Annotated in this window: 54 protein-coding genes and 4 pseudogenes (1 of these 58 only partly in view); 32 read left to right on the top strand and 26 right to left on the bottom strand. The window is 60.0% G+C overall.

Annotation, left to right across the window (positions count from 1 at the left end):
* From hflD to F0169_RS12315, 7 genes are all read left to right on the top strand, one after another.
* Positions 1–465 carry the 3' portion of a high frequency lysogenization protein HflD gene (gene hflD, locus F0169_RS12345; RefSeq protein WP_058415498.1) on the top strand. Its footprint begins 159 nt before the window's first position, so the window shows 465 of its 624 coding nt (coding positions 160–624); its start codon lies off the left edge, out of view; it ends in the stop codon at positions 463–465.
* Between the two features lie 124 nt (positions 466–589).
* Positions 590–1,960, top strand: coding sequence for an adenylosuccinate lyase (gene purB / locus F0169_RS12340; protein WP_152746681.1), 1,371 nt, complete (start codon positions 590–592; stop codon positions 1,958–1,960).
* Between the two features lie 84 nt (positions 1,961–2,044).
* Complete coding sequence (locus F0169_RS12335; protein WP_058415500.1) at positions 2,045–3,211, top strand: ribosomal protein uL16 3-hydroxylase; 1,167 nt, start codon at positions 2,045–2,047, stop codon at positions 3,209–3,211.
* A complete protein-coding gene (locus F0169_RS12330) occupies positions 3,204–3,626 on the top strand; it encodes a GNAT family N-acetyltransferase (protein WP_058415501.1) in 423 nt (140 codons plus the stop codon). The genes F0169_RS12335 and F0169_RS12330 overlap by 8 nt, the downstream gene beginning before the upstream one ends.
* A gap of 213 nt (positions 3,627–3,839) precedes the next feature.
* Positions 3,840–4,577, top strand: coding sequence for a secretin N-terminal domain-containing protein (locus F0169_RS12325; RefSeq protein ID WP_152746680.1), 738 nt, complete (start codon positions 3,840–3,842; stop codon positions 4,575–4,577).
* A gap of 511 nt (positions 4,578–5,088) precedes the next feature.
* Complete coding sequence (aceA, locus tag F0169_RS12320; RefSeq protein ID WP_058415503.1) at positions 5,089–6,414, top strand: isocitrate lyase; 1,326 nt, start codon at positions 5,089–5,091, stop codon at positions 6,412–6,414.
* A gap of 281 nt (positions 6,415–6,695) precedes the next feature.
* Positions 6,696–7,235 carry a DUF1523 family protein gene (locus F0169_RS12315; RefSeq protein ID WP_058415504.1) on the top strand — a complete coding sequence of 180 codons (540 nt, stop codon included), beginning with the start codon at positions 6,696–6,698 and terminating at the stop codon, positions 7,233–7,235.
* A 75-nt stretch (positions 7,236–7,310) separates the two neighbouring features.
* Here F0169_RS12315 and F0169_RS12310 read toward each other — a convergent pair whose 3' ends face one another.
* The 12 genes from F0169_RS12310 to F0169_RS12255 form a co-directional block, all read right to left on the bottom strand.
* A complete protein-coding gene (locus tag F0169_RS12310; RefSeq protein WP_152746679.1) occupies positions 7,311–7,889 on the bottom strand; it encodes a TerD family protein in 579 nt (192 codons plus the stop codon).
* A 29-nt stretch (positions 7,890–7,918) separates the two neighbouring features.
* Positions 7,919–8,494: a TerD family protein gene (locus F0169_RS12305; RefSeq protein WP_058415506.1), complete on the bottom strand. Its 576-nt coding sequence runs from the start codon at positions 8,492–8,494 to the stop codon at positions 7,919–7,921.
* A 32-nt stretch (positions 8,495–8,526) separates the two neighbouring features.
* Positions 8,527–9,561: a TerC/Alx family metal homeostasis membrane protein gene (locus tag F0169_RS12300; protein ID WP_099239558.1), complete on the bottom strand. Its 1,035-nt coding sequence runs from the start codon at positions 9,559–9,561 to the stop codon at positions 8,527–8,529.
* An 11-nt stretch (positions 9,562–9,572) separates the two neighbouring features.
* Complete coding sequence (locus F0169_RS12295) at positions 9,573–10,022, bottom strand: tellurite resistance TerB family protein (RefSeq protein ID WP_058415508.1); 450 nt, start codon at positions 10,020–10,022, stop codon at positions 9,573–9,575.
* A 63-nt stretch (positions 10,023–10,085) separates the two neighbouring features.
* Positions 10,086–11,261, bottom strand: a complete 1,176-nt coding sequence (locus F0169_RS12290) for a TerD family protein (RefSeq protein ID WP_152746678.1) — start codon at positions 11,259–11,261, stop codon at positions 10,086–10,088.
* On the bottom strand, positions 11,258–11,848 hold the full coding sequence (locus F0169_RS12285; RefSeq protein ID WP_122250095.1) for a TerD family protein: 591 nt from the start codon (positions 11,846–11,848) through the stop codon (positions 11,258–11,260). The genes F0169_RS12290 and F0169_RS12285 overlap by 4 nt, the downstream gene beginning before the upstream one ends.
* A 58-nt stretch (positions 11,849–11,906) precedes the next feature.
* Complete coding sequence (locus F0169_RS12280) at positions 11,907–12,857, bottom strand: HpcH/HpaI aldolase/citrate lyase family protein (protein WP_152746677.1); 951 nt, start codon at positions 12,855–12,857, stop codon at positions 11,907–11,909.
* A complete protein-coding gene (locus tag F0169_RS12275) occupies positions 12,857–13,951 on the bottom strand; it encodes a cysteine protease StiP family protein (RefSeq protein ID WP_152746676.1) in 1,095 nt (364 codons plus the stop codon). The genes F0169_RS12280 and F0169_RS12275 overlap by 1 nt, the downstream gene beginning before the upstream one ends.
* The gene (locus tag F0169_RS12270; RefSeq protein ID WP_152746675.1) at positions 13,944–14,702 is read right to left on the bottom strand and encodes an HAD family hydrolase; all 759 of its coding nucleotides are present in this window, start codon (positions 14,700–14,702) and stop codon (positions 13,944–13,946) included. The genes F0169_RS12275 and F0169_RS12270 overlap by 8 nt, the downstream gene beginning before the upstream one ends.
* The gene (locus F0169_RS12265; protein ID WP_152746674.1) at positions 14,692–15,828 is read right to left on the bottom strand and encodes a phosphoribosyltransferase domain-containing protein; all 1,137 of its coding nucleotides are present in this window, start codon (positions 15,826–15,828) and stop codon (positions 14,692–14,694) included. Before F0169_RS12265 ends, F0169_RS12270 begins: the two co-directional genes overlap by 11 nt.
* A gap of 70 nt (positions 15,829–15,898) precedes the next feature.
* A complete protein-coding gene (locus F0169_RS12260) occupies positions 15,899–17,038 on the bottom strand; it encodes a trypsin-like peptidase domain-containing protein (RefSeq protein ID WP_152746673.1) in 1,140 nt (379 codons plus the stop codon).
* Positions 17,039–17,117: 79 nt separating this feature from the next.
* Positions 17,118–18,116 (bottom strand): ATP-grasp domain-containing protein, encoded by a 999-nt coding sequence (locus tag F0169_RS12255; protein ID WP_172979421.1) that lies wholly within the window; start codon positions 18,114–18,116, stop codon positions 17,118–17,120.
* A 596-nt stretch (positions 18,117–18,712) separates the two neighbouring features.
* On the opposite strand from F0169_RS12255, the gene F0169_RS12250 reads away from it, so the two are divergent.
* The 16 genes and pseudogenes from F0169_RS12250 to F0169_RS12175 all read left to right on the top strand — a co-directional run bounded on the left by F0169_RS12250 (position 18,713) and on the right by F0169_RS12175 (position 34,889).
* Positions 18,713–19,126, top strand: coding sequence for an NADH-quinone oxidoreductase subunit A (locus F0169_RS12250; protein ID WP_015372409.1), 414 nt, complete (start codon positions 18,713–18,715; stop codon positions 19,124–19,126).
* A 10-nt stretch (positions 19,127–19,136) separates the two neighbouring features.
* The gene (locus tag F0169_RS12245) at positions 19,137–19,811 is read left to right on the top strand and encodes a NuoB/complex I 20 kDa subunit family protein (RefSeq protein ID WP_003174719.1); all 675 of its coding nucleotides are present in this window, start codon (positions 19,137–19,139) and stop codon (positions 19,809–19,811) included.
* Between the two features lie 72 nt (positions 19,812–19,883).
* The gene (gene nuoC, locus F0169_RS12240; RefSeq protein ID WP_099239578.1) at positions 19,884–21,668 is read left to right on the top strand and encodes an NADH-quinone oxidoreductase subunit C/D; all 1,785 of its coding nucleotides are present in this window, start codon (positions 19,884–19,886) and stop codon (positions 21,666–21,668) included.
* 2 nt (positions 21,669–21,670) lie between these two features.
* Positions 21,671–22,167: pseudogene (gene nuoE, locus F0169_RS12235) on the top strand (NADH-quinone oxidoreductase subunit NuoE).
* Complete coding sequence (gene nuoF, locus F0169_RS12230) at positions 22,164–23,519, top strand: NADH-quinone oxidoreductase subunit NuoF (protein WP_058415519.1); 1,356 nt, start codon at positions 22,164–22,166, stop codon at positions 23,517–23,519. Before nuoE ends, nuoF begins: the two are co-directional and overlap by 4 nt.
* A gap of 135 nt (positions 23,520–23,654) precedes the next feature.
* On the top strand, positions 23,655–26,369 hold the full coding sequence (gene nuoG, locus F0169_RS12225) for an NADH-quinone oxidoreductase subunit NuoG (protein ID WP_152746671.1): 2,715 nt from the start codon (positions 23,655–23,657) through the stop codon (positions 26,367–26,369).
* Positions 26,366–27,373 (top strand): NADH-quinone oxidoreductase subunit NuoH, encoded by a 1,008-nt coding sequence (gene nuoH / locus F0169_RS12220; protein ID WP_058415521.1) that lies wholly within the window; start codon positions 26,366–26,368, stop codon positions 27,371–27,373. Before nuoG ends, nuoH begins: the two co-directional genes overlap by 4 nt.
* 11 nt (positions 27,374–27,384) lie before the next feature.
* Positions 27,385–27,933, top strand: coding sequence for an NADH-quinone oxidoreductase subunit NuoI (nuoI, locus tag F0169_RS12215; RefSeq protein WP_003174725.1), 549 nt, complete (start codon positions 27,385–27,387; stop codon positions 27,931–27,933).
* A gap of 9 nt (positions 27,934–27,942) precedes the next feature.
* Positions 27,943–28,446 carry an NADH-quinone oxidoreductase subunit J gene (nuoJ, locus tag F0169_RS12210; protein WP_058415522.1) on the top strand — a complete coding sequence of 168 codons (504 nt, stop codon included), beginning with the start codon at positions 27,943–27,945 and terminating at the stop codon, positions 28,444–28,446.
* Between the two features lie 2 nt (positions 28,447–28,448).
* Positions 28,449–28,757, top strand: a complete 309-nt coding sequence (gene nuoK, locus F0169_RS12205; protein ID WP_003174727.1) for an NADH-quinone oxidoreductase subunit NuoK — start codon at positions 28,449–28,451, stop codon at positions 28,755–28,757.
* Complete coding sequence (gene nuoL, locus F0169_RS12200) at positions 28,754–30,607, top strand: NADH-quinone oxidoreductase subunit L (RefSeq protein WP_058415523.1); 1,854 nt, start codon at positions 28,754–28,756, stop codon at positions 30,605–30,607. Before nuoK ends, nuoL begins: the two co-directional genes overlap by 4 nt.
* A 48-nt stretch (positions 30,608–30,655) precedes the next feature.
* Positions 30,656–32,188 carry an NADH-quinone oxidoreductase subunit M gene (gene nuoM, locus F0169_RS12195; RefSeq protein WP_058415524.1) on the top strand — a complete coding sequence of 511 codons (1,533 nt, stop codon included), beginning with the start codon at positions 30,656–30,658 and terminating at the stop codon, positions 32,186–32,188.
* Positions 32,189–32,195: 7 nt separating this feature from the next.
* Positions 32,196–33,659 carry an NADH-quinone oxidoreductase subunit NuoN gene (gene nuoN / locus F0169_RS12190; RefSeq protein ID WP_122250103.1) on the top strand — a complete coding sequence of 488 codons (1,464 nt, stop codon included), beginning with the start codon at positions 32,196–32,198 and terminating at the stop codon, positions 33,657–33,659.
* A gap of 240 nt (positions 33,660–33,899) precedes the next feature.
* A complete protein-coding gene (locus F0169_RS12185; RefSeq protein ID WP_152746670.1) occupies positions 33,900–34,250 on the top strand; it encodes a toxin in 351 nt (116 codons plus the stop codon).
* Entirely contained in the window at positions 34,240–34,554 is a 315-nt protein-coding gene (locus F0169_RS12180) for a helix-turn-helix domain-containing protein (protein ID WP_122250109.1), read from the top strand. Before F0169_RS12185 ends, F0169_RS12180 begins: the two co-directional genes overlap by 11 nt.
* A gap of 98 nt (positions 34,555–34,652) precedes the next feature.
* The gene (locus F0169_RS12175; RefSeq protein ID WP_058415526.1) at positions 34,653–34,889 is read left to right on the top strand and encodes a DUF6555 family protein; all 237 of its coding nucleotides are present in this window, start codon (positions 34,653–34,655) and stop codon (positions 34,887–34,889) included.
* 30 nt (positions 34,890–34,919) lie between these two features.
* Here the strand turns inward: F0169_RS12175 and F0169_RS12170 are convergent, their stop codons facing one another.
* Both F0169_RS12170 and F0169_RS27390 read right to left on the bottom strand, forming a co-directional pair.
* Positions 34,920–35,120 carry a DUF6021 family protein gene (locus tag F0169_RS12170; RefSeq protein ID WP_058415527.1) on the bottom strand — a complete coding sequence of 67 codons (201 nt, stop codon included), beginning with the start codon at positions 35,118–35,120 and terminating at the stop codon, positions 34,920–34,922.
* A 20-nt stretch (positions 35,121–35,140) separates the two neighbouring features.
* Positions 35,141–35,317 (bottom strand): hypothetical protein, encoded by a 177-nt coding sequence (locus F0169_RS27390; protein WP_172979420.1) that lies wholly within the window; start codon positions 35,315–35,317, stop codon positions 35,141–35,143.
* Positions 35,318–35,441: 124 nt separating this feature from the next.
* Between F0169_RS27390 and F0169_RS12165 the strand changes: the two genes are divergently transcribed.
* Positions 35,442–35,963: a DUF3087 family protein gene (locus F0169_RS12165; protein WP_152746669.1), complete on the top strand. Its 522-nt coding sequence runs from the start codon at positions 35,442–35,444 to the stop codon at positions 35,961–35,963.
* Here F0169_RS12165 and F0169_RS12160 read toward each other — a convergent pair.
* From F0169_RS12160 to F0169_RS12150, 3 genes and pseudogenes are all read right to left on the bottom strand, one after another.
* Positions 35,960–37,324: an MFS transporter gene (locus F0169_RS12160; protein ID WP_152746668.1), complete on the bottom strand. Its 1,365-nt coding sequence runs from the start codon at positions 37,322–37,324 to the stop codon at positions 35,960–35,962. The genes F0169_RS12165 and F0169_RS12160 overlap by 4 nt on opposite strands.
* A gap of 149 nt (positions 37,325–37,473) precedes the next feature.
* A complete protein-coding gene (locus F0169_RS12155; protein WP_122250106.1) occupies positions 37,474–37,887 on the bottom strand; it encodes an ester cyclase in 414 nt (137 codons plus the stop codon).
* A gap of 236 nt (positions 37,888–38,123) precedes the next feature.
* A pseudogene (locus F0169_RS12150) lies at positions 38,124–38,249 on the bottom strand (Dyp-type peroxidase); the annotation flags it as partial.
* 136 nt (positions 38,250–38,385) lie between these two features.
* Here F0169_RS12150 and F0169_RS12145 point away from each other — a divergent pair.
* Positions 38,386–40,001: pseudogene (locus tag F0169_RS12145) on the top strand (NADP-dependent glyceraldehyde-3-phosphate dehydrogenase).
* A 91-nt stretch (positions 40,002–40,092) separates the two neighbouring features.
* Positions 40,093–41,154, top strand: a complete 1,062-nt coding sequence (locus F0169_RS12140) for an FUSC family protein (protein ID WP_152746667.1) — start codon at positions 40,093–40,095, stop codon at positions 41,152–41,154.
* Between the two features lie 170 nt (positions 41,155–41,324).
* Here F0169_RS12140 and F0169_RS12135 read toward each other — a convergent pair whose 3' ends face one another.
* Positions 41,325–42,077, bottom strand: coding sequence for a TetR/AcrR family transcriptional regulator (locus F0169_RS12135; protein WP_058415532.1), 753 nt, complete (start codon positions 42,075–42,077; stop codon positions 41,325–41,327).
* 236 nt (positions 42,078–42,313) lie between these two features.
* Between F0169_RS12135 and F0169_RS12130 the strand changes: the two genes are divergently transcribed.
* The 6 genes from F0169_RS12130 (at position 42,314) to F0169_RS12100 (ending at position 48,615) form a co-directional block, all read left to right on the top strand.
* Positions 42,314–43,018, top strand: a complete 705-nt coding sequence (locus F0169_RS12130; RefSeq protein WP_152746666.1) for an ABC transporter ATP-binding protein — start codon at positions 42,314–42,316, stop codon at positions 43,016–43,018.
* Positions 43,015–44,214, top strand: a complete 1,200-nt coding sequence (locus F0169_RS12125) for an ABC transporter permease (protein ID WP_152746665.1) — start codon at positions 43,015–43,017, stop codon at positions 44,212–44,214. The genes F0169_RS12130 and F0169_RS12125 overlap by 4 nt, the downstream gene beginning before the upstream one ends.
* Positions 44,207–45,688, top strand: coding sequence for a TolC family protein (locus F0169_RS12120; protein WP_152746664.1), 1,482 nt, complete (start codon positions 44,207–44,209; stop codon positions 45,686–45,688). The genes F0169_RS12125 and F0169_RS12120 overlap by 8 nt, the downstream gene beginning before the upstream one ends.
* Positions 45,678–46,925, top strand: coding sequence for an efflux RND transporter periplasmic adaptor subunit (locus F0169_RS12115; RefSeq protein ID WP_152746663.1), 1,248 nt, complete (start codon positions 45,678–45,680; stop codon positions 46,923–46,925). The genes F0169_RS12120 and F0169_RS12115 overlap by 11 nt, the downstream gene beginning before the upstream one ends.
* 485 nt (positions 46,926–47,410) lie before the next feature.
* Positions 47,411–47,896, top strand: a complete 486-nt coding sequence (locus F0169_RS12105) for an Hcp family type VI secretion system effector (RefSeq protein WP_152746662.1) — start codon at positions 47,411–47,413, stop codon at positions 47,894–47,896.
* Positions 47,893–48,615: a DUF4225 domain-containing protein gene (locus tag F0169_RS12100; protein WP_152746661.1), complete on the top strand. Its 723-nt coding sequence runs from the start codon at positions 47,893–47,895 to the stop codon at positions 48,613–48,615. The genes F0169_RS12105 and F0169_RS12100 overlap by 4 nt, the downstream gene beginning before the upstream one ends.
* A 370-nt stretch (positions 48,616–48,985) precedes the next feature.
* Here the strand turns inward: F0169_RS12100 and F0169_RS12095 are convergent.
* The 8 genes and pseudogenes from F0169_RS12095 to F0169_RS12060 all read right to left on the bottom strand — a co-directional run.
* A pseudogene (locus F0169_RS12095) lies at positions 48,986–49,349 on the bottom strand (Tn3 family transposase); the annotation flags it as partial.
* 201 nt (positions 49,350–49,550) lie between these two features.
* A complete protein-coding gene (locus F0169_RS12090; protein ID WP_152746660.1) occupies positions 49,551–50,954 on the bottom strand; it encodes an FAD/NAD(P)-binding protein in 1,404 nt (467 codons plus the stop codon).
* 12 nt (positions 50,955–50,966) lie between these two features.
* Positions 50,967–51,734 (bottom strand): ABC transporter ATP-binding protein, encoded by a 768-nt coding sequence (locus tag F0169_RS12085; RefSeq protein WP_152746659.1) that lies wholly within the window; start codon positions 51,732–51,734, stop codon positions 50,967–50,969.
* 3 nt (positions 51,735–51,737) lie between these two features.
* Positions 51,738–53,078 (bottom strand): ABC transporter substrate-binding protein, encoded by a 1,341-nt coding sequence (locus F0169_RS12080; protein WP_152746658.1) that lies wholly within the window; start codon positions 53,076–53,078, stop codon positions 51,738–51,740.
* 23 nt (positions 53,079–53,101) lie between these two features.
* Positions 53,102–54,151 (bottom strand): branched-chain amino acid ABC transporter permease, encoded by a 1,050-nt coding sequence (locus F0169_RS12075; protein WP_152746657.1) that lies wholly within the window; start codon positions 54,149–54,151, stop codon positions 53,102–53,104.
* 4 nt (positions 54,152–54,155) lie between these two features.
* On the bottom strand, positions 54,156–55,037 hold the full coding sequence (locus tag F0169_RS12070) for a branched-chain amino acid ABC transporter permease (RefSeq protein ID WP_152746656.1): 882 nt from the start codon (positions 55,035–55,037) through the stop codon (positions 54,156–54,158).
* Positions 55,037–55,807 (bottom strand): ABC transporter ATP-binding protein, encoded by a 771-nt coding sequence (locus F0169_RS12065; protein WP_058415542.1) that lies wholly within the window; start codon positions 55,805–55,807, stop codon positions 55,037–55,039. Before F0169_RS12065 ends, F0169_RS12070 begins: the two co-directional genes overlap by 1 nt.
* Positions 55,804–56,655 (bottom strand): acyl-CoA synthetase (locus F0169_RS12060; RefSeq protein WP_241679111.1); only part of this gene is annotated, 852 nt, incomplete at its 5' end. The genes F0169_RS12065 and F0169_RS12060, both read right to left, overlap by 4 nt.

Raw genomic sequence — 56,655 nt, 5'->3', positions numbered from 1 at the left:
TACGGCGGTGATGACTTGGCGCTGCGTGAGGGTTACCGCGCGCTGATCGGTGCGCTGGAGCGCGACCCAAGCACGTTGCAGCGTGAGCCGCTGCGCTACGCCCTGTCGATGCTCGGCCTTGAGCGCCAACTGGCCAAGCGCGAGGACATGCTCGACACTATCGGCAAACGCCTGCCGCAGATTCAGTCGCAGGTTGAACACTTCGGGCCGGCTCACGAAAACGTGATCGCCGCCACTGGCGCGCTGTACCAGGACACCTTGAGCACCTTGCGCCAGCGCATTCAGGTGCACGGCGACATGCGCAACCTGCAGCAACCAAACAACGCCTCTAAAATCCGCGCGCTGCTCCTGGCCGGTATTCGTTCGGCGCGGTTGTGGCGGCAGTTGGGCGGCCATCGTTGGCAGTTGGTGATCAGCCGGCGCAAATTGCTCAAAGAGCTTTACCCGTTGATGCGCAACGAATAAGTCGCAGCAACAGGCCATTTTCAAGCCGTTACGCGTAATACGCCGGTCAGTTGGCAACGGGCCGGCGGATTTTTCATGTATGATACGCGCCCCATTTCGTTGCCCGACTGTCCGAGAACACCCCATGCAGCTCTCTTCGCTCACTGCGGTTTCCCCTGTTGACGGCCGCTACGCCGGCAAAACCCAGGCCCTGCGCCCTATTTTCAGTGAATACGGCCTGATCCGTGCTCGTGTTCTGGTTGAAGTGCGCTGGCTCCAGCGCCTCGCCGCGCATTCCGCCATCAGCGAAGTGCCGGCGTTTTCCGCCGAAGCCAACGCTGTATTGAACACCCTGGCGGAAAACTTCTCGCTGGAGCACGCCGAGCGTGTGAAAGAGATCGAGCGCACCACCAACCACGACGTCAAAGCCATCGAGTACCTGCTCAAAGAGCAAGCGGCCAAGTTGCCGGAACTGACCCAGGTCAGCGAGTTCATCCACTTTGCCTGCACCAGCGAGGACATCAACAACCTGTCCCACGCGCTGATGCTGCGTGAAGGCCGTGATGACGTAATGCTGCCGCTGATGCGCCAGACCGCCGAAGCCATCCGCGAGCTGGCGATCCGTTTCGCCGACGTGCCGATGCTGTCGCGCACCCACGGCCAACCGGCCTCGCCGACCACGCTGGGCAAAGAGCTGGCGAACGTGGTGTACCGCCTGGAGCGCCAAATCGCTCAAGTCGCCGCTGTGCCGCTGCTGGGCAAAATCAACGGCGCCGTGGGCAACTACAACGCACACCTCTCGGCCTACCCGGAAATCGACTGGGAAGAAAACGCCCGCGCCTTCATCGAAGACGAGCTGGGCCTGGGCTTCAACCCGTACACCACGCAGATCGAACCGCACGATTACATTGCCGAGCTGTTCGACGCGATTGCGCGCTTCAACACCATCCTGATCGACTTCGACCGCGACATCTGGGGCTACATCTCGCTGGGCTACTTCAAGCAGCGCACGATTGCCGGTGAAATCGGTTCGTCGACCATGCCGCACAAGGTCAACCCGATTGACTTCGAAAACTCCGAAGGCAACCTCGGCATCGCCAACGCGCTGTTCCAGCACCTGGCCAGCAAATTGCCGATCTCGCGCTGGCAGCGCGACCTGACCGACTCCACCGTGCTGCGCAACCTCGGCGTGGGCTTCGCTCACAGCGTGATCGCGTACGAAGCCAGCCTCAAAGGCATCAGCAAGCTTGAGCTCAACGCGCAAAAAATCGCCGCTGACCTGGATGCGTGCTGGGAAGTATTGGCTGAGCCGATCCAGACCGTCATGCGCCGCTACAACATCGAAAACCCGTACGAAAAGCTCAAAGAGTTGACGCGCGGCAAGGGCATCAGCCCCGAAGCGCTGCAAACTTTCATTGATGGGCTGGACATGCCAGCCGCTGCCAAGGCCGAGCTGAAACTGCTCACCCCGGCCAACTACATCGGCAACGCGGTGGCCCAAGCCAAGCGCATCTGATTAGCGTAAGCCCTCTTGAGACGCCCGGCCGCGCCGGGCGTTTTTATTCCAGTCTGAAAAGTGCTTTCTTTCAATAGGTTACACATGAATCCTGACATCCCTCTTCAACTTCTGGGCGGCATCACGGCACGGGAATTCCTGCGCGACTACTGGCAGAAAAAACCCCTGCTGATCCGTCAGGCCATTACTGATTTCGAAAGCCCGATCGACGCCGACGAATTGGCCGGCCTGGCCCTGGAAGAAGAAGTCGAATCGCGCCTGGTGATCGAGCACGGCGAGCGCCCTTGGGAACTGCGCCGCGGCCCGTTCGCCGAAGACGCCTTCAGCACCTTGCCCGAGCGCGAGTGGACCCTGCTGGTGCAGGCGGTCGACCAGTTTGTGCCGGAAGTTGCCGAGTTGCTCGAACACTTCCGCTTCCTGCCAAGCTGGCGCATCGACGACGTGATGATCAGCTTCGCCGCCCCCGGTGGCAGCGTCGGCCCGCACTTCGACAACTACGACGTGTTCCTGCTGCAAGCGCAAGGCAAGCGCACCTGGAAAATCGGCCAGATGTGCAGCTCCGAAAGCCCGCTGCTGCAACACGCCGACCTGCGCATCCTCGCTGAATTCGAACAAAGCGAAGAATGGGTACTGGAACCGGGCGACATGCTTTACCTGCCGCCGCGCCTGGCACACTTCGGTATCGCCGAAGATGACTGCATGACCTACTCGGTGGGTTTCCGTGCACCGAGCGCCGCCGAAGTGCTGACGCATTTCACCGACTTCCTCAGCCAATACCTGACGGACGAAGAGCGTTACACCGACGCCGACGCCCAGCCGGTCAGCGACCCGCACCAGATTCAGGCCGATGCGCTTGGCCGCTTGAAAAGCCTGCTGGCCGAGCACATGAGCGACGAGCGCATGCTGCTGACCTGGTTCGGCCAGTTCATGACCGAGCCGCGCTACCCGGAACTGGTGGCGGGCGAAGAACTGGGCGAAGAAGACTTCATCAACAGCCTGGAAGGCGGCGCGATCCTGGTGCGCAACCCAAGCGCGCGCATGGCCTGGTCGGAAGTCGACGACGACGTGTTGCTGTTCGCCAGTGGCCAGAGCCGTTATCTGCCGGGCAAACTGCGCGAGTTGTTGAAACTGGTGTGTTCGGCCGATGCGCTGCACAGCGATAACCTCGGCGAATGGCTCAAAGACGAAGATGGCTGCAACCTGCTGTGCGAACTGGTCAAGCAGGGCAGCCTGGGATTTGCCGATGAATAAAATTCACGTACGTGTCGCGGACTGGCATAAGGACATCGCTGAGATTCGGCGCATTCGTGAAGCGGTATTTATCGCTGAACAATCGGTGCCACCGGAGCTGGAGTGGGATGCGGACGACGCCGACGCGGTGCATTTTCTTGCGTTCGAAGGCGACTTTCCGATTGGTACCGCTCGCCTGCTGCCCAGCGGCGAAATCGGCCGCGTGTCGGTGCTCAAGGACTGGCGCGGGCTGAAGGTCGGCGACAAGCTGATGGAAACCGTGATGGGCATGGCCGAGAAACGCGGCCAGACCAAGCAGTTCCTCAGCGCGCAGGTCTACGCTGCGCCGTTTTATGAGCGGCTGGGCTTCAAGATCGTCAGCGATGAGTTTCTTGAGGTCGGGATTCCGCATGTGGATATGGTGCGCGGGGGCTGATCCAAGACCTTGGCGCGGCCATCGCAGGCAAGCCAGCTCCCACAGGGGAATGCATTGCAACTGTGGGAGGGGGCTTGCTCCCGATGGCTATTTCAGCGACACCCAAAATGCCCTGCCCTGTCAGGGCATTTTGCCGTCTAAGATTCAACTTGCGACCTGCCAGGCCGACAAACTGGCACTATCACGCCTAAATGACTCGCAGAGATAACGGCCATGTCCCTACGCACCCTGCTCACCGCACTCCTCCTGACCGCCAGTTGCTCGGCACTCGCCGACACACAAGTGCTGGACCTGAGTAACCGCACCAGCGCCGACCTGCTGCCGGTCGCGCAGAACTTCATCGGCAAGGACGGCACCGTCAGCGCCTACGGCAACCAACTGATCGTGAATGCCGACCCCGGCAAAATCCAGGGCTTGCGCGCCCTGCTCTCACAGTTGGACACGCCCGCGAGGCGCCTGCTGATAACCGTCGACACCAACGAAAATAATCAGCAAAGCAGCGGCGACAGCCAGACCCGCATCATCAGCTACGGCACCACCAGCCGCGACGGCGGCGTGCAACAGATCCAGGCCAGCGAAGGTGTGCCCGCGCTGATCCAGGTCGGCCAAAGTGTGCCATTGACCACCACCCAGCCAGACGCGTACGGCCGCCCGCAAAACCAGACGCAGTACCGCAACGTTACTCAGGGTTTTTACGTCACCGCCAGCGTCACCGGTGAAACCGTACACCTGGCTATCAGTACTAACCGTGACCGCATGAGCCAGGAACGTCCCGATGTAGTGAACGTTCAAAGTACCGACACAACCGTCAGTGGCCGCTTGGGCGAATGGATCCCGCTGGCCGGCATCAACCGCGAGACCCAAGCCGATAAAACCTCTACAACCCGCAGCTACTCTACTCAGGGCCGTGATGACCTGACGTTGCGGGTCAAGGTCGACAGCGTGAACTGAAGCGCCAAAAACTGACCGCCGAGTCGTATAAGACTAAAGATGTAGTGCTTTAAAAAAAGCACTACAAAACATTTGACGATCCAAAAAAGCCTGTGCATGATGGCCTCGCTCCCGCTAATCAGGGGCCCTGGCAAGGGCTCTCGGATCGTCGCTCTAAACTACCCACCTGAGCCGATTCGTGTCTGTACCGCCCACAAGGTGTGTTTGACGTTGGTTGCGACTGGAACGAAGTTGTCCCGAGGGACGGAAGCTAACCAGGTAACCCGGCCACACACTGATGGATCGTACAGAGGCCCACGACGCCCGAAGACCGTCCGCAGTTCGCCCTTACCTGCTCAAAGCCGCCCCTTGAGCCTATCGTTCATCCCGTCGCCACCCCCGCCAAACCCGACTTGACCGCCCAAGCTTCTGGTCAGCGAGCCGCCATTGCCACGCACTGAATACGTGGCCGGCAAACGGAATTTTCAACCCAGTAGTTTTTTCCACAAAAGACGCGACGAGGTTTTTCCCCATGGCACTGACACGCGAACAGCAAATTGCAGCCCTAGAAAAAGACTGGGCTGAAAACCCACGCTGGAAAGGCGTGACCCGCGCTTATTCCGCTGCTGACGTCGTCCGCCTGCGTGGCTCGGTTCAACCTGAGCACACCTTTGCAAAACTCGGCGCCGATAAGCTGTGGAACCTGGTGACCCAGGGTGCCAAGCCTTCCTTCCGCCCCGATAAAGATTTCGTCAACTGCATGGGCGCCTTGACCGGCGGCCAGGCAGTGCAACAGGTTAAAGCCGGTATCCAGGCGATTTACCTGTCCGGCTGGCAAGTGGCGGCGGACAACAACTCCGCCGAGTCCATGTACCCCGACCAATCGCTGTACCCGGTGGACTCCGTACCTACGGTGGTCAAGCGCATCAACAACGCGTTCCGGCGTGCCGACCAGATCCAATGGAAAGCCGGTAAAGGCCCGGGCGACGAAGGCTACATCGACTACTTCGCGCCAATCGTGGCCGACGCCGAAGCCGGTTTTGGTGGCGTATTGAACGCCTATGAACTGATGAAAAGCATGATCGAGGCCGGTGCTGCCGGCGTTCACTTTGAAGACCAACTGGCCTCGGTGAAAAAATGCGGTCACATGGGCGGCAAAGTGCTCGTGCCGACTCAGGAAGCGGTGCAGAAGCTGACCGCTGCTCGCCTGGCCGCTGACGTGGCCGGCACGCCGACCATCATTCTGGCGCGTACCGATGCCAACGCGGCTGACTTGCTGACATCGGACTGCGACCCGTACGACCAGTCGTTTGTGACCGGCGAACGCACCAAAGAAGGCTTCTATAAAGTACGCGCAGGTCTCGACCAGGCCATCTCCCGCGGCCTGGCCTATGCACCGTACGCCGACCTGATCTGGTGCGAAACCGCCAAGCCGGACCTCGACGAAGCGCGTCGTTTTGCCGAAGCAATCAAAAAGGAATACCCGGACCAACTGCTGTCCTACAACTGCTCGCCGTCTTTCAACTGGAAGAAGAACCTCGACGACGCGACCATTGCCAAGTTCCAGCGCGAACTCTCGGCGATGGGCTACAAGCACCAGTTCATCACCTTGGCCGGCATCCACAATATGTGGCACAGCATGTTCAACCTGGCGCACGACTACGCCCGCAACGACATGACCGCCTACGTGAAGCTGCAAGAGCAGGAATTCGCCGATTCGGCCAAGGGTTACACCTTTGTGGCGCACCAGCAGGAAGTGGGCACCGGCTACTTCGACGACATGACCACCGTGATTCAGGGCGGCAGCTCGTCCGTTACCGCACTGACCGGTTCGACCGAAGAAGAACAGTTTCACTGAGTAATGCTTGACTACCTGCGAGTACGCAGATGAGTAAACGGCCATTGCGGGCCCGTTAAAGAGCTGACCGCAGTGCCGCACGATCTGACGCCCCAACTGGTTTGGGGCGTTTTTTTTTTGCAACAGTTTTATCCGACAGGCTGCTAGCCCCGTCAAACCACAGCAGGCCGTGCAGATGGGGCGCGTTGTTGACCCTGCCGCACGGGCGTTGGGTAACAACTAAACATGCCCTATTACAAAGAAACGGGCAAAATTGGCGCCTGATAAAATGGAGTGCAGGTATGAAGTTGCTCAAAGGCGTAATTCTGGGTGCTGTGCTGCTTGTTGTCAGCGCTGGCGCGCTGGGGCTTTTCTACATCCTCCCGCAACACGAGGTGGTGCTGATCACCGGAGGTGAGGTTAAACGTGTCGATCAGGATGGCGTGATCAATGCCGAGAACCCGGCGGACGGTCCGACTCGCGACGTTTACTTCATCAACACCGAACACCCGGATTCCAAAGACGTGATGGTGTATCGCAATGAGGACACCGGCTGGTCGTTCCCCTGGTACTTCAAGTTCGATTCTGCCGACATCCAGGCCAAGGCCCAGGGTTACTCGCGTAATGCCGAGCAATTGGCGCTCGTGCGGTACTACGGGTGGCGCATCAAGATACTCTCGGTGTTCCCGAACATCACCGACATTGAGGCCACCAACAGCCGTGAAGAACCTTTCCCCTGGTTCAATACGCTGTTCCTCGGCGTCATCGCGCTGGTGGTTATTGTGGCGGTGGTGTTGGTCAAACGTCGCCTGAAGCGGCGGCATCAGACCGTCGCACATTGAGCCAAGCATGAGTTTATAAAACGCGCACATGAAAAAGCCCCGCTCGAAAGACGGGGCTTTTTTTAACCCGATGGGTTAGCCGATGCTGACGCCGTGTGCTTCAGCCAGCGGCTTCAAGCCACCTGCAAAGCCTTGGCCGATCGCCTTGAACTTGAACTCTTCGCCGCTGCGATACAGCTCACCGAACACCATCGCGGTCTCGGTGGAGGCGTCTTTGCTCAGGTCAAAACGTGCCAGCTCTTTGCCGTCAGCCTTGTTGACGACACGAATGAAGCTGTTGGAAACCTGACCGAAGGTCTGTTTACGCGCTTCGGCATCGTGAATGGTTACCGCAAATACCAGCTTTTTCACCTGCGGGGCCAGCGAAGTGAGCTTTACAGTCACTTGCTCATCGTCGCCTTCGCCGGCACCGGAGCGGTTATCGCCCATGTGCTCGACGGAGCCGTCAGCCGACTTTTTGTTGTTGTAGAAAATGAAGCTGTTGTCGTCGAGCACTTTGCCGTTTTCACCCACGATGAACACCGAGGCGTCGAGGTCAAACTCGGTGCCGTCGGTAACACGTGGGTCCCAGCCCAGGCCTACGACTACTTCAGTCAGCCCTGGAGCTTCTTTGGACAGTGAGACGTTGCCGCCTTTGGAAAGACTTACAGCCATGATCAGTTTCCTTGTTCTGGACGTAGGGGTTAGAAGTTCATGCCATACGAGTTGGCCAATGCCTTGAGGCCGCCGGCAAAACCCGAACCCACAGCACGGAATTTCCACTCGCCGTTGTTACGGTACAGTTCGGCGAAGATCATCGCGGTTTCGGTCGACGCATCTTCTGCGAGGTCGTAACGAACAATTTCAGCGCCGCTGACTTCGTTGACGACACGGATGAACGAACCACCCACTTGGCCGAAATTCTGCTTGCGTGCGTCAGCATCGTGAATGGTCACGGTGAAGGCGACGCGGTCGATGTCCGCAGGCACACGGCTCAGGTCGATTTTCAGCACTTCATCATCGCCATCGCCGGCACCGGTGCGGTTGTCGCCGGTGTGCTCGATGGAACCGTCAGCGCTTTTGAGCTGGTTGTAGAAAATAAAGTCGGCATCGCCACGCACTTTGCCGTTGGCACCCAGCAGGAACGCGCTGGCGTCCAAGTCAAACTCAGTACCGTCAGTCGCGCGAGGATCCCAGCCCAGACCGATAAGGATCTTGGTCAGTGTCGGGTCGGTCTTCGAAAGAGACAGGTTGCCGCCTTTTTGAAGGGTCAGTGCCATGAGTACAACTCCTTGTGAGTCACTATTTGAGGTTACGATTTATCGGTTTCGGCTTCTTCTTTTTGAGGGAAGAGCACGCTGGCAAAAATACCGATGGCCAGAACAACCATAACGATGATCAAACTGGTGTTCGGATCAATGTTGTAGCCGTGATGGAAGATGTGGTCGGTCGCATTCAAGCCAAGTTTTACGGCAATGAAGAACAGCAGTGCGATGACGGCTTTTTCCAGGTGGACCAGATAGCGTTTCAAGGCTTCCAGCACAAAGTACATGGTCCGCAGACCCAGAATCGCGAAGAGCATTGCCGAGAACACGATCAATGGCTCGCGGCTGACTGCGATCACGGCCGGAACAGAGTCAAACGCAAACAGCACGTCGGAAACTTCCATCACCACCAGGCAGAGGAACAGCGGGGTCGCGAACAAACCACCTTTGGCGGCCAGCGACATGCCTGCGTTTTCTGGCTTGGTCAGCTCGGCTTCCAGGGTCTTGCGACGCACGAAGAAGTCATGGCCGTGCAATTTCGGCCACACCGGGAACAGTTTCTTGGCGAAACGGTAGGCCATGTGTTGGGAGTAATCTTCTTCTTCCTCGTCGTCGCCACCGCTTCTAAGCATCATCACAGCGGTCCAGGCAACCACCAACGCAAACACCACTTCGACCCAAGGCCCCAGTGCCAACAGGCCGGTACCGATGGCAACGAAGATCAGGCGGAATACGATGGCGCCGATGATGCCCCAGTACAGCACGCGGTGACGCAGGCCATTAGGCACCTTGAACCAGGCGAAGATCGCCATGAACACGAACAGGTTGTCCACACTCAGCACTTTTTCAAGGGCGTAACCGGTGATGAACAGCGTCGCAACTTCAGAACCGTGCTCGACGTACAGGAACCCTGCAAAGCCGAACGAGATGAGGATCCAGAACACCGACCAGGCCGAGGCACGCGCCAGGCTGATGGGCTGGTCACCACGGTGGGTAAACATGTCGAGAACCATTGCACCAATCGCCAGTGCTACAAACACGGCGATGGTCAGCGGGGGGAAACCCAGGTGGCTAACTTCCACAGTAATGTTCCTTAGAGTTCAAAGTCAGCTGGGGGAAGGCCCAGCTCGAGACAAATCAAACGGCAAACGGCTTTTTCTTTGTCGTCGAAATTACCGTCCGACGCGCCAATGGCGCAGGCGACACGCACGAGCAAACGCCCGGCGCCGTCCTTGCCTTTAATTTTGTTGATGTTTTTCAGGGCTTCGGCCTGACCGATCTGAAAGTCGAACTCGAACTTGGCACACGCGTCATTGAACACGTTGATGACGTCGGTCAAGTTGAACACTTTCAGTTCGGGCGAGTTGCTGATGAAACCTGCCATCTTGGTTTTTTCGGCCGAAGAGACTTCACCATCGGCCGCCGCGACCATTGCGCAACTGTTGGCGACGGCCTCCATGAACTCTCTGTTTTTGAACTTGGCCACCTCGGTGGTCAATTTCTCGCGGGCCAGCGCCGCATTCGTTTTCAGCCATGACAACATGTCGTTCACCTCAAAGGCGGGCCGGTGTGGCCCGCCATATTCAACCGCACGTTTAAAATAGGTTTATTTGGAACCTGCCGCCCAGCGCATGCCCCAGCCGTAGGCCTTGTCCATCGGTGAATGGCCTTTGTGGAAGTCCACACGTCGGCTGACCTTGACGCTGCCACCGACGTTTTCCAGCAAAGCAATTGCACACATGCCCAAGCGACCGCCCTCTTCATTCAAGCGAACTTCAATCGGCGGCTGACCGGGAATGTGGATGGTCACAACGCCATCGGTCTCGCGCCAGTTCGGCGCGCCTTCGTAAATGAAGGCGAACACCAGTACCCGGCGAATTTCACCCCAGTGTTTACCGTTGATATGCAGCCATTCGCCATCGCTGACGGCACCGGTACGGTCGTCACCTTTGAGTTGAATGTAAGGGTCGTAATCCAGTTCGCCAAAGCAGTTGCCCAGCGCCTGCACGACGCCCTTGGAGCCGTCCTGCAACTCGTAAAGGCAGCCGACATCCAGGTCGATCGAGGTGTTGCGCGAGAAGAAACCGCCGCCGCCTTTGCCTTTGTTCCAGTTCAGGTTGACTTTGATTTCGCCAAAGCCCTCTGACGTTTTTTCCAGGCTGATCGACGAGCGAGTCTTGTCCAGCGTGATTTTGCTCAGGCTGACCGAAGATTTCGGCGCCGCTGCAGGTGCGGGCACAGGCGCTGCTGCCGGTGCAGGCGTTGCGACCGGTGCAGGCGCCGCCACTTCAACACCAAAGTGCTTGGCCAGCGGCTCCAGGCCACCGGCAAACCCTTGGGCCACACAGCGGAATTTCCACTCGCCCTGGCGACGATAAAACTCGCCGAGGATCAGCGCGGTTTCCCGCATGCCAGCGGTGGGTATCTGCGCCTCGATACCGCCGGTGATGGTCAGCGCAAGTTGAGACACACGCTCGAAACGGGCCTTGTTCTCGTAAATGGTGGCGGTCAACGCGACTTTTTCCACCACCGCCTCAAGGCGTGACAGGTCAAGCGTGAACACCGCACGGCCCGCCGAGGACTCGGTCATTTGCACCGCGCCGGCGAGTACATTGGTCTGCCCGTAGAAACACATGTCGGTGTCGCCACGCACTTTACCGGAAGCCCCCAGCACAAACGCCGACACGTCGATGTCAGCATCGGCAATCGCCGAGTAGCTGATAGTGACCTGCACCTGAGCGCTGGTGACGGGCGCGTTAGCACCTGGCCCCAAGGTCGTCATGAGCGCACGGCCTGAACGGCGAGGTTGACCAGGTCATCAGCGGTACGCCCCTTGGTCACTTGACCGATCGCCTTGAACTCCCAGCCGTCATTGCCGCGCACCAGGCTCGCCATGACCACACCGGTGTGGCTGCCCTTTTCGGAAAGATTGAATCGCGCCAGTTCGGTTTTAGTGGTCGAATTGACGATGCGGCAATAGGCGTTGGCAATTTTTTCGAAGTTTTGCCCGGTGAAACTGTTCACCGTAAACACCAACGATTTAACCGTGGCCGGCAGGCGTTGCAGGTCAACGTTGATGGTTTCGTCGTCGCCATCGCCTTCGCCGGTACGGTTGTCGCCGGAGTGCTTGATCGAACCGTCGCGCGATTCCAATTGGCGAAACCACACCAAGTCGATCGGTTGCAGGTCTGCATCAAACAGGATGCAGGAAGCGTCCAGGTCGATTTCACCGCTGTTGCCCATCAATCGCCCCAGGAACCCGGCTTTCTCCGGGTCCCAGCCCAAGCCAAGGCTGATCTTGGTCAGGCCACCACCGCCCGCGGTTTTTTCCAGCGAGATTGTTTGGTTTTTAGTCAGAGTCAGGGCCATTGGTACACTCCTTGTTGATCGTGGTTTTCGGGTAGGACCGACACGCGCAGTTGCGCGGTCATCCGGCCGCCTCAGCGAGGCGAATCGATTGATCGGTATGGCTGGTCTCGGCGTGCCGGACACCGTGCCACTTGGCACGCTCGAGAATATTGGTTGCCCACTTAAGGTGGGTCGCTGGTTCGCACATTGCGTCATTGTGTTTGAAAACAGCGGGCGCAATCTCATTCAGCATTAATTTGGCACAATTTAAATCCTCAAGACTGACGCGCAAGCTGTCCTGAATGGCGTTGATCTGGCTTGGATGAATCGCGGTTTTACCCACCAGACCGTGGGCAATATCCAGGCCCAACTCTTCCAGCAACAGGTGCGGTGTTGCCAACTGCTCGAATACCGGCGCAGTCAGTGCAAACCCCTGCGAACCCATGACGCCGGCCAGCATCGGGATCACATACCCCATGGGCGTGTTGTACAGCGTCATGGCCGGGTTACGCCGTAAACCCAGGCAACCGAGCAAGTCATTGCCGCCGATGCGCAGCGCGAGGATGCGCGAAAACAGGTTCTGGCACAGCGCCTGGCCCAGTTCGACCATCGCCTGAGGGTTGAAGACTTCGCGGGTTTCCAGGGTCGGCATCAATAGAATCTGCGGGTTGGTAACCGCCGACTCCCAGGCACGCAGGTTGGACAGGCTCAACTTGGGCACGACAAAACCGTCGACATGCGCCATCAGCGGCCAGTCGTTCAGCACGGCGGCCATCTGCGAGTCACGCGGTCGCACGAACAGCATCGGGCCGTCTTCCGCCCGCCCGCCCTGCTGCTCGATGGCGCTCAGTAAGCGGTGCAGGTTGCGCAACGCGGTGTCGACATCGATTTCAGCCACCGCGTCCTCAAGGCACACCACCATCGAGCGCAGTTGCGGCAGTTTTTTACCCAACACCACATCGAGGATGTCCTCGCGGGTGGCGGGCATGTAGAGCGTGGCGCCGAGGGCGTAGGGCGATATTTCAGGCATCAGCTCAAACTCCGGATGACCGTCACTGCACGGTAAGGGCCAAGCGCTGCGCCCACCGCCTCAACCGTCACGCCTGCGCGTTCGGTCAAGTGCATCAGCAACTGCACGTCCGGGTCACTCAGGTCGCGCACCAGTACGTGGTCCGGCACACGGCGCAATACGGCCCGTGTGGCCTCGGCGATACCGGGCTTAACCCGGTTCAAATTGGTAATCTCAAAACGCGCGGCAATCACCTCGATCACCTGCAGCGCCGCCGCCTGCAACTCAGCACGTTGCGCCGGCGTCCATGGCTTGGCCGCAACTACCGCCGGCAAGGCCTGGCGAATGGCGTCGATCTGGCTGACAAAATCGCGGGTTACGTCGTGTTCCTGCAGGTGGTCGTAGACCACGCAACCATGCAACCCGCCCTCGGCAGGCCAGATGGAGCGCGAGACCAGACCAGACACCGTGGCGCCAAGAATGCCCGACGGGATAACCCAGTCTTCGGCCGACGCCGCCAGCCAGGCGCGCCCGCACGGGTCCGCCAGTACGACCAAACGCGGCTGCTCGGGAAACCGCGCGTCGCCCTTGAGGCTGCGCTGGATCTCGCCGGCGATGGCGCCCTTGCCGGTCCAGCCGTCCACAAACACAATATTTTCGGCGCCGTGGGCAGCGATGACCGCCTGCAGCGCAATCATGTCGATGCCGCGATCACGCACGATACTGATGCCGTAATGATGGGCATCACGCCCCAGGTCAACCAGCGCACGGCGCAACAGCACACCGAGCGGCAAGCCCGCACGCACAAAAGACACCAGCGCAATCGAAGGGCCGCTGCAGGCCTGGTCCAAAGCAAGCGCCAGGCACTGAACGTCGCGGGCCATTCTGGCCGCGTTCTGCTGCATGGCTTGCGCGTAGAGGGTTTTGTGAACCTGGGTCGGTGCCGACTCTTGGCTGATCATCTCCGAGTAATGTTTTTGTCGGGTCTGGATCAGACGCTCTTTCTCATGCACCTCCGTCACTTCGATCTCGACGGGTTGCAACAGAAAAAGCACGTCGTCGGCCTGGTAGCTACCGCTACCGACGGTGTTCAAATGGGCGAAGGCTTCACGCATGGATCATCGCCTCCACCACTTTAGCCAACTGGCTATGGGCCGGGGTCGCCCAAAAGTTGCACTCATTCATAAAGCCGAGGTCGGTGACACTGTCACCAAAGCCCAACACCGGGCGTTCGCCATTAACGTCGCGGTCTCGACGCAGTAGCGCCTGCACCGCGTGGCGCTTGGCCAGGCCGTTGGGCAGAAACGCCAGGTTGTTGCCGTTGCCGTGAATATGAAAACCTTCCAACAGGCCCCGCGCCTGAACTTCTGCGAGCACTTTTTGCAGCACCGAGTCGTCAGACTCGTTGTGCTTGGTCACCACATAGTTAAGCAAGCCCTGCTCTTCGACCACCCAACCACGCAACGAAACACCGAGCTCTTCGCCGATGGCCAAGGTGGCTGCGCTGAGCGCGGGCAGACGAGCCTGGTAGGCGGCGAGCACGTCGGTCATCTGCGCGTGCCAAGCGGGGTCAAGCGTGCCGTCGGGCTGCAGAATCACGCCACCGTGGGAACACACCGCGCCCGCCACAAACGGCAGTTTCACGCGGCTGTAGGCTTCAACGCTGCGCGCGGTCACCGGCACTACATCGGCCGACGCCAGCAGCCATTCCACGAAGGTTTTTTGCACCGCACTCATGTAGCCGTTGGGTTGCCCGTCGACATCCACCGTCGCCGTATGCCGGGCGCTGCCTTCAGGCATTTTGCGCGCGGTCTGGAACAAGGTGTCATCCAGGTCGATGAGTATCAGGGGGCGCTTACTGCTCATCGACGATGACCTCTGCGTGCAATGCATCTATTAACGCGTGCGCAACCGCTTCGGCAGGTGTTTCGCTACAAATCAACACCCGCTCGAACTGGCCTGGCCGCACGTTGTAAAGAAAATTGGGAATACCCAGGCCATAGTTGTCGGAAAACGACAGTGCGTGGCCGATCTCGTGGCCCAAGGCGATTGGCGAGCGCGTGGTGGAGCTGAAATGCACGTCTGCCCCGGCCCGCTCCAGGCGCTCGGCCAACAGGAACGGGCGCCACACGAACTCGCCAGTGCCGACCACCAGAATCCGCTCGCCCGGCTTGACCTGAATATCCGGCGCAAGCGTGTCAGCCACATGACGCACGCCCAAACGGCCCCAGTCGTTACGCGGATCAATCGGCCAGTCGCCGACCGCAACGGCCGCCACATCGGGCATGTGCGGCAGCGGTGCATTCACGTCTTCAAGGAAGCGGTAGCTGCCCTGCAGCAGCGACACCTCGTCGGCCGTCTCGCCAAGCACCTTGCGCACGGCGCCTTGCGACCAATCGGTGAGCACGCACGTGACCACCCGTTCTACCTTGCTCAGCCCGGCGTCTATCAGCGCGCGGTGCAGGTTGATGAACGTCTTGCCGGTTGACGCTTCATCGTCCACCAGCACCAGCGAGCGCGCGTGTTGCATCATTTCGCGGACAGCCGGGTCGGTTGGCTGATGAATCAGGTGCGCACTGGCGTGGCTGTGTTCTTCTTCAAAACGCGCAAACATCTCGGTGCCCACCGGGTGCCGCGTGCTCACCAGATACACCGTGTCACAGCGGGTTTGGCTATACACCCGGTGCACGCCGGCGCCGAGGCCCACTGCGGTCTCGGCCATGCCGATCACCAGCACCGGCCCGGGCAAGTCTGCGGGGATCTTGGCCGCAAGGCTTGCGTAGCTCGCCTGCATGGCCGAGGGGCGCACAGGAATATGCTTGCCCAACACCCGCGAGACAAACAGGAACGCGCGCTTGGGATTACGCCGCTCGGCGAACCCGAACAATGACTCGGGAGCGAAGGTGGATTGGTCTACATCAACTTCCATCAACCCGCGCACAAGCTGCGCGCTGAGTCGATGGGCGGAGGGTTTGATGACTACAGATTCCATGTACGATTTTCCTAAAAGAGGCGGTTAAGTGAGCGCTACGCCTCTCACTACTTCTTCAAACTGGGTGCCTCTACGGATTTCTGGCTTCGATCCGCCAGAGCGAGGATTGAGCTTCACGGGCCATGTCCGAGGTCGAATACGTTCGACCTGCTGGTGATTTGGCCGGGGTAACGTGGCAGCCATCGAGGAAGGCCAACAGCAGGCCCGCCTTGACCGCAAAATTCATGTTTTGCGCGTCCGGCAAGGTCGACGTGACCATCGCGATAACCCCGCCGCTGCTGTCAAACAACGGGCTGCCACTGGAACCTGGCTGAATGGCGGCGGTGAATTGCAGCAAACTGGCGTCGTTGTGTAACCCGAACAAACTCGACACACCGCCCTGGGTTACGTGAACACCGCCACCGGCGAGGCCCGCCATGGGAAACCCCAAGGCAATCACTGATTCGCCCAACGCGCATCCCGCGCCATCCTTGAAGCGCACTGGCGACAGCGGCGGGCACTCTTGAATACGTAACAGCGCAATATCGTTGCGCTGATCGACCACCACCACTTCAGCGCGGTAGCGGCCGGCAAAAGAAGCGATGTGCAGTTCCTGCATGCCTTCGATGACATGCGCGCAGGTCATGACGTGACTGGGTGAAACGGCGAAGCCGGTGCCCGTGGCAGAATCCCGGTTTCTTGCAGAATCACTTGAATGCGGGCGACGATCAGGGTGTGCGTCGTTGATGCTGATGCCCATGCGCCGGCCCATAGCAGCCAGACCGTAGGCCGAACCTTCGGCGAGCGCGCGGAACTTCCACTGATCGTTACGTTTATAAAACTCCCCGATGACAATGGCCGATTCGCCGTTGTTGCGCAAATCCAGGTGCAGCTCGACGTGGTTGTCGACCTGTAGCTGCAATGACTTGAGTTCGCTGACGGGGCCTGCTGCGGCAAACGTATACACCACCAGCAACAGCCCTTCACTGCCGCCAGGCAACGCCGACAAATCCAGGGAGCAGCCAACGCAGGCTGGGTCGCCGCTCCACTCCATCCACTTCTGAGTGATTTGGAACAACGCAGCATCGCCCGTCGGCAGACGCTTGTCGGTGACCGGGATTAACGCAACGGCAGCGTATTCACCGAAGGCGCTGGCGTGACCGGATTTGAGTGTCCATACAGTGTTTACACCTGAAATAGCGGTGTTTGCTCCGGGTGTAAGCACCTTCATCCTAACCTTCCCTGTTCGATGTGGCGGCGATTATGCCAATACATCCACAATCATTCACCCTTTGCATAGCACCGTCATATCAGGAAGGCGCAAGCACAGCAACCGTGATCGGCTTGACGCGTACGCCCTCGACCCAGCGGCTAATCGGCTCGGGCAGGCCCAAGCGACGAGTGGCGAATATGCCCGGCAGGTTTACCCCGGTCGCGCGCGTGTAGCCGATGCCACCGGAATAGCGCGGGTTGATCTCCAGCAAGTGCGGCACACCTGCATTATCGTCGCGCGTTTGCACGTTGACCAAGCCGTCGCACTGAAAATGCGCCGCGGCCTTGAGCGCCAGCGCCACGGCGGCGGACTCGCGTTCGAAGGTCTGATGCACGCCCTGCTTTCGCCTGCCCACAAATGCGACGGGCTTGCCCGCCTCACACACCATGTCCACCGAACACTCGCTGCCGGCCAGGTACGGCATGACCAGCATGGGCACGCGCTCTGCGGCAGCCGCGTACAGGCTCAGGTAGGTTTGAAAGTCGACTTCGCGCGCGTCCGGGTTTTCCAGACAGCGGAACGGGTCGGCGGCCGATTTGAACCGCCAGAAACCCTGGCCATAAATGCCGACCACAGGCTTGATGCAGACCTCGCCCTGACTCGACAGCAGCGCATGGGCCGCCGCCAGTTCCTGGGCATTGGTCACGGTGATAGCCGGCGTGCAGGCCAGGCCAGCGCGTTCCGCTTCGGTTGTGAACAGGCTTTTATCGTCGACCTTGTTAAAGGTGTCCATGCTCAGGCCGCCGGTTACAAGGCACACACCTGCGGCCTCGAATCGGCTGCGTGCGGCTTCGTATTGACTGCCGGTGCGCCCCGCGAGGACGACTTTAATACGCTGCTCGACGGCCGTTTCAAGCACCCAGTCGATACGCTCGTCGGGGTCCAGCGGTTCTTGAAAAGCGACGTCGGCTTGCCCGGTGATCTCGGGCCGATCCTGACGGTGAGACGCGAACACCTTCACACTCGCCGGTAACGCCTCGCGCGCGCCGATAATAATCTCGCGTTGGCTGGATTGACCTTCAAGAAACCAGATCACGTGGGTGCTCCTCAATGAACATCGGCGAAACCTGCGGCACCGTATGGGCAGCAGTTCTGAATGGAAGGTAATTTTTCCCACACCTTAACGGACATGATGCAAAAGGCTACTTAATTCCTGTTTCGCCGTGTCACCGAGTATCCAATGCCGCGAACGTGCAACGGGCACGCGGCCCAAGGCCTTTTTTCGCCAAACATTGATCCAGCGCAGCCCCCCGCTGCGCAAAATCACTTAAAAGATGGTTTTCACCAACTTGCACCACGCGCGCAAGTAACGACAACTTTCCCCGCTAAACACCGCCCTGCTGTTTAAAACCCACGCAAACAATATTCATTATCATTTAGAACATGAAAACTGCGCTGTCGAACAAACAAAAGTTAATTACTCAAAAACCCGCTAACGCCCGCCCCGCATGGGCCAAAGCCCCAAGAAGGTGCACTATGTGCTTATTCCATCGAATAATTTCGCTCTCGGAATTTTACTTGCCCGGTGTTTAGCCATAAAATCACCGCGATTGATTGCAGTGCGACATATCGTCACTGCCTCGTTACTTTTTCGAGCTCAGAGGCTTTTGCTCTCTGTTAAGGATTTCCAGCATGACCGAAGCGACAGGACTCATCGCCCACAACTGGGGCTTTGCCATTTTCCTCCTCGGTGTTGTAGGCCTTTGCGCCTTCATGCTCGGTGTCTCCAGCCTTCTTGGGTCAAAAGCCTGGGGGCGCAGCAAAAATGAACCGTTCGAGTCCGGCATGCTGCCCACAGGTGGCGCCCGCTTGCGGCTCTCAGCCAAATTCTATCTGGTCGCGATGCTCTTCGTGATCTTCGACATCGAAGCCCTTTTTCTCTTTGCCTGGTCTGTGTCTGTCCGCGAAAGCGGCTGGACCGGATTCGTCGAAGCTCTCGTTTTCATAGCAATTCTGTTGGCAGGCCTTGTCTACCTATTTCGAGTGGGCGCCCTTGATTGGGCTCCGGAAGCTCGTCGCAAGCGGCAAGCGAAGCTGAAACAATGAGGCTTTGGCGATGCAATACAATCTCACCAGGATCGACCCGGATGCTCCTAACGAGCAGTACCCCATCGGCGAACGGGAAACCGTTTCCGACCCGTTAGAAGACCAAGTCCACAAAAACATCTACATGGGCAAGCTCGAAGACGTGCTGAGTGGCGCGGTTAACTGGGGGCGTAAAAACTCCTTGTGGCCGTACAACTTTGGCCTGTCATGCTGCTACGTGGAAATGACCACTGCCTTCACGGCGCCCCACGACATCGCGCGCTTTGGCGCCGAAGTTATCCGGGCATCACCGCGTCAGGCCGACTTCATGGTTATCGCTGGCACCTGCTTTATCAAGATGGCGCCGATCATTCAGCGCCTCTACGAGCAAATGCTTGAACCGAAGTGGGTTATCTCCATGGGTTCGTGCGCCAACTCCGGCGGCATGTATGACATCTACTCGGTGGTTCAGGGCGTGGACAAGTTCCTGCCCGTGGACGTCTACGTGCCTGGCTGCCCGCCCCGCCCTGAAGCATTTTTGCAAGGCTTGATGCTGTTGCAGGAATCGATTGGCAAGGAGCGTCGCCCGTTGTCCTGGGTTGTCGGCGATCAAGGCGTGTACCGCGCCGAGATGCCGTCGCAAAAGGAACAGCGCCGCGAACAGCGTATCGCAGTCACCAACCTGCGCAGCCCCGACGAAGTCTGATCCAGCACCGCTTCTTATATAGAACGAACACCTGGCTTCATTCTTTACGTTGACCCAAAGCGATAAAAAACCATGACTACAGGCAGTGCTCGACGCATCCCGCCTTATAAGGCAGACGACCAGGATGTGGTCGTCGAACTCAATCACCGTTTTGGCCCTGAGGCCTTCACCGCCCAGGCCACGCGCACCGGTATGCCGGTGCTGTGGGTGGCGCGCGCCAAGCTCGTCGAAGTACTGAGCTTCCTGCGCAACCTGCCCAAGCCGTACGTCATGCTCTATGACCTGCATGGCGTGGACGAGCGCTTGCGCACCAAGCGCCAAGGGCTGCCGAGCGGCGCCGATTTCACCGTGTTCTACCACCTGATGTCGCTGGAACGTAACAGCGACGTGATGATCAAGGTTGCGCTGAGCGAAAGCGACCTGAGCGTGCCGACCGTGACCGGCATCTGGCCCAACGCCAACTGGTACGAGCGCGAAGTCTGGGACATGTTCGGCATCGACTTCCCGGGCCACCCGCACCTGTCGCGCATCATGATGCCGCCGACCTGGGAAGGTCACCCGCTGCGCAAGGACTTCCCTGCCCGCGCGACTGAATTCGACCCGTTCAGCCTGACCCTGGCCAAACAGCAGCTGGAAGAGGAAGCTGCGCGCTTTCGCCCTGAAGACTGGGGCATGAAGCGTTCCGGCACCAACGAGGACTACATGTTCCTCAACCTTGGCCCGAACCACCCTTCGGCGCACGGTGCGTTCCGTATCATCCTGCAACTGGACGGCGAAGAAATCGTCGACTGCGTGCCGGACGTCGGTTACCACCACCGTGGTGCCGAAAAAATGGCCGAGCGTCAGTCCTGGCACAGTTTCATCCCGTACACCGACCGTATCGACTACCTCGGCGGCGTGATGAACAACCTGCCCTACGTGCTCTCGGTCGAGAAGCTCGCCGGTATCAAGGTGCCGGACCGCGTCGACACCATCCGCATCATGATGGCCGAGTTCTTCCGCATCACCAGCCACCTGCTGTTCCTGGGTACGTATATTCAGGACGTCGGCGCCATGACCCCGGTGTTTTTTACCTTCACCGACCGTCAGCGCGCCTACAAGGTGATCGAAGCGGTGACCGGTTTCCGCCTGCACCCGGCCTGGTATCGCATTGGCGGCGTGGCCCACGACCTGCCGAACGGTTGGGAGCGGCTGGTCAAGGAATTCATCGACTGGATGCCCAAGCGTCTGGACGAGTACCAGAAAGCCGCGTTGGACAACAGCATTCTCAAGGGCCGTACCATCGGCGTCGCGGCCTACAACACCAAAGAGGCACTGGAATGGGGCGTCACCGGTGCCGGCTTGCGTTCCACCGGTTGCGATTTCGACCTGCGTAAAGCGCGCCCGTACTCCGGCTACGAGAACTTCGAATTCGAAGTACCGCTGGCGGCCAACGGCGATGCCTATGACCGTTGCATCGTGCGCGTTGAAGAAATGCGCCAGAGCCTGAAGATCATTGAGCAGTGCATGCGCAACATGCCGGCCGGCCCGTACAAGGCGGATCACCCACTGACCACGCCGCCGCCGAAAGAGCGCACGCTGCAGCACATCGAAACCCTGATCACGCACTTCCTGCAAGTTTCGTGGGGCCCGGTAATGCCGGCCAACGAATCCTTCCAGATGATTGAAGCGACCAAGGGTATCAACAGTTATTACCTGACGAGCGATGGCGGCACCATGAGCTACCGCACCCGGATTCGTACCCCAAGCTTCCCGCACCTGCAGCAGATCCCTTCGGTGATCAAAGGTGAAATGGTCGCGGACTTGATTGCGTACCTGGGTAGTATCGATTTCGTTATGGCCGACGTGGACCGCTAAGCATGAATAGCACGCTTATCCAGACAGACCGTTTCACCCTGAGTGAAACCGAGCGCTCGGCCATCGAGCACGAGCTGCATCACTACGAAGACCCGCGCGCGCGTCGATCGAAGCCTTGAAGATCGTCCAGAAGGAACGTGGCTGGGTGCCGGACGGCGCCCTCTACGCCATCGGCGATATGCTCGGCATTCCGGCCAGCGACGTGGAAGGCGTGGCGACGTTCTATAGCCAGATCTTCCGCCAGCCGGTGGGCCGCCACATTATTCGCGTGTGCGACAGCATGGTTTGCTACATCGGTGGCCACGAGTCGGTGGTCAGCGAAATCCAGGCCAAACTGGGCATCGGCCTCGGCCAAACCACCGCCGACGGCCGCTTCACGCTGCTGCCGGTGTGCTGCCTGGGCAACTGCGACAAGGCGCCGGCGTTGATGATCGACGACGACACATTCGGTGACGTGCAGCCTGCTGGCGTGACCCAATTGCTCGAGGGCTACCCATGACCCTGACTTCCTTTGGCCCGGCCAACCTGATCAAGCGTTCGGCCGAGACCCACCCGCTGACCTGGCGCCTGCGTGACGACGGCGAGGCGGTATGGCTCGACGAATACCAGGCCAAGAACGGTTACGCGGCGGCGCGCAAAGCCTTCGCCGAGATGGCCCAGGACGACATCGTCCAGACCGTGAAAGACGCAGGCCTTAAAGGTCGCGGCGGTGCTGGCTTCCCCACCGGGGTAAAGTGGGGCCTGATGCCCAAAGACGAATCCATCAACATCCGCTACCTGCTGTGCAACGCGGATGAAATGGAGCCGAACACCTGGAAAGACCGCATGCTGATGGAGCAACTGCCCCATCTGCTGATCGAAGGCATGCTGATCAGCGCCCGTGCGTTGAAAACCTACCGTGGCTACATCTTCCTGCGCGGCGAATACACCACCGCCGCCAAGCACCTCAACCGTGCCGTGCAAGAAGCCAAAGCCGCTGGCCTGCTGGGCAAGAACATCCTCGGTTCGGGTTTTGACTTCGAACTGTTCGTGCACACCGGCGCCGGGCGTTACATCTGCGGTGAAGAAACCGCACTGATCAACTCCCTCGAAGGCCGCCGCGCCAACCCGCGTTCCAAGCCGCCCTTCCCTGCCGCCGTTGGCGTGTGGGGCAAGCCGACGTGCGTGAACAACGTTGAAACCCTGTGCAACGTGCCGGCGATCATCGGCGATGGCGTGGAGTGGTACAAATCGTTGGCCCGCGAAGGCAGTGAAGACATGGGCACCAAGCTCATGGGCTTCTCCGGCAAGGTCAAGAACCCTGGCCTGTGGGAGCTGCCATTCGGCGTGACCGCGCGCGAGTTGTTCGAGGACTACGCCGGCGGCATGCGCGACGGCTACACCTTGAAAGCCTGGCAGCCAGGCGGCGCCGGCACCGGCTTCCTGCTGCCCGAGCACCTCGACGCACAAATGTATGCTGGCGGCATCGGCAAGGTTGGCACCCGGATGGGTACTGGCCTGGCGATGGCGGTGGACAACACCGTGAACATGGTGTCGTTGCTGCGCAACATGGAGCAGTTCTTCTCCCGCGAATCCTGCGGGTTCTGCACCCCATGCCGCGACGGTTTGCCGTGGAGCGTGAAGCTGCTGATGGCCCTGGAAAACGGCGAAGGCCGCGAAGGTGACATCGAAACCTTGCTCGGTCTGGTCGGTTTTCTCGGCCCTGGCAAGACCTTCTGTGCTCACGCACCGGGCGCCGTGGAGCCATTGGGCAGCGCAATCAAATACTTCCGCTCGGAGTTCGAAGCCGGCATCGCGCCTACCAGCGCCGCCGTCCCGCCTCTGGCGAGGCCGATCGTAGTCGGCGCGTAACGCATAACCTGGCGCAGGGTCCGTGCCCTGCGCCTGCTCATGTGCTGACGCCGTAAAGGCTGTGTAGATGCACATGAATAACAAGATTCCATTAGCCACGCCCGCTGACAACGGGCCAACGAAGACCTTTGAACCATGGCCACTATCCACGTAGACGGCAAAGCGCTCGAAGTCGATGGGGCGGACAACCTGTTACAGGCATGTCTGTCACTAGGCCTCGACATCCCGTATTTCTGCTGGCACCCAGCGCTTGGTAGCGTCGGTGCCTGTCGCCAGTGTGCGGTCAAGCAATACACCGACGAGAACGACACCCGTGGTCGTATCGTCATGTCCTGCATGACGCCAGCCACCGACAACACCTGGATCTCCATCGAAGATGAAGAATCCAAGGCGTTCCGCGCCAGTGTGGTCGAATGGCTGATGACCAACCACCCTCACGACTGCCCGGTCTGTGAGGAAGGCGGTCACTGCCACCTGCAAGACATGACGGTGATGACCGGCCACAACGAGCGGCGTTATCGCTTCACCAAGCGTACTCACCAAAACCAGCAACTCGGCCCGTTCATTTCCCACGAAATGAACCGCTGCATCGCCTGTTACCGTTGCGTACGCTTCTATAAAGACTACGCCGGCGGCACCGACCTCGGCGTCTTCGGCGCCCACGACAACGTGTACTTCGGTCGTGTTGAAGACGGCGTGCTCGAAAGCGAATTCTCGGGCAACCTCACCGAGGTCTGCCCGACCGGTGTGTTTACCGACAAAACCCACTCCGAGCGCTACAACCGCAAGTGGGACATGCAGTTCTCGCCGAGCATCTGCCATGGCTGCTCCAGCGGCTGCAACATCTCGCCGGGCGAACGTTACGGCGAACTGCGCCGCATCGAAAACCGCTTCAACGGTTCGGTCAACCAGTACTTCCTGTGCGACCGTGGCCGCTTCGGTTATGGCTACGTCAACCGCGAAGACCGCCCGCGCCAGCCGCTGCTGGCCGATGGTGCCAAGCTGAGCCTCGACGCTGCGCTGGATAAAGCCGCCGAGCTGCTGCGCGGTCGCAACATCGTCGGTATCGGTTCGCCGCGCGCCAGCCTCGAAAGCAACTACGCGCTGCGCGAGCTGGTCGGCGCCGAGCACTTCTACTCGGGTATCGAAGCCGGTGAACTGGAGCGCATCCGTCTGGTGCTGCAAGTGCTGAACGACAGCCCGCTGCCGGTGCCGAACATGCGCGACATCGAAGACCACGATGCGATTTTCGTGCTCGGTGAAGACCTCACACAAACCGCCGCGCGTATCGCCCTGTCGCTGCGCCAGTCGGTCAAAGGCAAGGCCGAAGACATGGCCGACGCCATGCGCGTACAGCCGTGGCTCGACGCTGCGGTTAAAAACATCGGCCAGCACGCGCTGAACCCGCTGTTTATCGCAAGCCTGGCGGAAACCAAGCTCGACGACATCGCCGAAGAATGCGTGCACGCAGCGCCGGACGACTTGGCCCGCATCGGTTTTGCCGTGGCCCACGCCCTCGACGCCAGCGCGCCTGCCGTTGAAGGCCTCGACACTGAAGCCGTGGAACTGGCCCAGCGCATCGCCGACGCCTTGCTCGCGGCCAAGCGCCCATTGATCATCGCCGGTACCTCGCTGGGTTCCAAGGCGCTGATCGAAGCGGCTGCCAACATCGCCAAAGCCTTGAAGCTGCGTGACAAAAACGGCTCGATCAGCCTGGTTGTGCCGGAAGCCAACAGCCTCGGCCTGGCCATGCTCGGTGGCGAGTCGCTGGATGCCGCCCTGCAAAGCGTGATCGACGGCACGGCCGACGCTATCGTGGTGCTGGAAAACGACCTGTACACCCGCACGGATTCGGCCAAGGTCGACGCCGCGCTGGATGCCGCCAAAGTACTGATCGTCGCCGACCACCAGAAAACCGCCACCAGCGAACGTGCCGACCTGGTGCTGCCAGCCGCCTCTTTCGCCGAAGGCGACGGTACGCTGGTCAGCCAGGAAGGCCGCGCCCAGCGCTTCTTCCAGGTGTTCGATCCGAAATACATGGACGCCAGCATTCTGGTTCACGAAGGCTGGCGCTGGCTGCATGCCCTGCGCGCGACCTTGCTGAACCAGCCGATTGACTGGACCCAGCTCGACCACGTCACCGCAGCCGTCGCCGCCAGCGCGCCGCAGCTTGCGCGTATCGTCGACGCCGCACCGTCCGCCGCGTTCCGCATCAAGGGCCTGAAACTGGCGCGTGAACCGCTGCGTTACTCCGGCCGTACCGCGATGCGCGCCGACATCAGCGTGCACGAACCGCGTACGCCACAAGACAACGACACCGCGTTCGCCTTCTCCATGGAAGGCTATTCGGGTTCGGTCGAACCGCGTCAACAGGTGCCGTTTGCCTGGTCGCCGGGTTGGAACTCGCCGCAAGCCTGGAACAAGTTCCAGGATGAAGTCGGTGGTCACATCCGCGCGGGTGACCCAGGCACTCGACTGATCGAAAGCACTGGCGACGCGCTGAACTGGTTTGCCGCTGTACCGCGCCCGTTCAACCCGGCGCAAGGCACTTGGCAGGTTGTGCCGTTCTTCCACTTGTTCGGCAGCGAAGAGACCTCTTCCAAAGCCGCGCCGGTGCAAGAGCGCATTCCAGAAGCGTACGTGTCGGTGGCCAAGTCCGAAGCTGATCGCCTGGGCGTCAACGACGGTGCCCTGCTCAGCCTGAGCGTGGCGGGCCAGACCCTGCGTCTGCCGCTGCGCATCAACGAGGAGTTGGGTGCTGGCCTGGTTGCATTGCCAAAAGGCCTGGCCGGTATTCCGCCGGCGATCTTTGGCAAAACCGTTGACGGTCTGCAGGAGGCAGCGCAATGACCTGGTTCACCCCTGAAGTGATCGACGCGATCATCTCGGTCGTCAAGGCCATCGTGATCCTGTTGGCCGTGGTGGTTGCGGGCGCCTTGCTCAGCTTCGTCGAACGACGCTTGCTGGGCTGGTGGCAGGACCGTTACGGCCCGAACCGCGTTGGCCCGTTTGGTATGTTCCAGATCGCTGCCGACATGCTCAAAATGTTCTTCAAGGAAGACTGGACGCCGCCGTTTGCCGACAAGGTGATCTTCACCCTGGCACCGGTGGTGGCCATGAGCGCCTTGCTGATTGCCTTCGCGGTCATCCCGATCACCCCGACCTGGGGCGTCGCGGACCTGAACATCGGCTTGCTGTTCTTCTTCGCCATGGCCGGTTTGTCGGTCTATGCGGTGCTGTTCGCCGGTTGGGCCAGTAACAACAAGTTCGCCCTGCTGGGCAGCTTGCGGGCGTCGGCGCAAACCGTGTCTTACGAAGTGTTCATGGGCCTGGCGCTGATGGGCATCGTGGTGCAGGTTGGCTCGTTCAACATGCGCGACATCGTTGAGTACCAGGCGCAGAACCTGTGGTTCATCATTCCACAGTTCTTCGGCTTCTGTACCTTCTTCATCGCTGGCGTGGCGGTGACTCACCGTCACCCGTTCGACCAGCCGGAAGCAGAACAGGAACTGGCTGACGGTTACCACATTGAATACGCTGGCATGAAGTGGGGCATGTTCTTCGTTGGCGAATACATCGGCATCATTTTGATCTCGGCCCTGCTGGTCACGCTGTTCTTCGGCGGCTGGCACGGACCGTTTGGCATCTTGCCGCAATTGGCATTCCTGTGGTTCTTCTTGAAGACCGCGTTCTTCATCATGCTGTTCATCCTGCTGCGCGCCTCTATTCCGCGCCCGCGCTATGACCAGGTGATGGATTTCAGCTGGAGATTCTGCCTGCCGCTGACCCTGATCAATTTGCTGGTGACGGCTGCTGTGGTGTTGTTGAACACGCCAGCGGCTGCGGTTCAGTGAGGATTTGACCCATGTTCAAATATATTGGCGACATCGTTAAGGGTACTGGTACCCAATTGCGCAGCCTGGTGATGGTGTTCGGTCACGGCTTTCGCAAACGCGACACCCTGCAATACCCGGAAGAAGCGGTGTACCTGCCGCCGCGCTATCGCGGCCGCATCGTACTGACTCGCGACCCCGATGGCGAAGAGCGTTGCGTTGCCTGCAACCTGTGCGCCGTGGCGTGCCCGGTGGGTTGCATCTCCCTGCAGAAAGCTGAAACCGAAGACGGTCGCTGGTACCCGGACTTCTTCCGCATCAACTTCTCGCGCTGCATTTTCTGCGGCCTCTGCGAGGAAGCTTGCCCGACCACCGCGATCCAGCTGACACCGGATTTCGAGATGGCCGAGTTCAAACGTCAGGACCTGGTGTACGAGAAAGAAGATCTGTTGATCTCTGGTCCCGGTAAAAACCCTGATTACAACTTCTATCGTGTTGCAGGTATGGCCGTTGCCGGTAAGCCGAAAGGCGCCGCACAAAACGAAGCCGAGCCGATCAACGTGAAGAGCTTGCTGCCTTAAGGAAGAAAGATGGAATTCGCTTTCTATTTCGCATCGGGTATTGCAGTGGTGTCCACGCTTCGCGTGATCACCAACACTAACCCTGTGCACGCCCTGCTCTACCTGATCATTTCGCTGATCGCCGTGGCCATGACCTTCTTCAGCCTCGGCGCACCGTTCGCCGGTGTGCTGGAAGTGATCGCCTACGCCGGCGCCATCATGGTGCTGTTCGTGTTTGTGGTGATGATGCTTAACCTCGGCCCGGCGTCGGTTGCCCAGGAACGCGTCTGGCTCAAGCCCGGCATCTGGCTCGGCCCGGTAATCCTGGCAGCGCTGCTGCTGGCTGAACTGCTGTATGTGCTGTTCGCTCACCAGAGCGGCCAGGCCATCGGCCACACCACCGTGGACGCAAAAGCCGTGGGCATCAGCCTGTTCGGCCCGTACCTGCTGGTGGTCGAACTGGCTTCGATGCTGCTGCTGGCTGCAGTCATCACCGCCTTCCACTTGGGCCGCAACGAAGCCAAGGAGCAATGACGATGCCTGCTATCCCTTTGGAGCATGGTCTGGCGGTCGCCGGCATCCTGTTCTGCCTTGGCCTGGTCGGCCTGATGGTTCGCCGTAACATTTTGTTCGTGTTGATGAGCCTGGAAATCATGATGAACGCCGCCGCACTCGCGTTCATCGTAGCGGGCGCACGTTGGGGCCAGCCGGATGGGCAAGTCATGTTCATCCTGGTGATCAGCCTGGCAGCCGCCGAGGCCAGTATTGGTCTGGCGATCCTGCTGCAGCTGTATCGTCGCTTCCACACGCTTGATATCGACGCTGCCAGTGAGATGCGCGGATGAACATGATCTTTCTGACTTTCGTATTTCCCCTGATCGGTTTCCTGCTGCTGTCGTTCTCTCGCGGGCGCTGGTCGGAAAACCTGTCTGCCTTGATTGGCGTGGGCTCCATTGGCTTGTCGGCGATTGTTGCCGCCTACGTCATCTGGCAATTCAATGTAGCGCCGCCCGAGGGCGGTCACTACACCCTGGTGCTGTGGCAGTGGATGTCGGTTGAGGGCTTCAAGCCCAACTTCGCCCTCTACGTCGACGGCCTGTCGATCACCATGCTTGGCGTGGTCGTCGGTGTGGGCTTCTTGATCCACCTGTTCGCGTCCTGGTACATGCGCGGTGAAGCCGGTTACTCGCGCTTCTTCGCCTACACCAACCTGTTTATCGCGAGCATGCTGTTCCTGGTGCTCGGCGATAACCTGTTGTTCCTGTACTTCGGCTGGGAAGGCGTGGGCCTGTGCTCGTACCTGTTGATCGGTTTCTACTACAGCAACCGCAACAACGGTAACGCGGCGCTCAAGGCGTTTATCGTCACGCGCATCGGCGACGTGTTCATGGCCATCGGCCTGTTCATTCTGTTCCAACAAGTGGGCACGCTGAACATCCAGGAACTGCTGGTGCTGGCACCGCAGAAATTCCAGGTCGGTGACTTCTGGATCACCCTCGCCACCCTGATGCTGCTGGGCGGCGCCGTGGGTAAATCCGCGCAACTGCCGCTGCAAACCTGGCTGGCGGATGCGATGGCCGGCCCTACCCCGGTTTCTGCACTGATTCACGCGGCAACCATGGTAACGGCGGGTGTTTACCTGATCGCACGTACTCACGGCCTGTTCACCCTGGCGCCGGACATCCTGCACCTTGTCGGCATTGTCGGCGGCGTGACGCTGGTACTGGCAGGTTTCGCCGCGCTGGTACAAACCGACATCAAGCGCATCCTCGCCTACTCGACCATGAGCCAGATCGGCTATATGTTCCTGGCCCTCGGCGTTGGCGCCTGGGACGCGGCGATTTTCCACCTGATGACGCACGCGTTCTTCAAGGCGCTGTTGTTCCTCGCTTCGGGTGCGGTGATTGTTGCCTGCCATCACGAGCAGAACATCTTCAAGATGGGCGGCCTGTGGAAGAAACTGCCGCTGGCCTACGCCAGCTTCATCGTCGGTGGCGCCGCACTGGCTGCCCTGCCGTTGGTGACCGCAGGTTTCTACTCGAAAGATGAAATCCTCTGGGAAGCGTTTGCCAGCGGTAACCAGAACCTGCTGTACGCAGGCCTGGTGGGTGCATTCATGACCTCGCTGTACACCTTCCGCCTGATCTTCATCACCTTCCACGGTGAAGCCAAGACCGAAGCGCACGCAGGCCACGGCATCTCCCACTGGTTGCCGTTGTCGGTGCTGATCGTTCTGTCGACGTTCATCGGCGCCCTGATCACCCCGCCACTCGCCGGTGTACTGCCGGAAAGCGCCGGGCATGCCGGTGGCGCTGCCAAGCACAGCCTGGAAATCGCCTCGGGCGCCATCGCCCTGGCCGGTATCCTGCTGGCGGCGCTGTTGTTCCTCGGCAAGCGGCGCTTCGTTACCGGCGTTGCCAACAGTGGCATCGGCCGCTTCCTGTCGGCCTGGTGGTTCGCTGCCTGGGGCTTCGATTGGCTCTACGACAAACTGTTCGTCAAGCCGTACCTTGCAATCAGCCATGTACTGCGCAAAGACCCGCTCGACCAGACCATTGGTTTGATCCCGCGCGCCGCCAAGGCCGGTCATACCGCCCTGAGCCGCAGCGAAACCGGCCAATTGCGTTGGTATGCAGCGTCCATGGCGATCGGTGCCGTGCTGGTGATCGGCGCCATCGTAGTGGTAGCGGTCTGATATGAACCTTGCGAACTGTAAGAACCTGCGAAAGGAAACGAGCCCGTCATGATTCTGCCCTGGCTAATCCTGATCCCCTTTATCGGCGGCCTGCTCTGCTGGATGGGTGAACGCTTCGGCGCCACCCTGCCCCGCTGGATCGCGTTGCTGACCATGTCCCTGGAACTCGCGCTCGGCCTTTGGCTGTGGGCCCATGGCGACTATTCATTTGCTCCGGCACCGGGTGTCGATCCAACCTTCGCGCTTGAATTCAAGCACGTGTGGATCGAGCGCTTCGGCATCAACGTGCACTTGGCCCTCGACGGCCTGTCGCTGTTGATGATTTTGCTGACCGGCCTGCTGGGTATCCTCTCGGTACTTTGCTCCTGGAAAGAAATTCAGCGCCACGTGGGCTTCTTCCACCTGAACCTGATGTGGATTCTGGGCGGTGTTGTCGGCGTGTTCCTCGCGCTGGACCTGTTCATGTTCTTCTTCTTCTGGGAAATGATGCTGGTGCCGATGTACTTCCTCATCGCGCTCTGGGGTCACAGTTCTTCGGACGGCAAGAAAACCCGGATTTACGCGGCGACCAAGTTCTTCATCTTCACCCAGGCTTCCGGCCTGATCATGTTGGTGGCGATCCTCGGTCTGGTACTGGTCAACTTCAACAGCACCGGCGTGATTACGTTTAACTACGCCGACCTGTTGAAAACCAAGATGTCGCTGACCACCGAGTACATCCTCATGCTGGGCTTCTTCATCGCCTTTGCGGTGAAGCTGCCGGTGGTGCCGTTCCACTCCTGGCTGCCGGACGCGCACGCGCAGGCACCGACCGCTGGTTCGGTCGACCTGGCCGGTATCCTGTTGAAGACTGCGGCGTATGGCCTGCTGCGTTTCGCCTTGCCGCTGTTCCCGAATGCGTCGGCCGAGTTCGCGCCGATCGCCATGACCCTCGGCCTGATCGGGATCTTCTACGGTGCGTTCCTCGCCTTCGCCCAAACCGACATCAAGCGTCTGATCGCCTTCTCGTCCGTGTCCCACATGGGTTTCGTACTGATCGGCATCTATTCCGGCAGCCAACTGGCGTTGCAAGGCGCCGTAATCCAGATGTTGGCGCACGGTGTGTCGGCCGCCGCGCTGTTTATCCTCAGCGGTCAGTTGTACGAGCGCCTGCACACGCGTGACATGCGTGAAATGGGTGGCGTGTGGTCGCGCATCGCGTACCTGCCGGCCATCAGCCTGTTCTTTGCCGCCGCGTCACTCGGCTTGCCGGGCACCGGTAACTTTATCGGCGAGTTCCTGATCCTGATGGGTGCCTTTGTGCAAACGCCGTGGATCAGCGCGATCGCCACGTCCGGCCTGGTGTTTGGTTCGGTTTACTCGCTGATCATGATCCACCGCGCCTACTTCGGCCCGGCCAAGTCCGACACCGTCCTTAAGGGGATGGACGCTCGCGAACTGATCATGGTGCTCGGCCTTGCGGTGCTGCTGATCTACATCGGCGTGTACCCGCAACCGTTCCTGGACACTTCTGCCGCGACGATGCATGGCGTGCAGCAGTGGTTCGGCACCGCCTTCTCTCAACTCGCTTCGGCCCGGTAAGAGCGCTATGGAATTCACGATCCAACACTTTATCGCGCTTGCGCCGCTGCTGATTACCAGCCTCACCGTTGTGGTGGTGATGCTGGCAATCGCCTGGCGCCGCAATCATTCACAAACGTTCCTGCTGTCCTGTGCCGGTTTGAACCTGGCCTTGCTGTCGATTATCCCGGCACTCAAGGTCGCGCCACTGGCGGTCACGCCGTTGATGATGGTCGATGACTTCGCGCTGCTGTACATCGCGTTGATCCTCGTGGCCACCCTGGCCTGCGTGACGCTCGCCCACGCCTACCTCGGCGAAGGCGGCAGCGGTTATCCGGGCAACAAAGAAGAGCTGTACTTGCTGATTCTGCTGGCTGCGGCCGGTGGCATCGTGTTGGTCAGCGCGCAGCACTTGGCCGGTTTGTTCATCGGCCTGGAACTGCTGTCGATTCCGACCTACGGCCTGGTGGCGTATGCCTTCTTCAACAAGCGTTCGCTGGAAGCCGGTATCAAGTACATGGTGCTGTCGGCCGCCGGTTCCGCGTTCCTGTTGTTCGGTATGGCCTTGCTTTACGCCGAAGCCGGCAGCCTGAGCTTCAGCGGCATCGGTCACGCCCTGGCCGCGACCAGCATGCCTGCGCCGCTTGCCCAACTGGGCCTGGCGATGATGCTGATCGGCCTGGCGTTCAAGCTCTCCCTGGTGCCGTTCCACTTGTGGACCCCGGACGTGTACGAAGGCGCCCCGGCGCCGGTGGCTGCGTTCCTGGCTACTGCGTCGAAAGTTGCGGTGTTTGCGGTGATGGTGCGTCTGTTCCAGATCTCGCCTGCGGCCAACACCGGCGTGCTGAGCGACGTGCTGACAGTGATCGCGATTGCCTCGATTCTGTTCGGCAACCTGCTGGCACTGACCCAGAACAACCTCAAGCGCCTGCTCGGTTACTCCTCCATCGCGCACTTCGGCTACCTGCTGATCGCTTTGGTGGCGAGCAAAGGCCTGGCGGTGGAAGCGATTGGCGTGTACCTGGTCACTTACGTGGTCACCAGCCTCGGCGCGTTCGGCGTGATCACGCTGATGTCGTCGCCGTTCAAAGGCCGTGACGCCGACGCACTGTACGAGTATCGCGGCCTGTTCTGGCGCCGTCCGTACCTGACCGCCGTACTCACCGTGATGATGTTGTCGCTGGCGGGTATCCCGCTGACGGCGGGCTTTATCGGCAAGTTCTACATCGTCGCTACGGGTGTTCAAGCCCACGAATGGTGGCTGGTCGCGTCCCTGGTGCTGGGCAGCGCCATCGGCGTGTTCTACTACCTGCGCGTGATGGTCACCTTGTACCTGATCGAGCCAAACCTGCGCCGTGTGGACGCCGAACTGCACTGGGAACAGAAAGCCGGTGGCGTGATGCTGCTGGCCATCGCCCTGCTCGCGTTCTTCCTGGGTGTGTACCCACAACCGTTGCTCACTCTGGTGCAGCACGCGGTACTCGGCGTTTGATCGCTTAGCGGCAACTCAGTCAACAGAACGGCGCCTTTAGGCGCCGTTTTGCGTTTAGGCGGCGGGGTGCTTTTACCCTCGTCTACTTACGGAAATTTCCTCACCCGGCTGACGCCTCGTCTGGCATCTATCAACTGAATGCCGCCTTATGTTGATTGCGTTTTAGGAAAGTTCCCACAGCCAGGTCACTTGACCCTCCGCGAGTGGGCCACCAAACTATACGCAGGCTACGTACAGAACATGGACGCTCTATTTATCGAACTGCCGGCCTTCGAGCGGCACCGCCAAGACTATCTAAGTGACGAGCTGTTCCACGGTTTTCAACAGGAACTGATGAAGAACCCGCAAGCGGGAGAGGTGATCGAGGGCACAGGCGGGCTGCGCAAAGTGCGCTTTGTGGATGAACGACGCAACAAAGGCAAACGCGGTGGCCTGCGGGTCATTTACTACTGGTGGTCGGGCGGCACGCAATTCTGGTTATTCACCCTGTACGGCAAACACGAACAGGACGACCTGGCCCCCCACCACAAGAAAGCCCTGAAACACATGCTGGACAGGGAAATCAAAGCGAGAACACATCATGAAACGTGAAATTTTTTCCGAATTGGTCGAAGGCTTTGACGCACTGGCGGGCGAGCGCGAAGGCAAAGTCACCCTGCGCACCCACAAGGTTCACCTCAACAACCTGGCGCCGTTGACCGCCGATGAGGTGGTTGCGGTGCGCCAGCAACTCAACCTCTCACGCTCGGTGTTCGCCATGTACCTGCGCACTAACGTGCGCACCCTGGAGAACTGGGAGCAAGGCCGGGCGAAACCAAACGCCCAGGCAACCACCTTGATTCGCCTGGTGGCGCGGTTTCCAGAAACCGTGGCGCAGTTGGCCGCACTCGGTTGAAAAGCAGGCAAACTCGCTCGCCACCGGTGCGACTTGTCATTTTGAGTGAACCTTTTTGAACGCTCGCCTATCCATCTATAACAAGACAGGGAGGCAACATGAGTACCGCAAAAATCTACACTATTAACTACCAGCTGCACGGTCAACCCAAGTCCTTTGTGGTGCGTGCCGAAGTGATGAACAACGCCGAGGCCTGGCACTGGGCGGCGGTCGATGCCGACATCGCCCACGTCAGCCGTATTGGGCGAGTAGGTCACGAACAGGTGAAAAAAACCACCCGGCCCTGGGCGGAGAAGTTCGGTATTACCGACGTCGCCTGGGTAGCCCCCAAATAAGCACAAGCCCCGCTTATGGCGGGGCTTGCTTTACTTCTTCAAACCGCCCAACGGATCGTAGGGCGGTTTTTTTTCGGTGGTATCTTTCTTGTCCTTGTCCAGGGGCGCAATGGCTGGGCCGATGGGGTCGACTTGCGGGTCGGCGACATCCGGCGAATCCGGGTCGAAACCCAGTTCGTCCTTGCCGCTGGCATGCTCGCTTGAACGCGGGCCTTTTGGGGGATTAGTCACAGTGATCTCCTTGCTTGTGCTTAAAGCGGGCGCGCTTTGTCATGCAGGTTTTCGAGGTCTTGCTCGACCTGCTCTACATCGTCGTCCTGGCGATCCGCCGGGTCATTGGGGCGCAACGCATCGTTGTCACGCTCCTCTTCGCCAGGCATGCGGTCAGGGTTTGGCGTACCCGGTGGTGGCTGCTTGTATTCAGGCATGGTGGTTCACCTCATGGGAGTTGGTGGCCTACCCAAATTTAGAGAAAGCTGCCTGACGCATCGTTCAACTTGATTGCTCAAGCGTGAGAAGATGCAGCCCCGCCCTCCCTGAGACCTGACCCGGATGTTTGAGCTCAAACCCTGCGACGCGGCCACCTACCGCCAACACACACGCCGTAGCACTTTGATCATCGCCGGGCTGTTCGTGGCCTTGGCGATGCTGCTGTCGAGCCTGGCGGTGAGGCTGTTCGGCGAACCCGGTGCAGACAACCTGCGCTTCAATGTCGGCGGCGTGTTTGCCGGCGTGCTGGTCACGCTCGCGCTGGTGCGCGGGCCTTTTTGGCGTCAACCCTGGCTTGCGCCTGCGGTGTATGGTTGGCAGCTCAAGCGCAGCCTGATGAGCGTGACCAACGTGATGCACAAGGTTACCGAGCGGGTACAGGGCAACGACCCGACAGCGCTCAAAGTGCTGCGGTTCTATCACCTTGGGCTGATGCAGATGCACGAACTGGACGCCAATTCGAGTGCACACGCGCAATTACAGGCCGAGGTTCAAGCGCACGCGGCGAAGATGCAGGCGCTGGGAATCGACACCGGGCAAACGCGCTTCGACCCCGCTTGGCTGGAAGGCCTGAAAACCCCTTAAACACTCTGACGTGACGGCAACAGCCGCAGGCCACTGGCGACGCTGCCCACCAACGCAAACGCACACCCCAGCCACAGCGCGTAGTGCGCGCCACTGCCCAGCGATAAGTGAAAACAAAAAGCCACCAACGACGCGCCGAGTGTTTGCCCCAGCAAGCGTGAAATCGCCACGATGCCACTCGCCCCGCCGCTGCGCGCGAGCGGTGCACTGGTCATCAACGCCTTGAGGTTGGGCGACTGGAAGAAGCCGAAACCGGCGCCGCACAATGCCATGCGCCAGCCAATATCCAGCGCTGACGCGTCATTGCCCAAGGTCGCCAGTGCGGCCATGCCCACGCTGAGCATCAGCAAACCGATGCCGCACAACAGGCCCAGCGACACGCGGTCCGCCAGGCGCCCCGCGACCAAGGCCATCACCGCCACCACAGCCGGCCACGGCGTCATCAGAAAGCCGGTTTCCACCTGGCTATGGCCGAGCGCGGCCTGCAACAGGAACGGCAACGACACAAAGGCCAGGCCCTGCGCGCTGAAGGCACAGATCGCAGTCAGCGAAGACAACGCAAACACCGGGCGCTTGAACAGGTCCAGCGCCAGCATCGGCGCCGGGTGACCGGCCTGACGCCGCAACAGCAGTGCGCCGCACACCAGCGCCAACCCGATCAACCCCAGCGTCAAGCCACTTTGGGCGCCGTGTACCGCCGTGCCCAGGCCCAGCACCAGCAAGGCAAATAACCCCGCACACAGCAGCGCTGCGAGGCGATCAAACGCGTGCCCGGTGATCGGCATCCTCGGCAATGAACGCAGGCCCAGGGCCAGGGCCAGCACGCCCAGCGGCACATTGATCAGGTACAGCCAGTGCCAGCTTGCCACTGACAGAATCGCCGACGCAGCGGTCGGCCCGAGGGTAAACGCCAGCCCCACCACCAGCGAGTTATAGCCCAAACCGCGGCCAAGCATTTTTGACGGGTAGATGTGCCGCAGCAACGCAGTGTTAACACTCATCACGGCCGCCGCGCCGAGCCCCTGCATCACCCGCGCCGCCGTGAGGGTCACCAGCGACCCGGCCAGCCCGCAGAACAGCGACGACACAATAAACACCAGCAACCCGCCGAGGTAGACCCGGCGGTGGCCGAGCACATCACTCAATGACGCAAACGGCAGCACCGTGGCGATAATCGCCAATTGGTAAGCGTTGACCACCCAAATGACCGAGGCAGCATCGGTGCCGATGCCTTGGGCCAGGGTCGGCAAGGCGGTGTTGACGATCGCCGTGTCGAGGGTTGCCATGCCGATTCCCAAAGAGAGGGCGATGACCGCCGGCAGGCGTTTATTGAGGGGCAACCCATCGGCAATCGGAGACATGGACAACCCGCACAGGTGACAGAGGCTCCCAGCTTACGGGCAGCACGGTTTTTTTTCAGTGGCCGATGGCCTGGCTGTCGTAGATTTCATGTTTGCCAGCAATCAAACTGGGGATGCGCCCCTCTTACAGGGGCGCTGCAGATGAGCACTCAGTTGCTGTCGAAGCCCAACTGGCAGTAAAACGTTTTCATATCGTAGTAATCGGTGCACTCGACAATTTCATCGCCCTGGATCCCGATCACGCAAACACCACGCACTCGAATTTCTCGGGCGGTTGCCGGATAGCCGAACAACTCCCCTCGATGGGTCCCCGTCATATGCCACTGGATCGTCCCACCATACTCGCCAAGGCTGATCAAATCGCTGACAACCTTGAAGTCGGGCAATGCCTCTCTAATCAGGTCAAAAAAGTCACCCAGCTCATGCTTTCCCCGCATGAGCTGTCCCGCCGCCACATCTTCATAACGGCAATCACTGGAAAAGATCTCAAGAAAACGCTGTTTGGAGGGGGTGGACCAGCTATCGGCCCATTCTTGAATCAAGGTGCGGTGTTGATCTGTCATGTTGAAGCTCCATGGAAAATAAGAAGCGGCTCAGCGACACCCATCGGTTGACGCCAGCGTCTATCGCCCTTGACAGATACAACTTCAGCTCCTACTGAGCAGATACCCCCTCTGGATCAAAGCGTTCAACAAGCGTAGTTCGCACAGCGCTTAAATCAATCGCGCCGCCACCCATCGGCGAGCCCACAGCTTTAAATGTGAGGTGCGTTAAAAACCAAATCCAGATCCAGACGCCCATCCGTCAACTGCACCAGCGCGTCCAGCGCCGCGGGCACGGCTCGCAGGGAATCGAGGGCGAAAAACAGATGGCAGGCCTGCAAAGGCACCGGTGCGGCAAGAATGCCCGGCTGGTACTGACTCATGTGAACTCCTTCTGAAAAGCCGCGCCGTACCCGGCGCGCACCGCGCTGCGAACAACAAAACGCGTAAGCCTTGCCATTGGACTGCGTGTTGGGCGACTCTCTCGTCATGTTTTGCAACTATTACAGGGGTAGCGACATGACCACCAATAACCTGCTCGCCCAGCTGTTTCCCGCCCACGCAGCGGATATTCCCGAGCAATTTCGCCTCGCGGCCCCGATTGAACAGCGTGATTACCTGGTCGACGGCCAGTTACAAGTATGGAACGGCGCGCTGGCTCAGGTGCTCAGCCCGGTGCAATTGGGTGATGAGCGTGTGCACATCGGCAGTACGCCGCTGCTCGACGCCGACACCGCCCTGACTGCCCTCGACGCCGCGGTGCGCGCTTACGATCGAGGCCAGGGTGAATGGCCGACGATGCGTGTGGTAGACCGCATCCAGCATGTCGAAGCGTTTTTGCGACGCATGCGTGAACAGCGCGATGCGGTGGTCAAGCTGTTGATGTGGGAAATTGGCAAGAACCTCAAAGACTCGCAGAAAGAATTCGACCGCACCTGCGACTACATCACCGACACCATCAATGCGCTCAAGGAACTCGACCGCCGCAGCAGCCGTTTTGAGCTGGAACAAGACACGCTCGGGCAAATCCGCCGCGTGCCGTTGGGCGTGGCGCTGTGCATGGGCCCCTACAATTACCCACTCAACGAGACGTTCACCACGCTGATTCCGGCGCTGATCATGGGCAACACCGTGGTGTTCAAACCGGCCAAGCTCGGCGTGTTGCTGATTCGCCCGTTGCTGGAGGCGTTTCGCGACAGCTTCCCGGCCGGGGTGATCAATGTGATCTACGGCAGTGGCCGCGAAACCGTCAGCGCGCTGATGGCCAGCGGCAAAATCGACATCTTCGCGTTTATCGGCACCAACAAGGCCGCCAGCGACCTGAAGAAGCTGCACCCCAAACCACACCGCTTGCGTGCGGCATTGGGCCTGGATGCGAAAAACCCCGGCATCGTGTTGCCCGAGGTCGACCTGGACAACGCGGTCAGCGAAGCGCTGACCGGTTCGTTGTCATTCAATGGCCAGCGCTGCACCGCGTTGAAAATCCTGTTTGTGCACGAAGACGTCGTCGACCGTTTTATCGGGAAATTCAACACCAAACTCGCCACCCTCAAACCCGGCATGCGTGGGAAGACGGAGTCTCGCTGACACCGCTGCCCGAGGCCGGCAAGGTCGACTACCTCAATGGCCTGGTGGCAGACGCGGCGCAGCACGGCGCCAAGGTGGTCAATGAGAATGGCGGCAGCAGCAACGGCGCGTTCTTCTACCCGGCGGTGCTGTACCCGGTGAACCCGCAAATGCGCGTGTACCACGAAGAACAGTTCGGCCCTGTGGTGCCCATCGTGCCTTACCGTGACCTGGAGACGGTGATCGATTACGTGCTGGAATCGGACTTCGGCCAGCAACTGAGCCTCTTTGGCACCAACCCGGTGGAGATCGGACGCCTGGTCGACACATTCGCCAACCAGGTCGGCCGTATCAATATCAACGCGCAGTGCCAGCGCGGGCCGGACACCTTTCCTTTCAACGGGCGCAAGAACTCGGCCGAGGGCACGCTGTCGGTACATGACGCGTTACGCGTGTTCTCGATCCGCACCCTGGTGGCGACCAAGTTCCAGGAGAGCAACAAAGCGCTGGTCAGCGACATTTTGCGCAACCGTGACTCGAGCTTCCTGACCACCGACTACATCTTCTGAAGACACTGCAGATCAACAATGTGCGAGCGGGCTTGCCCGCTCGCGCATTTAGAACCCGTCCAACCTGTGTACCGAGGCCACTTTACCAGCGATGAACCTGCCCTTTTTTGCCCGACGCCTGTTGCGCCCTTTGCTCGACCCCTACCGCCGTTATCGCAATGCCAAGCTGATCCACGCCGTGCGCGTGTCCATCGGCTTGCTGGCGACGATCCTGCTCACCACCGGCATCAACCTGCCCCACGGCGAGTGGGCCTCGGTGACCATGCTGATCGTGATCGGCGGCTTGCAGCACCACGGCAACATCGGCAAAAAAGCCGTAGAGCGCGCGTACGGCACCTTGATCGGTGCCAGCGTCGGTTTGCTGCTGGTGGTGCAACAGGCCTATTTCGGCCAAACGTTTTTGACCTATTTGCTGATGTCGGTGGTGTGCGGGTTCTTTTCCTATCACGCCATCGGCAAAGGCGGTTATATCGCGCTGCTGTCGGCGATCACCGTGTTCATCGTCGCCGGCCACGGCGACAACCCGATCTCGGATGGCTTGTGGCGCACAGTCGATATTCTGATCGGCATTGTGTTGGCGCTGGCGTTTTCTTTCGCCCTGCCGCTGTATGCGGTGTATTCGTGGCGCTACAACCTGGCCAGTGCGTTGCGCGATTGTGCCGAGATTTACAGCCGAATCATCACTGGCCAGTCGGTCACCGACGATGAGCACCTGAAATTGCTCAACCGTTTGAATGCAGCAATGGTGCAACTGCGCTCCTTGATGCCGTCGGTGTCCAAGGAAGTGCGCATTTCCATGACCGAACTGGACGCGGTCCAGCGCCATTTGCGCCTGTGCATCAGCACCCTGGAGATTCTCGGCAATACCCGGCCCGACCCACGCGATGCGCAGGCAATGGCGCGCATGCAGGTGATGCTCAAAGCCGAGCATCGGCAAATTCGGGTGCAGTTAGTCGGTATGGCGCGGGCCTTGAAGTCAGGCTTTACCGATCGGCTGGAACGGCCTGCCGCGCAAGCACCGGAAGACGGCGCGCTGGAAGCGCCGGTGCAAAATGCGTTGGACGGATATCGGTTGTTGACGTTGCAACTGGCCGGGAACGTGGATGCGATGCGCCAGCGTTTGGCGAAAACGTCGAGCCATTGGAAGATTTGACTGGCCGATAAAAGTCCACAGAAGAGGCTCCACACATCGCCTCAATTTTTCTCACATATTTTTCACGATTTATTCACATGCAGAGACGTAGGGTGAAGCCTCATCCGTTACAAACGTTGCATATCAAGCCCGCCGCCCCAGCGGGCTTTTTTTTGCCCATGATTTACAGGCTAGCGTGCGGCCTTGGTGGCAGGCGCTGCCGCTTGCTCACGAATCGCGCGCTGGGTGTCCAATACCCTGGCCAATGCCGTTTCAGCTTCGGGACTTTGCTGCGGCACGCGAATCGCTGCCGAAACCAAAGTGATCAATTTGGCCATCACTTCGGCATCAGTGGCTGGGCGGCCCAGGCTCATGGAGTTCATCAGCAGGCGCAGTTCGGTCCCCGCCATCACCCCGGAAATCGCCTTGAGCGCAAATTGCAGGCGTACACCCAGTTCATTGCGTGGCAGCTCCGGCAAGGCCAGGGCGAAGGCTTCAAAGAAGCGCTGGAATACCGGCTGATAATGCACTTTGAGGTATTCCTGGATAAACGGCGACGTATCGCTGTAGACCCGGCCCAAAAAGCGAATAAACGAGCGCCCTTCGCCGCTGGCCGGGTCGCTGCGCTCCAGGCCCATGGCCGGCGCGAACAGCACGCCGAGCAAGGTATCGCAATCGAGCGGGCCGTCGGATTGCGCTTCGCAGCGCGCGAGCAGTTCCAGACGCTGCTCGTTGAGCGGCTCCAGGCGCTGCATCAGCAGGGTTTTCATCAGGGAGTCCTTGTCCCCGAAGTGGTAGTTGACGGCGGCCAGGTTGACTTGCGCGCGCTCGGTAATCTGCCGCAGCAGCACGGCGTCATAGCCGTATTTGATGAAGAGAGCCTCTGTCGCATCCAGCAGTCGAGTCTTGGTAACGTTTGGAGCGCTGAGTTTCTTCGCGACCATAGGTGATGAGTTCCACGCGGGAAATATTGTTTTAAAAAATAATTTGATTTTTTATACCGGTGCAGCCCTGCGAAAGCAAGCAGTGGCGAAGCGGATTCAACGCGGCTACTATTCAAACAATATTTTAAAAACAAGAAACGAAACCAGTCCGTGACGCGCATCAAAAAGCTCCCGAGCTCGTTACAAGGCGTTACCGGGAGCGTGACGGCAGCGTCGGGATTGCAGGCGTAGTCACGATGACAGTAACCCCCACGCACCCTGGCCTGATTTGCCTGCGAGGCATCGGCAAAAGCTATCAGCTCGCCGGCCAGCACCTGCCCATCCTTAATGATGTGTGCCTGTCCATCGCCAGCGGTGACAGCTGCGGCATTCTTGGCGCTTCCGGTTCCGGCAAAAGCACCCTGCTCAATATCCTCGGCCTGCTCGACCTGCCGGACTGCGGCGAGTACCAGTTTGCCGGCCACGATATTTTCAACGCGACGCCGGATGAACTGGCAGCGATCCGCAATCAACAGATCGGCTTTGTGTTCCAGAGCTTCAACCTGCTGCCGCGCCTCAGCGCGTTGGAGAATGTCGCCCTGCCCTTGAGTTATCGCGGCGTGTCGCGGCATGAATCAGTCGCACAGGCGTTGCGCATGCTTGAGCAAGTCGGCCTGGCCGAACGTGCGCAGCACCGCCCGGCCGACCTCTCCGGTGGCCAGCGCCAACGCGTGGCGATTGCGCGTGCGCTGGTCGGCAGACCCTCGGTGATCCTCGCCGACGAACCTACCGGCAACCTCGACAGCAGCACCGCCCAAGAGATCATGGACATACTGCTGGCCCTCAACCGCGAGCAACAGGTGACGCTGATCATCGTCACCCACGACGCGCAGATTGCCGAGCGCCTGCAGCGCAAAATTCTGGTGCGCAATGGCGTGGTGCATGAGGCGGAGCGCCCATGAATGCGCGCGTCGACCAAAGCCTGAGCCAGTTGCTGCACGAAGCCTGTGTGAGCCTGCGCACCCTCGGCAAACGCTCGGTCCTGGCCTTGCTGGGTATTGTCATCGGCAGTTCATCGGTGGTGGCGCTGATCAATATCGGCCACAACGCGGCGGTGGATGCCGCGATGATTTTCAAGGACATGGGCACCGACACCCTGCTCGTTCAGTTCCCGCCCAAAGGCAACAGCACTGCACCGATGCCCGCCAGCCTCGACCTTGAGGCGCTGCGCCAAGCGGTGCCCGGCATTGCGCATATCGGCGCACTCAGCGTGTTCAGCGGGCCAATCGTGTTCCACGGCCGCAGCACCAACGCCAACTTTGTCGGCGCCACCCCGGGCCTCAAGGACGCCATGCGCCTGGCCTTGCGCAGCGGGCGCTTTTTATCCGCCTTCGACGCCAACGAGACCTACGCCGTGATCGGCGATCAACTCGCGCAGGCCTTGGGCGCACCGGGCGCGCCGTTGAAGCTCGGCGACCGCATCCGCATCAATGATTACCTGTTCCTGATCGTCGGCATCCTGCACAACCAACCCCGCGCCATGCTGCTGCCGGTGCAAGCCAACGAATCGTTGTTCATCCCCGCCGAGGGCATGCGGCGTATCTACCCCACGCCGCAAATCGGCAATGTGATCATCCGCGCTGCGCCGGGCCAAGACATGGAGCGCATCGCCCGTGACGCCGCCAACGCATTGAAAAGCCAACTCAGCGAACACGACGTCGATATTCAGGTGCCCCAGCAAATGATCGACGGCATGACCCGGCAAAGCCGTACGTTCGCTTATTTGTTGCTGGCGTTGGGCGCTATTTCTCTGGTGGGCGGCGGTGTCGGCGTGATGAACGTAATGCTGATGAATGTCGCGGAGCGCCGCCGTGAAATCGGCATTCGCATGGCCCTCGGCGCGCGCCGGCGAGACATCCGCAACTTGTTTTTGCTGGAGGCGGTGAGCCTGACCGCCGTCGGCGCGCTGTGCGGCGCAGTGCTCGGCATGACAGCCGCCTGGCTCTATGCCTGGCTGTCGGGCTGGCAGTTTTCGCTGGCGGCCGCGGCCCTGCCGCTGGGGGTTGGCAGTACGCTGCTGGTGGGCCTGTTCTTTGGCCTTTACCCGGCGATCGCGGCCTCGCGGCTGCAGCCGGTGGAGGCCTTGCGCGATGAGTAAATGGCTGTTGCTCCTGGCACTGACAAGCCTGCCGGGCATGGCCGCCGACGTGCTGATCAATCCGTCCGCGCCCAGCACCACCCGCAGCGGTTATGACCGCAGCGTGTCGCTGAACGCCCAAGTCACCACCCTGACGCTGGGCGACGCGGTGTACCTGGGCTTGCGCAAAAACCCGGCGATCCGCAGCGCGTACCTGCAACGGGTGGCGCAGAAGTTCGACCTGCGCGTGGCCGAAGACACCTTCAACCCCAAGCTCAGCCTCAACAGTTATTACCGCCAAAGTCGCGGTTCGGCCGACACCTCGCGCAATGCCAACCTGGCACCGAATGCAAGCTTGCTTGGCGAATACGGCACCCGGCTGAGCATGGCCTGGACCCAACAACTGAACAACGCCGACCGCGCCGGCCGCTACCGCAGCGACGGCCTCGACCTGGCGCTGATTCAACCACTGATGCGCGGCGCCGGTTGGGACGCCACCACCGCGCCGCTGCGCCTGTCGCGCCTGTCGGAGCAGGCCAACCGTTTGAACCTCAAGGCTACCGTGGCGCAGACCATCAGCCAGATCATCGCCACCTACCGTGAGCTGCTGCGTGCCCAAGAGCAGTTGAGCATCGTGCAGGATGCGCTTGAACGCGCCACGGCCTTGCTGGAGGTGAACAAGGCCTTGATCAGCGCGGGGCGCATGGCCGAGTTCGACATCGTGCAGACCGAAGCCGATATTGCCACCCAGCAATTGGGCGTGGAAGAGGCCCGCAACCAACTGGACACCAGCCGCCTGGCGCTGCTACGCCTGCTGGCCCTCGACTTGTCTACGCCAATCCGCGCGAGTGAGGCGCTGGAGGCCGAGCCGATGAGCATCGACAAACGCCAGGCCTTTAACCTGGCGCAAAGCCAACAGCCGGAATACCTCGCCGCCCTGCTCGGCAGCCAACAGGCCGACCTCAACCTGGTGATCGCCAAAGACTCCGGGCGCTGGCAGGTTGACCTGGTGGCCGGCGCCAACCAACTGCGCGACGCCTACAGCAACAACGACGACGGCAACCACACTAACCGCACGTGGAACAGCTATGCCGGGGTGCAGGTGCAGATCCCTATCGGCGACATCAGCACACGCCAGGCCGAGGTGCGCGCACGGGTCAACGTGGAAGATCAAGCGCTGCGCATCAGCGATGCGCGCCAGGCACTGGAACGCAACGTCAACGACGTGGTGCGCGACCTCGGCACGCGCTGGCGCCAGTATGAAATTTCGCAGCGCGCCGTGGAGTTGTCGCGGCGCAAAATCGACATAGAGCGGGAAAAACTCAGCGCCGGGCGCTCCACCAACTTCCAGGTGCTGAGTTTCGAGACCGACCTGCGCAACGCCGAAAACGCGCGGCTGAATGCGTTGATCGCGTATTTGAACGCCCAGACCCAGCTCGATTTGACGCTGGGCATGACGCTGGAAAGTTGGGAAATCAGCCTCAATGACTACTAATAAGAAATACTTGCTGGGTGCCGTGATCGTCGTGCTGTTGGCGGGCGCTGGTATTGCGCTGCGCAGCCCGGCCAGCCGCCAGCCTGCCGCGACCGAACAATGGCTGGCGGTGAAACCCGCCCCGCTGGTGCACCAGATCGGCCTGGTGGGCAAGATCGAACCCGACACCACCCTCACCCTCACCGCGCCGTTCGATGGCAACGTATTGGCCAATCGGGTGGAACAAGGCCAGCGCGTCCAGGCAGGCGAGGTGCTGTTGCAAATGGACCCGACCACCCTCGACGTGCAACTGCGCGATGCCCTGTCCGCCCAACTCAAGGCCCGCCGTGCCGTGCAAGAACTACAAGACTGGGACAGCGGCCCCGCCGTAAGCCGCGCCCGCCGCAGCCTGCGCACAGCCGAAATGACCGCCGGCAACACCCAACGCAAACTGACTGAAAGCGAAAACCTGTTCAAGCGCGGGATCATCCCACGCAACGAGCTGGACGATCTCAAGCAGCAGGCCCAACAGCAACAGCTCGACCTCGCCGCTGCACGCAGCGAACTGCAGCAGGCGCAGGATCAGGGCAAAGGCGAGTACAAACAGATCGCCGAAATGGAGCTGACCAACGCCACGGTGAAGTACGACGCTCTGCACACGTTGCTCGATGGCCAAGCCGTCAAGGCGCCGTTCTCCGGCATCGTGGTGCCCGCCCCCGGCAGCAATAACTCAGCGCAAAGTGGCGGCAATAACAACGCACCGGTGCAGGCCGGCAGCAAGGTCAGCCAGGGGCAAGTGTTGTTTGGCCTGGCGAATATCGAGCGGCTTAAAATCGTCGCAAAGGTCTCGGAATTGGACATCAACCAACTGCACCCCGGCCAGACGGTAGAGGTGCTGGGTGATGGGTTCGATGGCGAACGGCTGACCGGCTCGGTGAGTGTGGTGAGTGGTTTGGCGATTGCCGGCGACGGCCAGGGCAGCGCGCAATTTGCAGTGACGCTGTCGATTCCCAAGCTGACGCCGCAACAGATGCAGCGGGTGCGATTGGGCATGAGTGCGCGGCTGAGCATTGTGACTTACAACAATGCGCAGGCGATTGTGATTCCGAGCCAGGCTATCCAGCCGGACCTGACGGTTGAGTATCGGCCCGCGATGGATCAGCCGGTGGAGCGGGTGAAGGTCACCACCGGACAGTCGACCCCGCAAGGTGTTGAGGTATTCGGTCTCAAGCCCGGGTTTGTGAGGGTCGGGAGCTAAGGAGTGGTTAGATCAAAAGCGCTCCTGTCAAACGACAAATAACCAATTTTTTACTATTGAAATTTAGGCTGACTTGACCAGTTCCAGGTTGCAGCGTTCAGGTTTGTGGCTGGGGTTTTGAGTGTATACCCGGTAGTTGGGTAACGGTTTATATCGGTTCCGCTCTTAACAGCGAGTCACTTTTGATAGGGCCGGAAGCGGGGTTTGGGGCGCAATGGAACCAAAAACCAACGTAAGCCCTACCACCTCAGCTCAGAGCCCTCTTCACAGGCATCCGCCTCAATAAAACAATTGCACATCTCGGCTTCCTGACTGATTTAGGGCTCCTGGTTTCGCGACCAGCCCGCAGACTTACCTGGCCCGGTCCTTTACCGAGCCGCTGGACCTAAGCGGTACATATTCCGAACAGGATTTCGGAAGTGTACTACATCGCTTCTGAGACCCTTGTAATAGGATATTGGGCTGTCTAAAAAGGAGTGGCACGTATGGCTAACCATGGTTACATAACGATCACTGGCAAGGCTCAAGGACTGATCTCAGCAGGTTGTTCAACCCAAGCCTCTATTGGCAACAAGTGTCAGACCGGGCATACCGACGAAATTATGGTTCTGTCTTACACCCACAACATGGTCAATATCGGAAATATTAATAAGCCAACACATAGTCCAATCCTGATCACCAAAAACGTTGATAAGGCTTCTCCGCTCCTCGCTCAAGCACTCTCATCCAGAGAAGAAATAAACTGTACAATCAGTTTTTATCGAGTGTCTTCCTTTGGCCTGCAGGAAAAATTCTATTCTATCGCGGTCAATGGCGGAATTATTGCTAACTTGACACTTGAAATGCCCCACGCTATTTTGCAGAACGACGCCGAACCGCAAGAACATGTAGCCATACGTTACCGTGAAATCACGTGGACCCACCACGCTGCTGGCACCAGCGGATACAGTACGTGGGGAAATAACGAATGAAGCCAACAAGCGAAAGTTGCATGCCTGGTAGCTGTGATTATTGGATGGTTAGCCAAGCCGCCGCAAAGTTGGGTAGTCAAGCCAGCACATTAGGCGCTAGACATATTAAAGATGGAACGCTGCGCCTGCAATTCAACCGCGAAGTCGCTTATTATGCCAAAAGCATTGTTAATGATGTCTCGCAGGGTAATAAAAGCGCTGAGCAAGGACTAAAAGAGTTAAAGGATGAGCAAAACAGTCTGCTAAGTCAGTCACTGGAGGTTGCTCAGAAAGGTGTTGGTGTAATCGCAGGAGCGATCCAATTCGCAGCAGGTGCAGGGATATGCTATGCATCAGTTGGCACGCTGTGCCTTTTCGCCGGTGCCCCTCTGATGCTCCATGGTGCTAACAACACGTATGAGAATGGTCGAAATTTATGGGGAAAACGCTCAGATACCCAGGGGCCAGTTAGAAAGACTTACCAAGAAGTTGCTAAAGCAATGGGAGCCGGAGAATTTGAAGGGAATATGGCTTATGGAGCAATTGACGTGGGACTTTCTGCATATGGCGCCGGAAGGATGGTATTAAAACCAGACGCTTGGCGTTTATTTAGATATGTGCGTACTGATTATGTGCGCGGATATGAAAATGCAAGCAAGGGAGCATTAACACTCGAAGTTATTTCCGACACAGCAACAATGAACTTCATGTATCAGGAGGCGATAAGCCATGACAAGTGATTCATTGCTAATAACAATAGTGTATTCGCTTACCTCTCTAGCAGTCTTCTTGTTATTCTACTCTACATCAAAAAAAATCTCAGGAAAAACGCTTTCATATTGGAGATTTTATGTTTTTTTTGCAGTTTTAATCCTATGGGGCGGGAATCAACTAAGCGTCGCTCGATATGGTTATATGTTATTCTACTTTCAGTCTAAAAATCTTTTTGAAAGCAACGATGCAGTAAGATGGGTAGCTTTTATAAGTTCCATATTTCAAGTGTTGTGTATACCTACCAAGGAAGATGCAAGGCGCTGGTTTTCACGAAAGTAAACTCACACCGAATCAATACCTCTCCAGAAGGGTTTCAACGACGCGCTCTGGTTATCCTCACAGGTCATCGCCTGGATTACGCAGTGGCCGTAGCTCACCTCGGGCGACCTCTTCCGGCACCGCGAATGAATACCTTCCCCGCATATTGATGTGCTCAGATCAGCGGCGATAGCCGAGCCAGATCCTCGCCTAGCACAGGGTAGCCGTGCTACTTTGGCCATTCCACGGCTGCCGCCATGTAGAGGGTGTTCCACAACACAACGATGTTCACCACTAGGCCCAAGGCACGGAGTTGATCCTCTTGACCTTCGCGATAGCGCTGGCGCAGCTCGCCGCGCTTGCCATGGAATACGGCCCGCCCGCAGGCATCGTGGTTTAACGGAGCGCTTCTCAGATCAAGATCAGGGGCAAGAGCACGACGGCCTGAAAGCCGACCTGAGTGGTTGAAGCGGATCAAGGGCGGGTTTTGCATACACGGCAGATCTGTTTTTTTGCTTTCTGTGGGAGGGGGCTTGCTCGCGATCGCGGTGTGTCAGTTGAAAGATATTTATCTTACACACCGCAATCGCGAGCAAGCCCGCTCCCACAAAAAGCGCTTTTAAGCTGCTTTAATACATCAGACTCAAACGCTGGCATGGCAGGCAAGCTTGGTGGCCAGCGCCTTGGCTTGCAGTGCAACGTCGGTGACCGCCGTGCTTTCCCACCACATCCCGCGTAACGGCGGGCCCAGCGCGAACAATCGCTGGCTGACCCGGCCTTGCGCATCCAGCACCGCGCCAGACGCATCCGCCGCAATCCCCAGCGCCAGCGGCCCCGGCTGAATCAACCCGCGCTTGAGCAACTGCTGCGGCAACGGCCGAGCCACACGGCGCCAGTCGTATTCGATGCCGCTGGAGTTAATCAACGCCGCCCCCGACACCTCGCTAACCGCGTGCTCGCCGCGACGCCGCAGACGAAGGGTCACGCCCTCACCCGAAGGCACCACACCCTTGAACGACGCCGCCTGAACCCGCAACCGCCCTTGCGCATGCAACCGCGCCACCAACTGCGCACTCAACGGCGGCGAGCGATGGTGATGGCTTTCCCACCAGGGCCGTACGTGCCGCACAAACTGGCGCTTCTCGCGCTCGCTGGCCTGGCTCCACAAGCGCGTGATGTGCGCACGCACGGTGTCCAGCGGCGCTTGCCAATCGATGCCTTGGGCCAGCGCCAGGCGGCATTGGCGGCGCAGCTCGCGCAGCAATTGCCGCGGGCTGCGCAGGCGGTGATCGTCGGCCAGAAAATCCGCCCAGCTCGGCGGTTGCCGACGCACATGCGGCAGCAGGCCGTGACGTGAAAAAACCTCAATCGGGCCGCGATGGCCCGCCTGTTCCAGCGAAACCACCGCATCCACCATGGTCAGACCGGAGCCGATAATCAGCACGCTCGCCTGCGGGTCGAGTTGACGCATGGCCTGCACGTCCCACGGGTCCACCGCCGCCGCGTTCAAACCGCTGGGCTCGGTTTGTGGCGTGCGCGCCGCCGGGAACATGCCAGTGGCCAATACCGCGCAGGCGCCGCGCAGTTGCTGGCCGTTGTCCAGCGTCAGCAGGGTTGACGTTGCGTCCACTTGCAGGTCAACCACCTCGGCACGCACGTGTTCAACGCTGGCTGCAGACAAGGCCTTGGCCTCGGCCAAGCGCTGTTGCGCGTACACACCAAAAATACCGCGTGGCGGGAACAGTTCGCTGACCGGCACCGACTGCTCGTGCGCTTGCGGCCAACCGCCGCCGTCGAGGTAGTGGGTGAGCCACTGCGTCAGGTCATCGGCGTTGTCCGGGTCGACGCTCATGCGCGCGGCATTACCGTTCAACGTGTGGCCCAGCTCGACGGCACTGTAGGCCTCACCACGCCCCAGTTCGGCGCGCGGTTCGATCAGCAGAATCCGCCGCCGCCCCGGCAGGCGCAGCAGTTGCATGGCTAACAGGGTGCCGCTCAGGCCGCCGCCGATGATCAGCACATCAGCGTTGCGGGTAGGTTCAGTCATGCACATTCGCCCTTACTGTTTACCCAGATAAATATCATGCAAATCACCCCGCGCCAGCAACTCAGCGGCGCCGCCACTCAACACCACCCGCCCAGTATCCAGCACGTAAGCCTGCGACGCATAGTTGAGCGCGACGTTGATGTTCTGCTCGGCGATCAAAAAACTCACCTGCTGTTCGCGGTTGAGCTGCGCAATGATCTCGAAAATCTCCTGCACGATCATCGGCGCCAAGCCCATCGACGGTTCGTCGAGCAGCACCAACGTCGGCCGCGTCATCAAGGCCCGGCCGATGGCGACCATTTGCTGTTCGCCACCCGAGGTCAGCCCGGCGCGGGTGTGGCGCTTGGTCTTGAGCCGTGGGAACCAGGCGTAGATGCGCTCCAGGTCGTGTTCCATGTCTTTACGGCTCAGGCGCCGCACAAAGCCGCCGCTGCGCAGGTTGTCCTGCACCGTCAGTTGGCCGAACACATGGCGGCCTTCCAGCACGTGGACCATGCCCTGACGCACGCGCTGGCTCGGGTCGACACCGGCCAAATCGCGGCCGGCATACTCGATCACGCCACGGCTGACCTCGGCGCGCTCGGCACGCACCAAACCCGAGATGGCTTTGAGGGTGGTGCTTTTGCCCGCGCCATTCGCGCCGAGCAAGGCCACAATCGCGCCCTTGGGCACGCTCAACGAGACCCCGGCCACCGCGAGAATCGCGCCGTCGTAGATCACTTCAATGTCATTGACGCTCAGCAGCGCTTGGCTGGCTGGCTCGGCTGCAGGCTCGCGCATGGTTTATTCATCCCCGGTGCAGGTGCGTGGCGTCAGGCCTTTTTCCTTGGCGAAGGCGGCGGACTTTTCATCGATCAACGGGCGCAATAGCGCACGGTCGGCGGCGATCCAGTCGCTGATCAGCGTCCAATTGGCGCCATCCCATTGCTGCACGCGCGCCGAACCGCCGCCTTCGTGGTCGCGGCACGACAGTTTGAGGTTTTGCATCAAGCCCAAGTAGCCCATGGCCTTGAGGCGCGCGTCGTCGATATTCAGGTGCTCCAGGCCCCAACGGCCTTCCTCGCCATTCAGTGGGCGCTGGCCGAACCTGGCCTGGCCAGTGCGGATCGCTTCAACCGCCACGGCGGCGTTCACCAGGCCGGAGTTGTAGTAAACGCTGCCGAAGTTTTTCAAGTCCTTAAGGTCGCTGTGGCCCTTGTCGAGGACGAATTGCTTGAGGCGTTTGTGAATCTCGAAATCGGCACCGGCGGGGTACGGCGTGAGTGCCAGGTAGCCTTTGGCGGCGGCGCCTGCGGGCAATACGTCTTCGCTGGAACTGGCCCAAATATCGCCGATGATATGGTCCACCGGGAAGCCGAAGCGCGCGGCCGTCTTCACCGCCACCGGGGTGGACACGCCCCAGGTGCGCAAAAATACCCAGTCCGGGTTGGCCTGGCGCACCTGGCGCCATTGCGCAGATTGTTCGTTGCCAGGGTCGGCGACCGGGATCTGGATATTTTCAAAGCCGTACTTCTCCGCCAGCAACTTCAGCGGGCCGAGGGTTTCACGCCCGTAAGCCGAGTCGTGGTAGACCGTGGCGATCTTCTTGCCCTTGAGTTTGTCGAAACCGCCTTCGCGCTGGGCGATGTAATTCACCAGGGTCGACGCCTCGCTGTAAAACGTCAGCATCACCGGAAAGTTGTACGGGAACACTGTGCCGTCGGTGGCTTCGGTACGCCCGTAACCCAAGGTGATCAGCGGAATTTTGTCGACCTCGGCGCGCTCGCTCAACGCATACGCGGCCGGGGCGCCGTTGGGCTGATACACCGCGACCGGCGCGCCATCCAGGCCATTCTTGAAGCGCTCGTAGCACTCGATGCCCTTCTCCGCCGTCCATTCGGTCTCGCATTCCTGCCAGACCAATTTAACCCCATTGATGCCGCCTTCGACCTCGTTGATGTAACGCAGGTAGTCGATCATCCCGGCCCACACTTGCACGCCGCTCGACGCGTAAGCGCCGACACGGTAGGTGGCCAACGGAATGAATTGCTGGTCGGGCGAAGCCATCGCCGGGAGCACAGCGCTGGCCAATGCAGCCAGCGCGAAGGCAGCGCCGGCGAGGGAACGTTTCAAGGATGCACGCATGGGAATTCTCTTGATGGAATGTTTTAGAAGCGCAACGGCCACTGCCGCAGCCGATCACGCAGGTTGTGCAACAGGCGAATCAAGCCCTCGGGTTCCTTGATCAGGAACACGATGATCAACACGCCGAAGATGATTTTTTGCAGGTTCTGCAACTGCCCCGCATCCACCGAACCGCCAAACAAAGCTTGCCCGGCGTGGCTGAGAAAAATCGGCAACAAGCTGATAAACGCTGCGCCGACGAAGTTGCCGGCGATGCTGCCCATGCCACCGATAATGATGATGAAGAGGATTTGGAACGAACGATTAATATCAAAGCTACTGGCGCTGGCCGTGCCCAGGTAAGCGAACGCCCACAGCGCACCGGCGATGCCCAAGTAGAACGAACTGACGGCGAACGCCAGGCGCTTGTAGCGCACCACCGGAATGCCGACCACTGCGGCGGCGGTGTCCATGTCGCGAATCGCCATCCAGTTGCGCCCTACTTGGCTGCGCACCAGGTTGATCGCGGTCAAGGTCAGCAGCAGCACCGTGACCAGCGTCAGCAGGTAGCGGCCCAGCGGGGTGTTCAGGTCATGCCCGAACAGCGCCAGCCTGGGCGCAGAAATCGTGCCCGATGAGCCATAGTTGTAGAACCAGGGGAATTTTACGAACAGCCATTCGAGAAAAAACTGCGCGGCCAGCGTGGTGACCATCAAGTAAAAGCCCTTGATCCGCGAGCTGGGCAAGCCGAATAACAAGCCGACCGATGCGCTGATAACCCCGCCACCGAGCAGCGCCACCGGCAAGCCCAGCTCCGGCAGGCGCAGCAGAAAACCATAGGTAGCAAACGCGCCCACGGCCATGAACCCGGCTGCGCCGACCGAGGTTTGCCCGGTGTAGCCAGTCAACAGGTTCAGGCCGAGCCCGGCCAGCGACAGCACCAGAAACGGGATCAAAATTGCGTTCAGCCAGTAGTCATTGCCCCACAGCGGCACCGCCACAAACGCCACCAGCAGCAGGCCCGGCAGGCCCCAGGGCACGCGCCGCTGAGTCAGCAGCAAAGGCGCGGTGTGTTGAGCAACAGGTATCGACATGGTTTCACACTCGCTCGATGGCACGCTCGCCGAACAGGCCGGCGGGGCGGATATACAGGAAGGCCAAGGCCAATACGTAGGCGAACCACGGGGTGATGCCGCCGCCGATCAGCGGGCCGATATACACCTCGGCGAGGTTCTCCGCCGCGCCGACAATCAAGCCGCCGACAATCGCTCCGCCAATCGAGGTGAAGCCGCCGATGATCAACACCGGCAAGGCTTTGAGCACCACCAGCGACAACGAAAACTGCACGCCCTGGCGCGCGCCCCAGAGCAAACCGGCGACCAGCCCGACCACGCCGGCGACCGCCCACACGATCTGCCAGATGCGGTTGAGGTTGATGCCGATCGACAGCGCCGCCGTGGTGTCGTCGGCCACTGCGCGCAGCGACACGCCGATGCGCGTCTTGTTGAACAGCAGCGCGAGCACCGTCACCAGCACCACGGCGGCAGCGGCAGCGATCAAGTCGAACTGGCTGAGCATCAGTGGCCCGACAAACAGCGGCACGTCATCAATGCCCACGTCCAGCGCGCGCACCTGCGAGCCCATCAAGCCTTGGGCCAGGCCTTCGATGATGAATGACAGGCCCAGCGTGGCCATGAACAAGGTGATTTGCGAACGGTTGACCAAGGGTCGCAACACCAGCCGCTCGATCAGCAAGGCGCCGATGATCATCACGATCACCGTCAGCAGCAACGCCAGCGCAAACGGCACGCCTTGGTCATGCAGGCTGACGAAGGTCAGGGCGGCAAACAGCAGCATTGAGCCCTGGGCAAAATTGAACACGCCACTGGCCTTGTAGATCAGCACAAAGCCGATGGCGACCAGCGAGTACATAGTGCCGGCGAGCAGGCCGCCGAGCAGGGTTTCGAAGAAAAAGGTCATCAGTGGGCAACTCCCAGGTAGGCGGCAATCACCTCGGGGTTGGCTTGCACCTCGGCGGGTGTGCCATCGCCGACCTTGCGCCCGTAATCGAGCACCACCACATGGTCGGACAAGCCCATCACCACGCCCATGTCGTGTTCGATCAACACCACGGTGGTGCCGAGGTCGCGGTTGACGTCGGCGACGAAGCGCGCCATTTCTTGTTTTTCTTCAGCGTTCATCCCGGCCATCGGTTCATCCAGCAGCAACAGGCTTGGCCCGGCGATCAATGCGCGGCCGAGCTCCACGCGCTTTTGCAGGCCATACGAGAGGTTGCCGACCAACACATCGCGATGCGCTTGCAGTTCAAGGAACTCAAGAATGCCTTGGGCGCGCAGGCGGAACGCGCGCGCTTCACGCCGTGCACGCGGCAGGCCGAGGGCTTGCTCGATAAAGGTGCTGCGCAGATGCCGCGACAAGCCGGTGAGCAGGTTGTCGAGCACGCTCATCTTTTTGAACAGCGCATTATTCTGGAACGTGCGGCCAATGCCTCGGCGCGCGGCGCCCAGCGGGTCGATGCGATGGAAGTGTTGTTGTTCGAAGACGATCTCACCGGCGTCGAAGCGATACACGCCGTTTAGCACGTTGAGCAACGAACTTTTGCCGGCGCCGTTGGGGCCGATCAGTGCGCAGATTTCGCCGCGCTGCACCTCGAACGACAAGCCATTGATGGCCTTGACCCCTTTGAACGACAGCGAAATATCGCGCACCTCTAAAATGGCTTGGCTCATGCGGTATCCCGTTTGAATTCAGCCAGCCAGGCAGGCTCGGCAGTTGATTTAAGCGGTTGCCAGATATAAGCCAACCGCTGGAAGCCAAGCAGTTTGCGCACGCGGTTTTTGAGCAACCGGCGCAGGCCGCTTTGCGGGTGGGCAATCGCCCAATCGCACAACCGTCGTCGCCAACTGCCGAGGGGCGCCAGGCGACCTTCGATGTCATCGGCCACGTGCTGTAAACGCGCAGGTGACAGCAGCAAACCGGTAGGCTCGACTTCGCCGCGGTCACGGCGGGCCGAGGCCAGGCTTTCGGGGAAAGCCAGGCTGTGGCCGCGGCTCAGCCATTGCTCCAGCAACACCGCCAGCCCGCCCTGCCAATGCGTGCCCTCCTCGCTCCACAACGCGGTTTCGCCCGCAGGTTGCCACCAGCGCGAAAGGTTCTGCGCGGGGTCGACCGGGCCGAGCAGTTGCGCGTAATCCAACGGGTTGGCCGACTGCCAGTGCGGCCGTTGCCGGCGAGCTTGCACGTAAGCGTGGGTGGGGCGGATACGCCACAGGTGTTGCTGCACGACCTGCGGTTCGAGGTCATCGGCCAGGGTCAGCACCTGCCCGCCGACCGACTCGGCCGCCAAGGCGAGTAACAGCAGGTTCGGCTCAAAGGGCCCGCTTAAAGCCAGGCGCGATTGTTCGCTGAAACCCTCTTGGCGCAAACCATCAGCCAGCCGCTCGACATCGCGCAGGGCATCAATCCAGCGCCACGCATACCACTGGCCCTGGCGCTTGTGGCGCAACGCCGTTTGCAGCGGCGTGGTCTGCGCCCAATGCCGCAGTTGCTCCAGCGCCTTGGGTAAATTGCCGAGCTG

Origin of the sequence: Pseudomonas kitaguniensis, from assembly GCF_009296165.1 — a bacterium.
GTDB lineage: Bacteria > Pseudomonadota > Gammaproteobacteria > Pseudomonadales > Pseudomonadaceae > Aquipseudomonas > Aquipseudomonas kitaguniensis.
This window is presented reverse-complemented; position numbering and strand designations above follow the sequence as displayed.

Excerpts from the sequence above, each read along its gene's own strand:
- purB (WP_152746681.1), top strand. The coding sequence starts at position 590 with ATGCAGCTCTCTTCGCTCACTGCGGTTTCCCCTGTTGACGGCCGCTAC.
- F0169_RS12335 (WP_058415500.1), top strand. The coding sequence starts at position 2,045 with ATGAATCCTGACATCCCTCTTCAACTTCTGGGCGGCATCACGGCACGG.
- F0169_RS12330 (WP_058415501.1), top strand. The coding sequence starts at position 3,204 with ATGAATAAAATTCACGTACGTGTCGCGGACTGGCATAAGGACATCGCT.
- F0169_RS12325 (WP_152746680.1), top strand. The coding sequence starts at position 3,840 with ATGTCCCTACGCACCCTGCTCACCGCACTCCTCCTGACCGCCAGTTGC.
- aceA (WP_058415503.1), top strand. The coding sequence starts at position 5,089 with ATGGCACTGACACGCGAACAGCAAATTGCAGCCCTAGAAAAAGACTGG.
- F0169_RS12315 (WP_058415504.1), top strand. The coding sequence starts at position 6,696 with ATGAAGTTGCTCAAAGGCGTAATTCTGGGTGCTGTGCTGCTTGTTGTC.
- F0169_RS12310 (WP_152746679.1), bottom strand. The coding sequence starts at position 7,889 with ATGGCTGTAAGTCTTTCCAAAGGCGGCAACGTCTCACTGTCCAAAGAA.
- F0169_RS12305 (WP_058415506.1), bottom strand. The coding sequence starts at position 8,494 with ATGGCACTGACCCTTCAAAAAGGCGGCAACCTGTCTCTTTCGAAGACC.
- F0169_RS12295 (WP_058415508.1), bottom strand. The coding sequence starts at position 10,022 with ATGTTGTCATGGCTGAAAACGAATGCGGCGCTGGCCCGCGAGAAATTG.
- F0169_RS12290 (WP_152746678.1), bottom strand. The coding sequence starts at position 11,261 with ATGACGACCTTGGGGCCAGGTGCTAACGCGCCCGTCACCAGCGCTCAG.
- F0169_RS12285 (WP_122250095.1), bottom strand. The coding sequence starts at position 11,848 with ATGGCCCTGACTCTGACTAAAAACCAAACAATCTCGCTGGAAAAAACC.
- F0169_RS12280 (WP_152746677.1), bottom strand. The coding sequence starts at position 12,857 with ATGCCTGAAATATCGCCCTACGCCCTCGGCGCCACGCTCTACATGCCC.
- F0169_RS12275 (WP_152746676.1), bottom strand. The coding sequence starts at position 13,951 with ATGCGTGAAGCCTTCGCCCATTTGAACACCGTCGGTAGCGGTAGCTAC.
- F0169_RS12270 (WP_152746675.1), bottom strand. The coding sequence starts at position 14,702 with ATGAGCAGTAAGCGCCCCCTGATACTCATCGACCTGGATGACACCTTG.
- F0169_RS12265 (WP_152746674.1), bottom strand. The coding sequence starts at position 15,828 with ATGGAATCTGTAGTCATCAAACCCTCCGCCCATCGACTCAGCGCGCAG.
- F0169_RS12260 (WP_152746673.1), bottom strand. The coding sequence starts at position 17,038 with ATGAAGGTGCTTACACCCGGAGCAAACACCGCTATTTCAGGTGTAAAC.
- F0169_RS12250 (WP_015372409.1), top strand. The coding sequence starts at position 18,713 with ATGACCGAAGCGACAGGACTCATCGCCCACAACTGGGGCTTTGCCATT.
- F0169_RS12245 (WP_003174719.1), top strand. The coding sequence starts at position 19,137 with ATGCAATACAATCTCACCAGGATCGACCCGGATGCTCCTAACGAGCAG.
- nuoC (WP_099239578.1), top strand. The coding sequence starts at position 19,884 with ATGACTACAGGCAGTGCTCGACGCATCCCGCCTTATAAGGCAGACGAC.
- nuoF (WP_058415519.1), top strand. The coding sequence starts at position 22,164 with ATGACCCTGACTTCCTTTGGCCCGGCCAACCTGATCAAGCGTTCGGCC.
- nuoG (WP_152746671.1), top strand. The coding sequence starts at position 23,655 with ATGGCCACTATCCACGTAGACGGCAAAGCGCTCGAAGTCGATGGGGCG.
- nuoH (WP_058415521.1), top strand. The coding sequence starts at position 26,366 with ATGACCTGGTTCACCCCTGAAGTGATCGACGCGATCATCTCGGTCGTC.
- nuoI (WP_003174725.1), top strand. The coding sequence starts at position 27,385 with ATGTTCAAATATATTGGCGACATCGTTAAGGGTACTGGTACCCAATTG.
- nuoJ (WP_058415522.1), top strand. The coding sequence starts at position 27,943 with ATGGAATTCGCTTTCTATTTCGCATCGGGTATTGCAGTGGTGTCCACG.
- nuoK (WP_003174727.1), top strand. The coding sequence starts at position 28,449 with ATGCCTGCTATCCCTTTGGAGCATGGTCTGGCGGTCGCCGGCATCCTG.
- nuoL (WP_058415523.1), top strand. The coding sequence starts at position 28,754 with ATGAACATGATCTTTCTGACTTTCGTATTTCCCCTGATCGGTTTCCTG.
- nuoM (WP_058415524.1), top strand. The coding sequence starts at position 30,656 with ATGATTCTGCCCTGGCTAATCCTGATCCCCTTTATCGGCGGCCTGCTC.
- nuoN (WP_122250103.1), top strand. The coding sequence starts at position 32,196 with ATGGAATTCACGATCCAACACTTTATCGCGCTTGCGCCGCTGCTGATT.
- F0169_RS12185 (WP_152746670.1), top strand. The coding sequence starts at position 33,900 with ATGGACGCTCTATTTATCGAACTGCCGGCCTTCGAGCGGCACCGCCAA.
- F0169_RS12180 (WP_122250109.1), top strand. The coding sequence starts at position 34,240 with ATGAAACGTGAAATTTTTTCCGAATTGGTCGAAGGCTTTGACGCACTG.
- F0169_RS12175 (WP_058415526.1), top strand. The coding sequence starts at position 34,653 with ATGAGTACCGCAAAAATCTACACTATTAACTACCAGCTGCACGGTCAA.
- F0169_RS27390 (WP_172979420.1), bottom strand. The coding sequence starts at position 35,317 with ATGCCTGAATACAAGCAGCCACCACCGGGTACGCCAAACCCTGACCGC.
- F0169_RS12165 (WP_152746669.1), top strand. The coding sequence starts at position 35,442 with ATGTTTGAGCTCAAACCCTGCGACGCGGCCACCTACCGCCAACACACA.
- F0169_RS12160 (WP_152746668.1), bottom strand. The coding sequence starts at position 37,324 with ATGTCTCCGATTGCCGATGGGTTGCCCCTCAATAAACGCCTGCCGGCG.
- F0169_RS12155 (WP_122250106.1), bottom strand. The coding sequence starts at position 37,887 with ATGACAGATCAACACCGCACCTTGATTCAAGAATGGGCCGATAGCTGG.
- F0169_RS12140 (WP_152746667.1), top strand. The coding sequence starts at position 40,093 with ATGAACCTGCCCTTTTTTGCCCGACGCCTGTTGCGCCCTTTGCTCGAC.
- F0169_RS12135 (WP_058415532.1), bottom strand. The coding sequence starts at position 42,077 with ATGGTCGCGAAGAAACTCAGCGCTCCAAACGTTACCAAGACTCGACTG.
- F0169_RS12130 (WP_152746666.1), top strand. The coding sequence starts at position 42,314 with ATGACAGTAACCCCCACGCACCCTGGCCTGATTTGCCTGCGAGGCATC.
- F0169_RS12125 (WP_152746665.1), top strand. The coding sequence starts at position 43,015 with ATGAATGCGCGCGTCGACCAAAGCCTGAGCCAGTTGCTGCACGAAGCC.
- F0169_RS12120 (WP_152746664.1), top strand. The coding sequence starts at position 44,207 with ATGAGTAAATGGCTGTTGCTCCTGGCACTGACAAGCCTGCCGGGCATG.
- F0169_RS12115 (WP_152746663.1), top strand. The coding sequence starts at position 45,678 with ATGACTACTAATAAGAAATACTTGCTGGGTGCCGTGATCGTCGTGCTG.
- F0169_RS12105 (WP_152746662.1), top strand. The coding sequence starts at position 47,411 with ATGGCTAACCATGGTTACATAACGATCACTGGCAAGGCTCAAGGACTG.
- F0169_RS12100 (WP_152746661.1), top strand. The coding sequence starts at position 47,893 with ATGAAGCCAACAAGCGAAAGTTGCATGCCTGGTAGCTGTGATTATTGG.
- F0169_RS12090 (WP_152746660.1), bottom strand. The coding sequence starts at position 50,954 with ATGACTGAACCTACCCGCAACGCTGATGTGCTGATCATCGGCGGCGGC.
- F0169_RS12085 (WP_152746659.1), bottom strand. The coding sequence starts at position 51,734 with ATGCGCGAGCCTGCAGCCGAGCCAGCCAGCCAAGCGCTGCTGAGCGTC.
- F0169_RS12080 (WP_152746658.1), bottom strand. The coding sequence starts at position 53,078 with ATGCGTGCATCCTTGAAACGTTCCCTCGCCGGCGCTGCCTTCGCGCTG.
- F0169_RS12075 (WP_152746657.1), bottom strand. The coding sequence starts at position 54,151 with ATGTCGATACCTGTTGCTCAACACACCGCGCCTTTGCTGCTGACTCAG.
- F0169_RS12070 (WP_152746656.1), bottom strand. The coding sequence starts at position 55,037 with ATGACCTTTTTCTTCGAAACCCTGCTCGGCGGCCTGCTCGCCGGCACT.
- F0169_RS12065 (WP_058415542.1), bottom strand. The coding sequence starts at position 55,807 with ATGAGCCAAGCCATTTTAGAGGTGCGCGATATTTCGCTGTCGTTCAAA.